The sequence below is a fragment of the Amycolatopsis sp. NPDC051903 genome, from assembly GCF_044452505.1.
In the GTDB taxonomy this organism is placed as follows: Bacteria; Actinomycetota; Actinomycetes; order Mycobacteriales; family Pseudonocardiaceae; genus Amycolatopsis.
In genome coordinates this window covers 56,287-113,957 of sequence record NZ_JBITBT010000028.1, presented here as the reverse complement: position 1 = coordinate 113,957, position 57,671 = coordinate 56,287, and the positions used below count along the sequence as shown (strand labels likewise).

Below are 57,671 nucleotides of genomic sequence, written 5' to 3'. Positions count from 1 at the left end.
TGCGGGGACGTACTGCGCGCTGAGCTCACCGGACGCACCGGTGGTGGTGTGGATCAAGTAGCGGCCGTCGGCGGTGTCGAGCCAGCTCAGCGGGTCGGCGACCAGCCGCTCGCCCCGCCGGCCGATGCCGGTGACGGTGATGTGCCCGCCGCCCAGCCGCGGCGCGGCCATGACGCGTTCGAGCACTTCGGTACTGCCCTCGGACCGCCGCACGCGGGGATCCGGGCGCCGCGGCTGGACGGTGCCGCGCACCTCGATCATCCCGAACGCGTCGGTTTCTTCTTCGTCCTCCGCGGCCTCGGCCATCCGCCGGGCCGTCATCGCGGACACCGAGCGCGTCGCCTCGCGGCGGACGGTGTGGGTGCCGGTGGACGCCGGACGGGCCGGGGGCAGGACGCCGGCGAGGACCTCGACGAGGTCCTCGTCCGCGAAGAGGGAGAAGAGGAGCTCGTCCGTGCGGGGGTCCTGCGTGATCCCGACCGCCTGCCTGCCGTCGGAGAGCGCGAGCACCGCGATGTCGGCGCCGACGCCGTCGATCCCGGTCACCGCCACGGAAACGCGCGGCCGGGCGAGCAGCCCGAACGCCGTGCGCACGTGGGGGTTGAGCTCACCGTGCGCGGAGAGCCTGCGCTCCTCCATCGCCCGGTAGACCTGCGTCGCCACGCGGACGAAGCGCACCTGATCCGAAGGCACCGTGCCGATCCGCAAGGGGTACTGGCGGATGTCCCCGCCGGTTGCCTGACCGACCACAAGAGCTTCGACGACGTCGAGAACGAACTCGAACCTGTCCGCCATACCCGAGAGCATCCTTCCGCAAGGCGGGTCGTGCACGGCCTGGGGCCGCGGTCCGGACACCTGTGCCGAAACCGGCGCTGATGTCACTGATCGGAGCCTAGCAGTCCTGGTGTGGCGGGAAATCACCACTCGAACCGGTGCCCGAAAGACCATTCGTCCGTGTCACGCAGGGCACGACCTTCGCGCCCGTCCGCCTCTGTCACGTGCGCCGCCGCCGATCCGGTTCACCGGAGTCCGGAGAAATTTCGGGGGCGCCGGCGAACCGCGGTTCAGCCGAGCCGCGACTGGTACACGCGCAGGTTGAGCCGCACCAGTTCGAGCAGCGGCACGGAGACGCCGAGAGCGTGGGCGCGGTCGACGAGGTCGCCGAAGATCTGCTCGCCTTCCACGGGCTGGCCGGAAGTGAGATCCCGGTACAACGACGGCGCGCGGGGCGAGCCGATCTCGGTCACGGTCGCGCGGGCGTTTTCGAGCGCGGACGCCGCCAGGGGGTGGCCGGCCGCTTCCGCGACGGCCGCGCACTCGGCGACCACGGCCTCGGCGAAGGCGATCCCGCCGGGCTGCCCGGCGACGTCGCCGACGGTGCCGCGCAGGAGTGAGGTCACCGCGCCGATCGAGGCGATGAAGGCCCACTTCGCCCACATCCGCGCCGTGATGTCCGGTGCCAGCGCCGTGGGGAAGCCGGCATCCGAGAGCAGGGCGTGCACGTCGGCGAGCTCAGGCGGGACCGGCTCGCTGCGGGCGCCGTAGGTGAGCGACTGCATGTCCACGAGCCGCCGGATGTCACCGGCACCGTCCACAGTGGTCGCGACGATCGCGACGCCGCCGAGCACCCGCTCCTCGCCGAAGCGCGCGGCGAGCACGTCGACGTGACGCATGCCGTTGAGCACGGGCAGCACGAGAGTGCGGGGGCCGACGGCCGGCGCCACGTCCTCGGCGGCCCGTTCGAGCCCGGCCGCCTTGACCGTGAACAGCACGACGTCGTAGGGGTCGGTCAGCCGGTCGGCTTCGACGAGGTTCGGCGTCAGCACCGTCTCCTCACCGAGGCCCGTGATGCGCAGGCCGCGTTCCGCCAGGAGCTTCGCCCGTCCCGGGCGCACCAGGAACGTCACGTCGCGCCCGGCCTGCTGCAGCCGCCCGCCGAAGAACCCGCCGGTCGCACCGGCGCCCACCACCAGGATCCGCTTCCCGCTCGTCATCCCGCCGACGCTAGGCCCCTGACTTTCCATACACAAGCCAGAGTCCGGCTTCTCACACCCCGGTCACCCCGTCGACCCCCTCGCGCAGGAAGTCGGCGTGGCCGTTGTGGCGGGCGTACTCGTGGATCAGGTGCAGCATCACCAGCCGCAGCGACACGTCCTCGCCCCAGCGCGCGTTGTGGACGACGACGTCGAGCGACTCGGCCGCCGCCTCGATGCGCCGCGAGTGCTCAACCTCTTCCTGCCACGCGGCGAACGCTTCCGCGCGCGTCGACTCCGTCGCGTCGTAGGCGACCTGGTAGTCGCCGTCGGGCGACCAGACGAGCGGCACGTCCTCGCCGCCGACGACCCGGCGGAACCACGTGCGCTCGACCTCGGCCAGGTGCCGCACCAGCCCCAGCAGCGACAGCGTCGACGGCGGCATCGAGCGTTGCCGCAGCTGCTCGTCGGACAGGCCATCGCACTTCATCGCGAGCGTCGCGCGGTGGAAGTCCAGGAACGCCCGCAGCATCTCCCGCTCCCCCGCGATCGACGGCGGTCCGATCCGCTCCGTCGCCATGGTTCCCCCTTCGCCGTGGCCACTGCCGCGCTCAGGCTACCGGCGCGCCGGGGTGTGCCGGCAGCGCGGCGCCCGGCGGCGAAGTAGGCGTCCCGTCTCGTGTGGACGGTTCAGCGCGGGCCCGCCTGCCGGCGGGCCTCCAGGAACACCAGCGGTGCCAGCACCAGGCAGCACGCGCCGATCACCGCGGCGACGAGCACGGTGGCGGCGGGCAGACCGTGCGCGATCGACAGGAGCCCGACACCGATCACGGGCCCGCCGAGGCCGACGTAGCTGACCACGTAGTACGTGCCGATCACCGCGCCGCGCTCGGCGGGCGGGGTGACGACGGTGAGCTCGGCGAGCGCGCCGGTGAACACGAGCCCGTGGCCGGTCCCGGTGCCGAGCATCGCCGGGACCACGAGCCAGGGCAGACCGGCTTCGCCGGAGAGGACGAGCAGCGCCAGTCCGGCGGCGAGGACGACGAGCCCGCTCGCCTGCGCGGCGATCGGGGCCACCTTGCGGGCGCCGAACTGGACGAACCCGGACGTGGCGATCATCAGCGCGAGCGCCGCGGCGGCGATCGCGAGGTTCGCCGAACCCAGCGTGCTCGAAACGAGCGAGGGCACCACCGCCGAGAACATCCCGAGCACCGCCCAGGCCAGGAACGACGACGCCCCGGCCACGAGGAACGTCCGCCGGACCACCGGCGGCACACCGAGCCGGGGCAGGCGACGGCGCTGCGGCCGGGCCGGGCGCGGCGTCCGGATCGCTGGTGGGGTACGCGCCACGAGCGCGGCGACGACGGCCACCGCCGCGGCGTGGACCACGAACGGCAGGTGCCGCGGCAGCGGGCCGTACTGCGCGAGCAGCCCGCCGGCGAGCGGGCCGAGGGCGAGCCCGAAGGTGACGCACGCCGTCGCCGTCGTGGCCGCGCGGCGCTGACCGCGCGCGTCCTGACCCGCGCTGTCGTTGAGCATCGCCTGCGCGGCGGCGGCGCCCGCGCCCATGCCGAGGCCCTGCAGGATCCGCGCGACGAACAGCCAGCCCGCGCCGGGCGCGAGCGCGAAGACCACGTCTCCGGCGAAGAACGCGGCCAGCCCGGCCAGCATCAGCGGCCGGCGGCCCACGGCGTCCGACAGCGGGCCCGCGATCAGCAAGCCGGGCACGATCACGGCCACGGCGACCGCGTACAGCAGGGTCTGGACCAGTGCCGAGAAGCCGAACGTAGCGCGCAGCAACGCATACAGCGCGCTCGGCACGTTGTTGCCGACGTACAGCGCGGCGAGCGTCGCCGCGCCGGCCGCGAACGCCCCGCGTCCGGCGGACACGGGGACCTCGGCCAGACGGGGCTCCGACATGACCGGAACCGTAGAACGTTGGCTTTCGCTACACAAGTCAGCTCGGCCGGAAAACGCCGGGAAGGGGCGCCCCGCGCACGGGACGCCCCTTCCCGGCGGTTCGGCTTCAGCCGACCGGTTCGACCAGCGGCACGGGTTCCTTCGACCGCCAGGGCCGGTACCAGAGCATGTCCTCGCGCTGCACGGGCCGGCCACACTCGTCGCACGAGGTGGCGGGCCGGGTGCGGGCGCCGCACGTGCGGTGGACGATCCGCATGCGCCCGGCGGGCGGTTCCGCGCTGGTGTGCTCGTCGCCCCAGGCGGCGAGGGTCAGCAGCACCGGCAGCGCGTCGGCGCCGGCCTGGGTGAGGCGGTACTCGTGGCGCGTGCGGCCGCCGTCGCGGTAGGGCACGCGGGCCAGCAGGCCGGCTTCGGTGAGCTTGGCCAGCCGGGTGCTCAGCACGTTGTCCGCGATGCCGAGTTCGGCGCGGAAGTCGTCGAAGCGCGTGGTTCCCGTGGTGGCGTTGCGGAGGATCAGCAGCGTCCACGGCTCACCCAGCACGTCGACCGCCCGGGCGATCGGGCACGCGTGCCCGGACCACTGGATGCGACGGACCATCACCGCTCCCTCCTGTGCAGCTGTCTTGCGCGCAGCAAGCCGTCCTCGACGGTAGCACGCTGCGGGGGTTGCGCCGGACATCGCAATCGCGTTCCGCACAACGGCCGAGCACAGCCCTTTCACAGCAACACACAGGAAACGAACAGGCGAAAACCGCTGCAACTCAAGCGTTCCGCACGTTGTCCAGACATGGCCCGGCCTCTCAGATGGACGCTGGCCGCCGCAGGTCTCACCGCGACGGTCCTCACCACGGCGATCGCGATCACCGCGAGCACCCGGCACGACACCCCGGTCGCGGCGGTCGTGCCGGCGTCGCCACCGACGTCGTCGGACCCGCCGAGCAGCAGCGAGCCGCCGACGCCGACTTCGACCACGCCGGCCACGCCGCTGCCGGATCCTTCGGAGGTGGCGGACAAGGTCACGGACGCCGTCACCGCCGCGTCGAAGGGCACGCAGGTGGGACTCGTGGTCTACGACGAGAAGACGGGCAAGACGATCGCGGAGGCCGATCCCGACAAGCCGTACTACACGGCGTCGGTGGTCAAACTGCTGATCGCGCTCGATTCGCTCTACGACGACGGCACCTGGCAGGTCCCCGAAGGCGACGACGCGGAGGACCTCACCGACATGCTCGCCGGCAGCGACGACGCCATCGCCTCCCGGCTGTGGGAGGAAGGCGGCGACACCGCGATCATCAGCCGGATGACCGACCTCATCGGACTGTCGCACACGCTCGCGCCGACCGATCCCGGCGAGTGGGGCATGACGAAGATGAGTCCCGGCGACGTCGTCACCACCTACCGCTACCTCGAGAACACCGTCCCCGACGCCACGGCGCAACCACTGCTCACCGCGCTCGCCGACGCGCGCCAGCCCGCCGACGACGGCTACCCCCAGTACTTCGGCATCCCCGACGGGCTGCCCGGTTCGACGTGGGAGATCAAGCAGGGCTGGATGATCCTGCGGTCCGCGCTCGTGCTCAACACCACCGGCATCGTCGACTCGCGGTACGTGGTGGTGCTCTTCACGCAGCAGCGGGCCGGCACGTCGTCGGCGAAGGGCCGCGCCGCGGTGACGGCGGGGATCAAGGCGCTGGCACCGGCGCTCGCCGCGTGGACGGCGGACTGAAAACCGGTGGCCCGGAGTGATCTTGCCGGTTATCGTCGAGGTATGAGAGAGGAGATGAAGCTCGCGGAAGCACTGGCGCTGCGTGCCGACGCGACCAAGCGGGTCGAGCAGCTGCGCACGCGGATCGTCGCGAGCGCGCGTTACCAGGAGGGCGAAGAGCCGGCCGAGAACGCGGCCGACCTGCTCACCGAAGCCGGCACCACCCTCGACGAACTCGAGGACCTGATCCGGCGCATCAACCGCACCAACGCGCAGACCCCGCTGGGCGACGGCACCGTCACGGACGCCCTCGCCCGCCGCGACGCACTGCGCCTGCGCCACTCCGTCCTCACCGCCGCGGCCGACGCCGCGTCCGGCCGCGGGCACGGCGTCGCGCGCCAGCTGCGGTCCGAACTGCGCCAGCTGGCCGCCCTCCCCGTGGCCGAACTGCGCGACCGCGCCGACCGCGTCGCCCTGGACCTGCGCACGCTCGACGTCGACATCCAGCGCACCAACTGGGAAGCCGACCTGCTTCCCTGAACCTCCCGGCGCGGAAGCCGGTAACCACCCGGACGAACGCGAGCACACACCGAGGGCCGGCGGTCAATCCGGCTCACCTCCTGGCGCGTGGCGGGCAACGCAGGGGTTCGATCCCCCCACGGACAGCGCAGCCCAGCACGGCGCACAGGTGACGGTGTACGTGGCACAACTCATCACCGCGTGCTGGTTCGTCCGGGATGGTGAGGGTGGGTAAGGGGAACTTCCGCGCCCGGGTGTCGCCGGGGTGGTGTTCTGGTCGGGTGACCAGGACACCACCCCGGTGATTTCGTCTGTTGTGGAGGCCCGTGCACTCCCCCTAGCTGCTCGACCCCGTTGCCGCGGGCACCGGCGTCGAACTGCTCCCTGCACCTGCGGATTGCGGAGGCTGATAGTCACTCAGCGGCTTCCAGGGGACGTTGCTGGGAGAGTCAGGCGGCCGCTCAACGATGTCGCCCGCCTTGGCGTTCGGGTCGTAGTTGGGGCCGAACATGTGGGGGTACACCACAGGGTGGGCATCCTTCCCGTCGACGTACCCGACTACCTTGCCAGCGGGAATGGACCCGTCATGGGCCCATTCCTTCTGCTGCCAATGCGAATGCTTGTAGCCCATTTCGCCGTTCACATCATGGAAGTTGGGGCTCCCCGAGGTGTCGATCTTGTAGAGGTAAGGCCTGTTGAGGCCGATTCGTGAGTTGGTGCCAGACCATTCCGATGTGGACACCCATTGGTTGTTTTGGTTGGGCGACAAAACGTGACCAGGTAGGTCCTGGCGCTCCACCTTGTGCCCTTCGCCCGCGTTCAGGTGTGTGTCCTCCTTGCTCTCCATGCCAGTCGATTGGATTTTGTCCGGAGGCCGGCCGTCCCAGCGGTACACGTGGTCCGGAAGCTGCGACGGTCCGAGCGGCGACGGCGGTGGCTCAACTGGTGCGGGTGCCTGTTGTTTCTTCTTGAACGGGTTGAGGTTGCCCAGAGCGTTCTTGATCCCCGTCATGCACGTCGGCATCAACCCCAGCGGGTCGAGGTACGCGAGGGGGTTGTCGACGTACGCGTGGTTGTTCGGTGCGGGGTTCAGGCCCAGCGGGTCAGGGCTCAGGTACCCGGCTGTCAACGGGTTGTAGTAGCGGTGGAGGTTGTAGTTGAGCCCCGTTTCGGTGTCGTGGTACTGGCCCGGGAAGCGGAGCGGGAAGTCGGCCTCGCCGACGGGGCGGCCGTGGTCCACCCCCCACACGTCGGTGGTGTGCCAAGCGACGCGGCCGTCGTTCGAAACCAGTTCGGTGGGGGTGCCGACGAGGTCCGTCACGATGGCGTGGAACGCGATGTCCACGGACTCCTGATCGCGGTGCGCGCGGCGCCGGGACTGGGCGACGACCCGGTGCGTGCCGGGCTGCCAATCCCACGTCGTGACGTCGGTGAGACCGGCCGTGGCCACCTGCTGCTCGGCCAGCCGCGTGCCTTCCCAGGTGAACCACGTCTCGGTCACCACCCGTCCGTCGCGGCCGAGACACCGCTTGGCGATGCGCCGGCCGAAGGCGTCGTAGAGGTAGCGCCACGTGCTGCCGTCCGGCGTCGCCACGGCGACCAGCCGGTTCTCGGCATCCCAGGTGTAGGTCCACTGCCGTACGCCGGAAGCGTCCCGCTGGGCAGCGCGCACGACCCGGCCCTCCGCGTCGTGGTGGAACGTGGTGTCGCCGGCCTCGTGCACGAGGTTGCCCGCCGCGCGACGGGTCGTCGGGCCGTGCCCGGTCGGGCTCTCGGCCCGCACCAGGTTGCCGTTCAGGTCGTAGTCGTACGACTCGGTCCACCCGGTCCCGCGCACCGCCCGGACGCGGCCGGCATCGTCGAGCTCGTAGCTGCGGGTGCCGCGGGTGAGATCGCTGATCTGAACGGGCATCCCGTCGGATCGGTAGCTGACGTCACGGTGCAGTAGCGAAGACCCGCCACTGGCGGCCCGGACACACTGCCTCGTGAGCCGGCCGACCGGGTCGTAGCTCTGGTGCAAGGTGATCCCGGCGCCCAGCCGGCGCTCGGTTTCCCGCCCGGCCGCGTCGTGGCCGAACGCGAGCCCGCCGCCCGCGGCCGCGAGGGTGAGCGGGTTGCCCGCCGCGTCGTAGGTCCACACCGATTCCGCGCCGCTGGGTGTGGTACGGGACAGGATTCGGCCGAGTTCGTCGTAGGTGTAGGAAGTCGTGCGGCCGTTGAGGGTCTCGTCGACCACTGCACCGTCGGCGTCATAACCGAACTCGAGCACGTACTCGGGTCCGCGAACTGTGCTCAGCCGTCCGGTCTCGTCATACGACCTGGTGTGCACGCCGTGCTCGGTGCGCGCTTCGACGATCCGGTCCTTCTCGTCGTAGCGGTAGGTTGCCCACTGACCGGCCCCGTTGATCTTCCGGACGCGCCGGCCCAGCTCGTCGTAGGAGTAGGTGCGGGTCGCGCCGTCGAAGTCCTTTTCCAGCACGAGGTTGTCCGCGGCGTCGAATTCGTACTGCCACGTCAGCCCGGTCGGGCCGGTGACCTTCGTGAGCCTGAGTTCGGTGTCGTAGGCATACGTGTAGCGCGCGCCGGCCGGGTCGAGCCGGGCCGTCACCTCCCCGAAAGGACCGTACTCGAACGACGTCTCCGCTCCCGACGGGTTGCGGTAAGCCACCACGTTGCGCTCGGCGTCGTAGTCCCACTCCTCCCTGCTGCCATCGGCCCCGACCCGCCACGACACGAGGCCCTCGACCGTCCACCCCGTGCGGACGATCCCGCCCAGGGGATCGGCCACGGAGGTGAGCCGTCCGAAGACATCCCGTTCGTAGCGCGTGATCCCTCCGGCCGGGTCCAGCATCGCCATCGGCAGGCCAGCCGCGTCGTTCTGGAACCTGGTGACGCGGCCGAGTTCATCGGTGACCGCCACGAGGTCGCCGCGTTCGCCGTACTCGTAGGTGCGCGCGGCACCGTGTGGCCCGGCCTCGGACACCAGGTTGCCGACGCCGTCGTAAGCGAGGCGCCAGGTCTGGCCATCCGAGCCGGTCACCCGGATCGGGCGGCCGGCTTCGTCGTACTCGAACTCGCGGGCCGCACCACCGAGCGACTTCTCCCGCACGGTCCGAGGGCCATCGCCCGGCTCGAGCCGCGCCGTACGGCCCGCCTCGTCCGTCCTGGCCACCTTGGTGCCGAACCGCGTGTACTCGTTGATCGTCTCGGCGCCGAGCGCGTCGACGACCTTCGTCACCTGGTTGAACTCGTTGTAGTGGTAGCGGGTCCGGCGGCCGAGCGAATCGGTCATGGTGGTGACCCGAGCGTCGAGGTCGTACTGGAACGCCGCGGTCAGGACGTTCCCGGTCCCCTCGGTACGCACCACCCGGCTGGCCTCGTCGAAGACGTACCGGTACGTCTGGCCGACGCGGTCGACCCACGCGACCACCCGGTCCTGGTCGTCGTACTCGAACACCATCGGCCGGCCTTGCGAATCGGCAACACGGGTCAGCCGGCCGCGATCGTCGTAACCGAACGACACCACGGGCACGTCCGGCCCACCATTGGTCCGAACCATTCTCAGGTCGGCGACCCGAGGCCCGGCTTCGGTGCCGACCCGCCCGATCCGCACGTGGTAGCCACCGGAGTGCCGCAGATCGGTGGGCACGCCCTGTGCGTCGTGACTGATCGTCATCCAGTTGCCGGAAAGATCGCCCACCGTCTCGAGCGGGCGCGCGGCGCCGGGGACCGCCGGCGCGGGGAAGCTGAACGTGAGCTTCGCCTCGGGGCGGCCGATGAGGATCGTGTCCGTCCCGCGGTTCCACCGAAGCGGCCACCGCGCGCCTTCACTCGGCTCGACCAGGTCGTCGTCGTCCTCAGGCACCGGGTAGTGCAGCACGACACCGTCAGCCGCGACGTAGTGGAGGCCCTGCGCGTCGACCTCGACGCGCTGGTCGAGCGTGGACGCCCATTCCCGCCCGAACCAGCGGCCCCGCCGATAGCCGGACACGTGGGTGCGTTCGAACAAGACCGGCAACAGCCCGGGCAGCTCCAGGTCCTCCTGATCCATGAACATCTCACCGGTCACCACATCAACCGGGTCACCACCGGCGGTCCGTCCCGGCGGCGGTGTCGACTCATCGACCGCGCTCTTTCCGCCATCGCCTGACTTGGCGTTGTCGAGCGACCGAGTCCCGCCTCCGCCACTCGAACTGGGGGTGGTGCTGCCGCCTCCACCCGGCGCCGGGTCCGGATTGGTCTTCGGCGGCGGCTCAGGGTCGGTCTTGGGCGGCGGAGGCGGGTCGCTTTTCGGGGGCGGCAGGGTGTCGCCACCACCGGAACCGGAGGCGTGGGTGGAATCGTCGCCGCCCGATTTGGCGGGTGGGGGCGGGGTGTCGCCGCCGTGGCCGCCGCCGGCGCTGGCGGAGTGCGTGGTGTCGTCGCCGCCGGACTTGGCCGGCGGAGTGTCGTCGGCACCCGACTTGGCGGGCGGCGGCGCGGCGGGCCCGCCCTTCGGGGTGCCGCCACCGCTTCCCGCGGGCTTCGGCGGCCCCTTCGGCATGCCGCCCACGTCGCCACCCTTGCCGGCCGACGAGACCTTCCCACCCTTGATTCCCTTGAGCGCCTTGCCGGCGTCGTCGAACAGGGTGCCGGTGTTCTTCAGCAGGGGAACCAGAGCCTTCATCGCCTTGATCAGCTTGGTCGTGATCTGCGTGATCTGCGACGCCGTTTTCGCCACCGCACTCGCGACTTCACCGCCCACCCACAGGAGGCCGACGCCCAACGTCGCCGCCACCTGCAACGCCCAGCTGATCAGATGCCCGACCAGCTCCGAGATGATGTCCCGGACGAGGGTGCGCACGGCCGCGACGACCTCCCCGGCCGTCTTGACACCGCTCGATGCGCCTTCGCAGCCCTTCTGCACAGACTGCAGCAAGGACGCGGTGTCGCCGGCCCGCCGGCGATACGCATCCGCAGCCGCCCCGGTCCAAGTCTGAAGGTCGGAGTTGACCGCGTCGGTCATGTCCGACGCGATGCTGCCGATTTCCTTCGCCACGTTCGCCCACGTCTCGGCTTGCGCCTTGATCTGGTCCGCGTTGCCCGTCAAACCGTTCAGCGCGTCCTTCAGCGGGCCAACGTGCTCCATCAGCCACGACACCCCGGCCGCGAGGATCGCGCCGAACGGGTCCATCGCCATCGAGAGCGCGTCCAAGCCGGTGCCGACCGCCCCCATCGCCACCGAAGCCCAGTCACCGGACTCGAGCGCCGTGGACAGATCGTTCGCCGTTTCCAGCAGCGAAATCCCCGAATACGCCTTCGTGGAATCTTCCGTCGACGCGATCAACGGATTGCTCATTCCACACCCTCCCCTTCACGAAACAGCGCCACCTCGCCAACGTATGATCATCAGCGCGAGTCCGCCGCCGCGAACGGAGTTTCGGGGCCCATCAGCCCTTCGAAGTGCGCGAGCGTCATTTCGCTGAACCGGACGGCTTCGGCGAGCCGTGTTCCGGATTCGGTTCAGGCGCCGATCCCCCGGGCTCGTTCGATGTCCGGCCCCCGGTACAGCCGCTCCGGGATCCGCGCCAGCGTCGACTCGTGCACCTGCGGGCCCAGGCCGTAGAGCTTCTGGAAGCTCATGATCAGCGGCCGCCACTTGTCGGGGTCGATGTGGTCGGGGGTGTGGGGGCGGCGGACGGCGTCGTGGACCAGGACGCGCTGGATGCGGACCTCCAGGCCCAGGACGGAGCCGGATTGGGCGGGATCGTCGGTGGCGAAGGGGTGGGTGGCTTCGAGGACGGCTTCGAGGGCGACGGGGCATTCGCCGACCCGCGGGGGCGCGACGGTTTCGGACGGCACGGCCGTGAAGCCCGCGCGGCCGAACTTGTCGGCGACGTGGAAGTAGCCACGCTTCGTCTTGCCCGGTGGGACGGGGTCGGAACCGGTGGTGAGGGCGAGGCGGTCCACGGCCGGGGCCAGGTCGGCCGACGGGAGGTTCAGGACGCATTCGCGCGTGCGCAGCAGGTTCACCGTCGTCTTCGAGCGGGCGCCCAGGCCGAGCATGGCGCGCCAGCCGAGCCAGAAGGCGGACGACATGGGTGCCAGGTTGGCCGAACCGTCCTCATTGGTCGTCGAGATCAGCACGACCGGCGTGCCGAAGTAGAGGATGCCGGGCTCGATGGGCGTGTGCGGGGAAACGTTCACGTCGCCCAGTCTGCGCAGGGGCGAACGCGCCGGCTGGCGGGAAACGGACGTCGTGCTTCCCGCCGGCCGGAGCGATCAGGCGATGCCCGCGGACAGCAGCGCGCGGCGGGTCAGCACCCGCGCCAGGTGCCGCCGGTACTCGGCCGACGCGTGGGGCTCGTCGGGCGGCGAGGTGTCCTCCGCCGCCAGCGAAGCCGCGTCGTCGGCCGAGGCGCCGTCCGCCAGTGCCTTCTCCGTCGCGGCCGCCCGCACCGGCGTACCACCCATGTTGATCAGGCCCACGGACCGGCCGACGACAGCCACGCCGACGATCGCCCAGTCGATGGAGCGGCGCGTGAACTTCTCGAAGCCCCACCCGAGACCGGCCTGGCTCGGCAGGCGGATCTCGGTCAGCAGCTCGTCGGGTTCCAGCGGCGTGGTGAACGGGCCGAGGAAGAACTCGGCCGCGGGGATGCGCCGCTCCCCCGCCGGCCCACGGGCGACGAGCGTGCCGCCCGACGCGAGGACCACGGCCGGCAGGTCGGCGGCCGCGTCGGCGTGCACGAGCGAACCGCCGAGCGTGCCGCGGTGGCGCACCTGCGGGTCACCGACCGCACCCGACGCGTGCGCCACCAGCGGCGCGTGCTCGGCTAGCACGGGATCGCCGTGCAGGTCGTGGTAGCGCGACAAGGCGCCGATCACGACCTCGTCGCCGTCGAGGCGCACGAACCTCAGCTCGTTCAGCGGCGCGATGTCGACCACGACCTCGGGCGCGGCGAAGCGCAGCTTCATCAGCGGCAGCAGGGAATGTCCACCGGCCAGGACCTTGGCGTCGTCGCCGTGCTCGGCCAGCACGGCCAGCGCCTCATCCACAGTGGACACCCGGCGGTAGGCGAATTCGGCGGGGATCACCGGTCGACCTCCTGCCCGGACGCCTCGACCACGGCGCTCACGATGTTGTGGTAACCCGTGCAGCGGCACAGGTTCCCTTCGAGCGCTTCGCGCACCTCGCGCCGCGTCGGCTTCGGGTTCTCCTTCAGCAGCGACACCGACGCCATCATCATGCCCGGCGTGCAGAACCCGCACTGGAGCCCGTGCTGCTCGCGGAACGCGCGCTGCACGGGGTGCAGCTCGCCGTCCGCGCCGGCCAGACCCTCCACTGTGGTCACTTCGTGCCCGTCCGCCTGCGCGGCCAGCACGGTGCACGACTTCACCGACTCACCGTCCAGCAACACGGTGCACGCGCCGCACGACGTGGTGTCGCAGCCGACGTTCGTGCCCGTCAGCCCGGCCGTGTCGCGCAGGTAGTGCACCAGCAGCGTCCGGTCCGGCACCTCCCCGGCCACGGTCGTTCCGTTGACCTCGATGGACACCCGCACGTCAGTTCGCCTTCCTCGCGTCGTTCAGGGCCGCCCACACCCGCATCGGGGTGGTCGGCATGTCCAGGTGCCGCACGCCGTACGGGGCGAGCGCGTCGACCACGGCGTTGTGCACGGCCGGCGTCGACCCGATCGTCGCCGCCTCGCCGATTCCCTTGACGCCCAGCAGGTTCCGGGTCGTGGGTGTCGCCATCTCCACGAGCTCGAAATCGGGCAGCTCGGTCGCGGTCACGAACGAGTAGTCCGCGAGCGTCGCCGTGGTCGGGTTGCCGTCTTCGTCGTAGTTCACGACTTCCAGCAGCGCCTGCGCGACGCCCTGGCCGAGGCCGCCGTGGCGCTGGCCGCGGAACGTCAGCGGGTTCACCACCGGTCCCGCGTCGTCGAGCGCGACCACGCGCCGCACTTCGACCTTGCCCGTTTCCGTGTCGACCTCGACGACCACGAGGTGCGCCCCGAACGGGAACGTCGGCTTGCCGTTGCCGAACCACACGTCGGCCGACAGGGTCCCGCCGTCGGCCGCGGACACCACGCGGGCCCAGTCGAGCGTCGCGCTCGCCGGCGCGCCGCGCACCTGCCAGACGCCGCGGTCGGTGTCGAGCTCCAGGTCCTCCGGCGCCGCCTCGAGCAGGTCGGCCGCGAGCTCGCGGGCCTGCTCCACCACCTCGTCGGCCGCCTGCCGGATGGCCGAACCGCCCAGCTGCAGCGACCGTGAGCCGAACGTGCCGATCGCCCGCGGCACGTCGTCGGTGTCGCCGTGCTTCACGGTGATCTTCTCGAGCGGCACGCCGAGCCGGTCGGACAGGAGCATCGCCAGCGACGTCGCCAGGCCCTGGCCGTGCGGCGAGCTGCCGGTGTACGCGGTGACCGAGCCATCAGCGTGGAGGTCGACGCGACCGCTCTCCCCACCGCCGTCGCCGCCGGTGATCTCGACGTACGCGGCGATCCCGAGCCCCAGCGCCACCGGGTCACCCGCGGCGCGGCGGGTTGCCTGCTCGGCGCGCAGCTCGGCGTAGCCCGCCGCTTCGAGCACCCGGTCGAGCGCGGCCGCGTACTCGCCCGTGTCGTAGTCCCCGCCGGTCTGCGTGGCGTACGGGAACTCCTCGGGCCGGATGAAGTTGACGCGCCGCACCTCGGCGGGATCCATCCCGATCTCGGCGGCGAACAGGTCCATCGCGCGTTCGACCGCGGCCGTCGCCTCGGGCCGGCCGGCCCCGCGGTACGCGCCGATCGGCGTGGTGTTCGTGACGACCGACCGGCTCCGCGTCTGGACGACCGGGAACCGGTAGACACCGGGCGCCATCAGCTCGGTCAGCGTCGGGAGGAAGAGGCTGCGCGGGTAGGCGCCCGCGTCCTGCACCACCTCGATCCGGTACGCCAGCACGGTCCCGTCGCGCTTGCCGCCGATGGTCACGGTGTTCTGCTGCGCGCGCCCGTGGGTCATCGCGGTCAGGTTCTCGCTGCGCGATTCGACCCACCGCACCGGCCGTTCGACGCGCCGCGAGGCCCACCCGAGCAGGCTCGCTTCCGGATCGGCGCCGATCTTCGCGCCGAAGCCGCCGCCGACGTCCGGCGTGATCACGCGCACCTGTTCATCCGGCAGCCCCAGCGCACCCGCCACAGTGGACCGGGCGATCTGAGCGTTTTGCGTCGACAGCCACAGCGTGAGCCGGCCGTCTTCGCCCCAGGCCACGGACGCCCCGCGCACCTCGAGCGGAGCGGGCGCCACGCGCGGGTTGAGGATCGTCTGCGTCACCACCGCCTCACACTCGGCGAACACGGTGTCGTCGAGGTCCCCGCCGGTCACCTGCACGACGTTGCCGCCGGGAAACAGTTCGGTTTCGCCCGACAGCGCGGCGTCGATGCTCGCCACCGCGTCGAGCGGGTCGTAGTCGACGTCGACCAGCTCCGCCGCGTCGGCCAGCTGGTAGCGCTCTTCGGTGAGCACCAGCGCGACGGGTTCGCCGACGTAGCGCACCACGTCCGTGGCGAGGAACGGTTCGGTGACGGGCCCGGCCTCGTGCGGGGCGAGGTCGAGGTCCGCCGCGGTGAAGACGGCGACGACGCCGGGCGCCTGTTTCGCCTCTTCCACGTCGATGCCGGTGATGCGCGCGTGGGCGATTGGGCTGCGCACGAAGACCGCGTGGAGCGCGCCGGTGAGCGCCGCCTCCCGCAGGTCGTCGACGTACGTTCCGCCCGAGGTGATCAGCTTCTCGTCCTCGACGCGCACCACACGGGTGCCGACAATGCTCATCTGGCCTCCTGCTCGGGATACCCCGCGATCATGCCCCCAGAGGCACGCGCGCGTCATCCCGGTGGGGCAACGGTTGCGCCGCGATCAGCCGGCGAACGCTTCGCGGGCCAGCACGACCGCGAGCACCAGCCCGGCGAGGGCGATCGCGATCCGCAGGGGTGTCGCGGGAAGGTACCGGACCAGCACCGAGCCCAGCCAGGAACCCACCACCGAACCGAGGCACACGGCCACGGCCGCCGGCCACAACACCCGGCCGGTGAACGAGAAGACGACCGCGGCGACCAGGTTCGCCGTGCCCGTCGCGATGTTCTTCGCCGCGTTCGTGCGGGCCAGCGACTGCGTCCACACGGTCGTGAGCAGCGCGAGCATCAGCACGCCCGCCGCGGCGCCGAAGTAGCCGCCGTAGGCGCCGACCAGGAACGCGGCCGTCCCGGCGCCCGGCCCGATCCCGTGCCGCTCCGAACCTTCGGCCAACCGGCGCAACCGCGGGCCCGCCATCAGGACCAGCGACGCGCCGCCGATCAGCCACGGCACCACGACCGTGAACGCGTCAGGTGGCGTCAGCAGCAGCACGAGCCCGCCGCACGCGCCGCCCGCGGTCGTGATGAGGCACAGCGGCAGCAGCCGGCGCCACTGCCCGGTGAGCTCCGGTCGCGCTCCGGCGGCCGCGCCCGCGGTGGTGCCGAGCATGGCGACGGTGTTGGTCATGTTCGCGACGACCGGCGGCATTCCGGCGGCGAGCAACGCGGGGTACGACACGAGTGAGGCGAGTCCGGCCGTCGCGCCGACGAGGCCGGCCCCGACGCCGGCGAGCAGCAGGAGGGCGAGCTCGCCCGCGTCGATGATCACGCGGACATGAGAACACGCGGCGGAGCGTTACCGTATAGGTTGTTATACATGTCACTTCCGGCGGAACGGACACCGCCGAACGGACGCCGGGCCGACGTCGCGAACGCGGGTAATTTTGGAAGAGAGGCCGCCAGCCCGGACGACGGCGCCCGGTGGCGGGCTCCGCGGGAGGACCTATGCGCGTCACGATCGCCGAGGTCGCCCGCCGCGCGCGGGTGAGCAAGACGACCGTGTCCCGGGTGCTCAACAACAAGTCCGACGTGGACGCCGCGACCGCAGTGCGCGTGCGCGAGGTCATCGCCGCCACCGGGTACATCCCGAGCGCCGGCGCGGTCGGACTGGCGAAGGGCCGCACCGGGCTGGTCGGGGTGCTCGTGCCCGGGTTATCGCCCCCGGGCACGGGCGAAGTGCTGCAGGCGATCGCCGACGTCGTCGACGCGAAGGACCACGGCCTGCTGCTCGGCACCACGAGTCGCGGTGAGGAGTCGATCGAGCGCTTCGCGCACCAGGTGCGGGCGCGCGCGTTCGACGGGCTGCTGCTGGTCGCTCCCCCACCGGCCGTCACGGACCTCGAAGCGCTGCGCGACTCGGACCTGCCCGTGGTCGTCGTCGACGGGACGCACCCGACGCTGGCTTCGGTCTCCGCGGACGATCCGGCCGGCGCGGCCGCCGTGGCGCGCCACTTCCTGGCGCGCGGCCGGCGGCGCGTCGCCGTGGTGACCGGCCCGGCCGCGGTCACCGGCCGCCGGCTCGCCGGGTTCCGCGCGGCGCTCGCCGAAACCGGGATGCCGCTGGGTGAACCCGCGGTGACCGAAGCGGACCTCACCGTGGCGGGCGGGCGGCTGGCCGTGCGAAGACTCCTCGCCGGAGGGCTCGGTTTCGACGCGGTGTTCGCCTGCGACGACGCCGTGGCGGCCGGAGTGCTGAGCGGTCTGCGCGAAGCGGGCCGCGCGGTCCCGGACGCGGTCGCCGTGGCCGGGTTCGGCGACACCCCGCTGGCCGAGGCCATGGGGCTCACGACCGTCCGCCGCCCCCTGCGCGCCCTCGGCGAAACCGCGGCGCGCAAACTCCTCGACCGGCTCACCGGTGACGCCCCGCTGAGCGGGACGACGGTGCTGCCGAGCGAGCTTGTGGTGCGCGAATCGGCGCCCTGACCCCCGTGGGTTGGTGGCGGCCCGGGTCCGCGCCGAGGCGGAAACCACCGCACAGCACCAAGTCCGCGCCGGATTCATCCCCCGGTCACCGTTGCATGCGGACTTCACCGGCCGCGCGAGGCGCGTCGAGCGACTGCACGCCGCTGATCATCGCCATGACCTCGATGTCGCGGCTGCTGCAGCCGCGGGACAGGTCGTTGAGCGGCGCGGCCAGGCCCTGCAGGACCGGGCCCAGCGCGACCGCGCCGCCGAGCCGTTCGGCGATCTTGTAGCCGATGTTGCCGGCGTCGAGGTTGGGGAAGACGAGGACGGTGGCCTGCCCGGCGACGGCCGAGCCCGGCGCTTTGGCGCGGGCGACGGCGGCCACGAGCGCGGCGTCCAGCTGGAGCTCGCCGTCGACGGGCACGTCCGGCAGCCGGGACCGCACGAGTTCCGTCGCGGCCCGCACCTTGTTCACGGACTCGTGGCGGGCGCTGCCCTGGGTGCTGAAGGACAGCAGGGCCACCACCGGCGCGCGGCCGGTCAGCGAGCGGTAGGACCCGGCCGCCGCGGCGGCGATGTCGGCGAGCTGCCCGGCGTCGGGATCGGGCACGACCGCGCAGTCGGCGAAGGCCAGCACCCGGCCGTCCGCCAGCGCCATCAGGAAGACGCTGCTCACCTGCCGCACCCCGGGCGCCGGGCCGAGCACGCGAAGGCCGGCGCGCAGCACGTCGGCGGTGGCGCGCCCGGCGCCCGCCACGCACGCGTCCACCGCCCCGGCGCGCAATCCGGCCGCGGCGACGTAAAGCGGATCTTCGGCCCGCACCCCGGCCTCGCCGGCGTCGTCGAACGCGGCGAGCAAAGCGCCGCGCACCAGTGGGTCCGCGGCCAGCCGCGAGGGTTCGAGCACGAGTTCGTCGGGAACCGCGACCACGCGGTGGATCCGCTCCCGCCGGCCGAACAGCAGGGGGCTCAGCACCCGGTTCTCGTGCAACGCGAGCGCGGCCTCGATCGCCCGCGGGTCCTCGCCGTCCGCGAGCAGGACGCGCGGGGCGGTGTCGGCCAGGCGCGCCCGCCACAGCCCGACCAGCTCACCCGCGCCCCGCCGGTCGCCGGCCTCGCCGATCGCACCGGCTTCCCCGGTCGCCGTCGCGCCGACCATCGGCCACCACCCTCCACAGCATATTCCATCATGTGGCAAGTACTTCCAACCTCGACGTTAGGCGAGGTCGGGGAACACTGTCAACGCCAGGGGTACACTGGTAAACGCGATCTTCAGGGGTAGACTGCTTCCAACATGTGACAGTCCAACATGTGACAAGGGGTGTCATGGCAGGCGACGAACCAGACCGGACGCAGAGCGGGAACCCGGTACTGGGCGCTCAGACGATCTCGCGCGCGTTCTCCGTCCTGCGCCTGTTCCGCGACCGGCGCGGGGATCTCGGCGTCGGCACCATCGCCAAGGAGCTCGGGCTCAACCTGAGCACCACCCACCGCATCGTGCGGGCGCTCGTCGCGGAGGGCTACCTGGCGCAGAACACCGACAGCGAGCGCTACTACCTCGGTACCGGCGCGCTGCTGCTCGGCCAAGCCGCGCACCGCAACTTCGCGCTCGACGTCGTCTACCCCGTGCTGCAGCAGCTCGCGGCGGTGACCGGCGAGTCGGTGAACCTCGGTGTGCTCACCGCCGACGCCGCCGTGGTGGTCGAGCGCATCGAATCGGCCGAGCCGCTGCGGTTCACGCAGGCCCCGGGCACCCGCGTGCCGCTGCACGCCTCGTCGATGGGCAAAGCGCTGCTCGCCTTCAACGCCGACGCCGCGGAGCGCACGCTCAAGGGCACCCGGCGCCTGCACCGGCTCACCGCGAAGACGCACGTCTCGACGCGGGAGCTGAGGTCCGAGCTGGACCAGATCCGCGCCCGCGGCTGGAGCACCGACGACGAGGAGTCCAACCTCGGCGTCCGCTGCGTCGGCGCGCCCATCCGCGACGGCGCCGGCCTCGCCCGGGCCGCGATCGCGGTGCAGGCACCGTCGGTCCGCGTCCCGGACGAGCGTTTCGACGAACTGGGCCCGGAAGTGACCCGGGCGGCCAAGGAGATCTCCGCTCTCCTGCCACCCGGGCACAGCTTCTGACCGGTGCCGCTCAGCCCGCTTCAGCGGCGGGCTCCGGAGCGGGCAGCTTGTTGTCCGGTTTGATCCGCAGTGCGGTCAGGCCGCCGATGAGCAGCAGCACGGCCGACACCCCGAACGGCACCACCCAGCTGCCCGTGCGGTCCACCAGGAGCCCGAACACCGCCGGTGAGACGATGCCCGCCACCCCGAACCCGGTGTTCATCACGCCGCCGGCCGTGCCGGCGTGGTCGGGCGCGATGTCCATCGGGATCGACCAGAGCACCGGGTTCGTGATCTCGAGGAAGAAGAACGCGAGCGCCAGGCACACCGCGGCGAGTGCGAGCTGGTGCACGAACAGCGTCGGCAGGATGAAGAAGAACGAGCCGAGCAGGCCCACGACGAGCACCGACCGCCGCGCGACGCGCAGGCTCCCGGTCCGCCGCAGCAACGCGTCCGAGATCAGTCCGCCGAACGTGTCACCGATGACGCCAGCCAGCAGCACCAGCGTGCTGAACAGCGCGAACTTCGCCAGCTTGAGGTCGAAGCTCTCCGAGAAGTAGGACGGGATCCAGGTCAGGTACACCCACAGCATCCAGCCGTAGGTGAAGTCGACGAAGGTGACCGGCAGGATCCGGGGCAGCAGCTGCCGCCAGGGCACCGGCGGGCGCTGGTCGGCGCGCTGGCGCGCGTCGAGCTCACCGAGCTCCTCCTCCGTGATCCGAGGGTGGTCGGCGGGCCGGTCCCGGTAGATCAGCACCCACGCGATCGCCCACGCGAGGCTGACGATCCCGAGCAGCCAGAACGACACGCGCCAGTCGAACGCGGCGATCACCGCGGCCACGACCAGCGGGGCCACCGCGTTGCCCAGCCGCGCGAACGCGTGGGTGATGCCCTGCCCGAAGCCGCGCTGGTCGGCCGGCAGCCAGCGGGACATGGCCTGGGTCGCGCCGGGGAAGGCCGCGCCCTCACCGAACCCGAGGGCCAGGCGGGCGGCGAACAGGCTGGCCAGCCCGATCGACAGGCCCGTGAAGGCGGTCGCGACCGCCCAGACCAGGCCGACGAAGAACAGCAGCTTCCGCGGCCCGAACCGGTCCGCGAGCATGCCGCCGAAGATCTGGAAGAAGGCGTACGGGATGGAGAACGCCGACAGCGCCAGGCCGAGCTGGGTGTTCGACAGGTGCAGGTCCGCGCGGATGAACGGGGCCGCGGTCGAGATGTTGACGCGGTCCATGTAGGTGATGAAGTACATGCCGCAGAGCAGCAGGAGGATCCCGCCGCGGACCCGCCTCCGGTAGGCCCGGAGAAACCCGGTGTTCGTAGTCGCCGGTCGCGCACCAGCTGTGGGCGTCCGTGTTGGGTGGGGCATCGTTGCACCGCCTCAGGGATTCCAATTAATGGAAGCAGATGCCAAAGTACGCTAAGCAGCGGGTGTCGGCGTGTCAACCGCCACACCGGAACGATCGTGATTCAGGGCACAGCCGGCACCGCCCGGTCCGCATTGACGCACATCAGCGGTCCTCCTACCGTGGGATGAACTCCCACAATATGAAAGTCGCCGGCAGAACCTGGCCGGCGGCGGAATTTCCGTCAGTCGCAGCGTCGCGACGACGCGCGCGGCGATGTCACCGAAGGGGCGCCAGCCGTGACCGCAGTTCAGGACAGGCCCGACGTAGGGACGATCGCGGACCTCATCGCGAAAGCCCGGGCAGCCCAAGCAGTCTTCGCCGAGTACGACCAGGACCGCGTCGACGACGTCGTGGCGGCGGTCGCCTGGGCGATCTACCGGCCCGACCGCGCCACCGAGCTCGCCGAGCTCTCGGTGCGCGACACCGGACTCGGCAACGTCCCCGACAAGATAGCGAAGAACCAGCGCAAAACGCTGGGCACGCTGCGCGACCTGATGGCCGCCAAGTCGGTCGGCGTCATCGACGAGGACCCCGCCACCGGGATCACCGAGTACGCCAAGCCGGTCGGCGTGGTGGCCGCGGTGTGCCCGTCGACCAACCCCGCCGCGACCCCGGCCAACAAGACCATGATGGCGCTCAAGGGGCGCAACGCCGTGATCCTCTCCCCCTCGCCGAAGGGGGAATCGACCTGCCGGCTGCTCGTCGGCTACGTCCACGCCGAACTCGACAAGGTCGGTGCGCCGCGGGATCTCGTGCAGTACGTGGCGAACCCGTCCAAGGCACTGACCCACGAGCTCATGGAGCAGGCCGACCTCGTCGTCGTAACCGGTTCCCAGCGCAACGTGCGCCAGGCCTACCGCAGTGGCACCCCGGCCATCGGGGTCGGCGCGGGCAACGCGCCGGTCATCGTCGACGCGGACGCCGATCTGGCCGACGCCGCGGAGAAGATCAGGCGCAGCAAGACGTTCGACAACGCCACGAGCTGTTCGTCGGAGAACTCGGTGCACCTGCACACCGACGTCTACGACGCCGCCCTCGACGCGCTTCGCGCGGAAGGCGGTTACGTGCTGACGCCGGAGGAGAAGCAGCGGTTGCAGGCCGTGATGTGGCCCGAGGGCAAGCTGAGCTCGGCGATCACCGCGCAGTCGCCGGAGAAGATCGCGGCGCTGGCCGGGCTCGACTCGCCCGAGGCGCGCGCCGCCCGCTTCTTCCTCGTCGAAGAGGACGGAGTCGGGCCGGACCACCCGTTCAGCGGCGAGAAGCTGTCGGTGGTCCTCACCGTCTACCGGTTCGACACGCTCCCGCGAGCGCTCGAGCGCATCCAGCGGATCCTCGACTTCCAGGGCGCCGGGCACTCGTGCGGGATCCACACGCGCACCGAGGAACACGCCCGGCTGGTCGCCGAGCGGCTGCGGGTCGCGCGAGTGCTCGTCAACCAGGCGCACTGCTTCGGCACCGGTGGCGGGTTCGACAACGGCCTCGGGTTCACCTTGACGATGGGCGCGGGCACCTGGGCCGGCAACAGCATCAGCGAAAACCTGTCCTACCGGCACTTCCTGAACATCACCCGGCTCGCGCGCACCATTCCCCCGCGCGTGCCGAGTGAAGACGACCTGTGGGGACGCTACTTCGAGAAGTACGGACGGTGACCCGATGAAGTTGCTTGAGCACCAGGGAAAACAGCTCCTCGACCAGGCCGGCGTGCGGGTGCCGCGCGGCACGGTCGTGACCACGGTGGACGGAGCCCGCCGCGCCGCCGCGGCGATCGGCGCGCGGGTGGCGCTGAAGAGCCAGGTCCCGTCGGGCAAACGCGGGAAGTCCGGCGGAATCCGGTTCGCGGACACCCCGGAGGAGGCGGGCGCCGCCGCCGAGGCGCTGCTCGGGACGCAGCTGGGCGGGGTCACGGTGGACACCCTGCTCGTCGAGGAGTGCGCCGACATCGGCACCGAGCTGTACGTGTCCGTGCTGAACGACCCGGCGACCAAAGGACCGCTCGTGCTCTTCTCCGCCTCCGGCGGGATGGACATCGAAGAGGTCGGTGCCCGCGATCCCGGCCTGATCCGCCGGCAGGCGGTCGACATCCGGGCCGGGCTGACCGAGCAGCTCGCCGCCGCGCTGGTCGGCGACAGCGACGTCGCCGAGGCCCTGACGGACACGTTGCTGCGGATGTACCGGCTCTACCGCGACCTCGACGCCGAACTGGTCGAGATCAACCCGCTCGTGGTCACCACCGCGGGTGAGGTGATCGCGCTGGACGCGAAAGTCTCGCTCGACCCCGGCGCGCTCGGGCGGCACGCCGAACTGGTGTCCGGCCTCGCGGTCTCGCCGGACGCGGCCGGCACCGAACTGGAGCGGCGCGGGCGCGAACTCGGCCTGCAGTACATGGAGCTCGACGGCGCGGTCGGTGTGCTCGCGAACGGCGCGGGCCTGACCATGACGACGCTGGACGCGGTCAACCACTACGACGGCAAACCGGCGAACTTCCTGGAGATCGGCGGCGACGCGTACACGAAGGCGACGCCGGCGTTGCGGCTGGTGCTCGACAACCCGCGGGTGCGCAGCCTGGTGGTCAACTTCTGCGGTGCGTTCGCGCGCACCGACGTGATGACCGAAGGGGTCCTGGCGGCGATCGAAGAGCTCAAGCCGCAGCTGCCGATCTTCTTCTCCATCCACGGAACCGGCGAGGAGAAAGCGGTGCGGCTGGTGCGGGAACGGCTCGGGATCGAACCCTGCGAAACGATGGACGAAGCGGTGCGCGCCGCCGTCGCCGCCGGCCGCGAGGGGGTGCGCTGATGCTGGTCACCGAAAACGAATCCGTGGTCGTCCAGGGGCTCACCGGCCGCCAGGGCTCGTTCTGGGCCGAGCGGATGGCCGAATGCGGCACGCGGATCGCCGCCGGTGTCAGCCCGGGCAAGGGCGGCCGGGAGATCGGCGGGGTGCCCGTCTACGACTCGGTGGCGGACGCGACGCAGGGGCACGACCTCGACGTCAGCGTGCTGTTCGTGCCGCCGCTCGCCGTGCGCGCAGCCGCGACCGACGCCATCACCTCCGGCGTGGGCAAGATCGTGCTGCTCACCGAACACGTGCCCTACCACGACATCATGCACGTGCTCGCGGAGGCGCGAGACCACGGCGCGCAGGTGCTCGGCCCGAACACGGCCGGGTTGGTCGTGCCGGGGGTCGCGTCCGTCGGGATCATGCCGGGCTTCGCGGACAACATCTTCCGCCCGGGCTCGATCGGCGTGATCTCGCGCAGCGGCAGCCTCGGCACGCTCGTGTCGCTCAACCTCGTGCAGGCCGGCTACGGCCAGTCCGCGTTCATCGGCATCGGCGGCGACCCCATCCTGGGCACCACGACGCTCGACGCGGTGCGCCAGCTCGACGCCGACGAGCGCACCGAAGCCGTCGTCCTCGTCGGCGAGATCGGCGGCTCCATGGAAGAGGACGCCGCCGAGTACATCGCGACGATGACCAAGCCGGTCGTCGCGTTCATCGCCGGGCGCAGCGCGCCGCCGGACCGCCGCATGGGCCACGCCGGCGCCATCGTCAGCGCCGGCCGCGGCAGCGGCGACTCCAAGGTCACCGCCCTGCGCTCCGCCGGCGCGACGGTCGTCGACCTGCCCAGCGGAATCGGGGAAGCCTTGCGGGCGCACGGCATCCAGCCCCGCTGACCCGCGCCGCGAGCGCGCCGGGCGAGTTCTTCGCCCGGCGCGCTCGCTTTCGTTCACCCGGCCCTGGCGTGCTCTCGACCATCGGGCCGACGCCAAGTCGCCGGATCACGCCACGCACCACGGGCCGCGAGTACACCGGCGGACGCTGAACGCTCAGCCCCTTCCGCGCCGCGCCGGTCCGCCAAAACACCACTGGAAACTCTCGGGAGTCCCGCCGGCCGCCCGGCGATCAGGTCCAGGACCTCCCCACACGCCAATACCCGCCGGCATCCAGGGTGCGGCCTCGCCGGCCGCCTCCTCCTGCGCGCCAGCTCGGCACCACCGGCCGCGCCGATCCACCAAAACACCGCTGCGGAAACCCTTGAGAATCCACCCAGCCTCGTCAGTCCACGGACGACGCAGCAGCGCCCGCAGAGGACTCCACGGCCGGTTCCGCGGACCGCCGCCCGGCGGGCAGGACTTCCCGGCACACCCCGCCGGCGTCCAGGTCGCCCAAGGCACGGCGCCGACGGCCGCCCTGCTGGCCGACGCCGAACCACCGGCGGCGCCGATCCGCCAAGAACACCAACGCAGAACCCCTTGAGAGTCCGCCCAGCCGCATCAGTCCACGGAGGCCTCCACAGCCGGTTCCGCAGACCGCCGCCCGGCGAGCAGGTTCAGGATGTCCCGGCACGCGCCGTAGCCGGGGGTGGCCAGGTCGCCCAGGGCGTGGCTGCGGCGGTAGAAGCGGCTCGGGTCGCGGCCGACGCCGAGGCCGAGCACCTCGACTGCGCCGCGGCGCTCCAGGTCGGTGACGACGGTGGTGAGGTGGCGGGACAGGTAGTCCTCGTCGTTGGCCAGTGCGGTGGCGGTGTCCATCGGGCTGCCGTCGGAGAGGACGAGCAGCAGTTTGCGGCGCTCGTCGCGCGCGAGGGCGCGGTGGGCGGCCCACGCGACGGCCTCGCCGTCGGCGCCTTCGCGGTAGAGGTCGGCCTTGAGCAGCGCGGCGATCTCGCGGCGGGCGCGGTGCCAGGGGGTCGCGGCGGCCTTGAACACCAGGTGCCGCCGTTCGTTGAGGCGGCCCGGTGCGGCCGGGCGACCGGCGCGCTCCCAGTCGCGGCGGGCGCGGCCGCCGTGCCAGGCCGCGGTCGTGAACCCGAGGATCTCGCACGCCGCGCCGGCGGGCTCCAGCGCGCGGGCGAACAGGTCGACGAGCGCCGCCACGGACTCGCGGTGCTCCTTCATCGAGCCCGAGCAGTCGATCAGGAAGGTCACCAGCGCGTCGCCGGCGGGCGCGATGCGCGGAACTTGGAACACGGCGCCCTCACCCGGCGAGGACACCAGCCGCGACAGCGCGCGGCCGTCGACGTAGCCCTCTTCCTGCGCCCCCTCCCAGCCGTCGGCCGAAGGCGTGGCCAGTAGCGTCCGCAGGTCCCGCGCGAGCCGCATCCAGCTCACGCCCTGCGCGGCCACGCGCCGGTCGAGGGTCTCGCGGAACTCCTTCAGCAGCTCCGGACGCACGAGGGTGCGCGGGGCGGGCTCGCGGTCGTACGCGGCGGTGAAGGCGCGGTAGCCCACGCCGTCCGCCGGCGCCCGCTCACGAAGGTCACCGGCCCGCGCGACGCCGCCGTCGGCGGGGTCGTCGAAGTCCAGCAGCGCCGCGAACGGCGCCGCGTCGGCGGTTTCGTCACCGTCGCCACCCAAGCCCGCGTCGGCGAGCAGCGAACCGACCTTCTCGGCCAGCGCCCGGGCGTACCCGCCGAAGGCCACCTGGTTGTCGCGGGTCCGGCGCAGACCCGCCAGTTCCGGTCCGATGACCGGGGCGAGCGCGGCTCGCGTGGCCTCGATCAAGTCCTCGGTCTCTTCGAGCACCGGCTCCCCGAGCACGCGGGCCCGGCCGACCTGCGCGACCGTGTAGACCAGCAGTCCCGCGGCGGTCTCGGTGAGGCCGGCGTGGTGCGCCCCGAGCGCCCACCGGCGGTAGCGTTCCCGCACGTTGCGGGCCACTCCGGGAAGCGCCGCCGGCACCAGCGACTCGACGCGGAACTGTTCGAGCAGTTCGAAGACCAGCCGTGCGATCCCGTCGGCCGGCCGCAACCGCCGGTGCAGCGCGGCGTCCGAGCCGAGCAGGCGCAACGCCATCCCGTCCGCGGTGCCGCGGAACGCCTCGAAGTCGTCGTCCTCACCGGGCCGCAGGTGCGGCGGCGCCGGGAGCGCGTGCGGCCCGCGGTACAGCCGCCAGCCGCGGAAGTGCACGCCGGGATCGCCGCTCAGCGCGCGGAGGGTGGTGGCGCAGAGCTCTTCGGCCCAGCGGCGCCGGCGCAGCGCACCGTCCACTTCGGTCACGCGGTGAGTGCGAGCTCGGTGTCGAAGCAGCGCTGGTAGTACTCCGCCAGCACCGGCCGCTCCGCCTCGTCGCAGCGGTTCACGAACGACAGCCGGAACGCGAGCGCCGCGTCGCCGAAGATCTCGGTGTTCTCCGCCCACGTGATGACCGTGCGCGGGGACATCAGCGCCGACACGTCGCCGGCCCGGAAACCCTCCCGCGTCAACGCCGCCACCGCGACCATCGCTTCCGCGAGCGCGCCGTCGAGCCACGGCACCCGTGCGCGCACGATCGCGACCTCCTCCGCCGCGGGCAGGTGGTCCAGCGCCACCACGATGTTCCACCGGTCGACCTGCGCGTGGTTGAGCCGCTGGACGCCGTGGTAGAGCCCGTTGAGGTTGCCGAGCCCGACGGTGTTGGCGGTCGCGAACAGGCGGAACGCCGGGTGCGGGGTCAGCACCCGGTTCTGGTCGGTCAGCGTGAAGCGCCCGTCGCGCTCCAGCAGCCGCTGGATCACGAACATCACGTCCGGCCGGCCCGCGTCGTACTCGTCCAGGACCAGCGCGACGGGCCGGCTCAGCGCCCACGGCAGGATGCCGTCGCGGAACTCCGTCACCTGCTTGCCCTCGCGCAGCACCACCGCGTCCTTCCCGACGAGGTCGAGCCGGCTGAGGTGGCCGTCGAGGTTCACCCGCACGCACGGCCAGTTCAGCCGCGCGGCGACCTGCTCGACGTGCGTCGACTTCCCCGTGCCGTGCAGCCCCTGGACGAGCACGCGGCGGTTGCGGGCGAAGCCGGCGAGCAGCGCGAGCGTCACGTCCGGGTTGAACCGGTAGGCCTCGTCGAGCTCGGGCACGTGCTCATCGGGCTCGGCGAACGCCGGTACCACGAGGTCCGAATCGAGGCCGAAGACCTCGCGCACCGCGACCGGCCGGTCGGGCAAGTCCGTCACGCTCTCCCCCTTCGGGTTCACAACGGGATGCTGTCGGCGTCCTCCGCGGCACCTTCGGCCTCGACGCGGCTGATCGCGGCCGCGGCCCGCTGCAACGCCGGCAACGTGTGCAACGCCTTGTCCGGGGTCAGCCGCATCACGGGCGCCTGCACCGCGACCGCGAGGTTCGACCGTCCGGCGGGCGCCGGGACCAGCACCGCGACGCACACCAGCCCCGGCAGGAACTCTTCCTCGTCCAGCGCGAACCCGTCGCGCCGGATGCGGGCGAACTCGGCCTCGAGGGTGTCGACGTCGGTCACCGTCTTCTGCGTGTAGGGGCGCAGCGGCGCGGCGCCGAGCAGCCGGCGCCGCTGTCCCGGCGTCTGCTGGGAGAGGATCATCTTGCCGCTCGCCGAGCAGTGCACCGGAACCCGCGAGCCGGGCCGCAGGTAGAACCGCAGCGGCTCGGAGGTCTCGACGCGGTCCAGGTAGACGATCTCGCTGCCGGAGAGCGCGGTGATGTTGCAGCTCTCGCCCAGCTCGTCGACCAGGTTCTTGAGGATCGCGTGCCGGACCCCGTGGTGCGTCGCGTTGAGCAGCAGGTTCTCCGCGAGCCGCCGCAGCCGCACACCGGTGCCGTAGTGGCGGCCGTCGGCCTGGCGCATCAGCAGGCCGGCGGCGTCGAGCTGCTGCAGCATGCGGTGCACCGTCGGCTTCGGCAGGCCGGTCTCCTCGACCAGCCCCTGCAAGGTGACCAGCTGGTCCTTGGCCGCGATCCGCTCGAGCAGCGAGAACAGCCGCAGAGCCGGGGTATCCCCGTTCACCGCGCCGTCGGGGTCGCGAATCAGCTCCACCACACCTCCTGGGCTCGTGCGTCCGATTCGCAGAAACTAGCACACTGCGTCTCATTTTCCGAAAGATGGCATTGACCAGCCGGTCGCGAGCGTCCTATGGTCACTCCATCCTGATTTTAGGAACTCTCAGTACCGATTTCTGTAAACCAACTTGCTCGAAGGGGTGCATGCATGGCTGACAGGAAGACCGGAGACGGCCGAACCGTGGCCGCCGGGCCGACGAAGATGACGCCGTCGGAGGCCTTCGTGGAGACCCTGGTGGCCAACGGCGTCACCGACATCTTCGGCATCATGGGCTCCGCGTTCATGGACGCGATGGACATCTTCGCGCCGGCCGGGATCCGGCTGATCCCCGTCGTCCACGAGCAGGGCGGCGCGCACATGGCCGACGGCTACGCGCGCGTCAGCGGCCGGCACGGCGTGGTGATCGGCCAGAACGGGCCGGGCATCAGCAACACCGTCACCGCGGTGGCGGCCGCTTTCTGGTCGCACAGCCCCGTCGTCGTCGTGACCCCCGAGGCCGGCACGATGGGCATGGGGCTGGGCGGCTTCCAGGAAGCGCACCAGCTGCCGATGTTCCAGGAGTTCACCAAGTACCAGGGGCACGTCAACAACCCGCGCCGCATGGCGGAGTTCACCGGGCGCGCGTTCGACCGCGCGATGTCCGAGATCGGGCCGACGCAGCTCAACATCCCCCGCGACCACTTCTACGGCGAGATCACCACCGAGATCCCGGAGCCCCAGCGGCTCGACCGCGGCCCCGGCGGGCAGCAGAGCCTCAACGAGGCGGCGGAACTGCTGGCCGCGGCTGAGTTCCCGGTGATCATCTCCGGCGGCGGGGTCGTGATGTCCGACGGCGTCGAGGAGTGCCGGGCGCTCGCGGAACGCCTCGGCGCCCCGGTCGTCAACAGCTACCTGCACAACGACTCGTTCCCCGCGAGCCACCCGCAGTGGTGCGGACCGCTCGGCTACCAGGGTTCGAAGGCCGCGATGAAGCTGCTGTCCCAGGCGGACGTGGTCGTGGCGCTGGGCTCCCGGCTCGGGCCGTTCGGCACGCTCCCCCAGCACGGCCTCGACTACTGGCCCACCAACGCGAAGATCATCCAGATCGACGCCGACCACAAGATGCTCGGCCTGGTCAAGAAGATCACCGTCGGCATCTGCGGCGACGCGAAGGCCTCGGCGCAGGCGCTCACGCAGCGGCTGACGGACCGCACGCTCACGTGCGACGCGACGAAGGACCAGCGGCTGGCGAAGCTGCGGGCGGAGAAGGAGGCCTGGGAAGCCGAGCTCACCGGCTGGACGCACGAGAAGGACCCCTACAGCCTCGACGTGATCAGTGAGGCCCAGCAGGAGGACGGCAACTGGCTGCACCCGCGGCAGGTGCTGCGCGAGCTGGAGCACGCGATGCCCGCGGACGTCATGGTGTCCACCGACATCGGCAACATCAACTCCGTCTCCAACAGCTACCTGCGCTTCGAGCGGCCGCGCAGCATGTTCGCGGCGATGAGCTGGGGCAACTGCGGGTACGCCCTGCCGACGATCATCGGGGCCAAGGTCGCCGCACCGGACCGGCCCGCGATCTCCTACGCCGGTGACGGCGCGTGGGGCATGAGCATGGGCGAGATCCTCACCTGCGTCCGGCACGACATCCCGGTCACGGCCGTGGTGTTCCACAACCGCCAGTGGGGCGCGGAGAAGAAGAACCAGGTCGACTTCTACAACCGCCGGTTCGTCGCCGGGGAGCTCGAAAGCCCGAGCTTCGCGGGGATCGCGCGGTCGATGGGCGCCGAAGGCGTCGTCGTGGACCGGCTCGACCAGGTCGGCCCGGCGCTGCGGCAGGCGGTGGACGCCCAGATGAACCAGGGCCGCACCACGGTCCTCGAGATCATGTGCACCCGGGAACTGGGCGACCCGTTCCGGCGCGACGCGCTGTCCAAGCCGGTGCGGTTCCTCGACAAGTACAAGGACTACGTCTGAGCCGAACACTCCCCGGCCCGTCCGGAACCCGCCGCCACGGTCCTGTCCACTCAGGACCGTGGCGGTGTTCGCGCGTCCGGCCGCCTGTCCTCAGTGGACTGTTCGAGCCGGCGGACGCGGGGTCAGCTGGCGATGCCGGCGTGCCCGAAGCCGTTCGGCAGCGTGAGGCTGTGCCCGGTGAGCTCGACCTTCGCGCGCAGGTAGCGGACGTTCGTCTCGGTCGCGAACACGCCCGTGCGCACGCGCTCGTGCACCTCGAGACCGTGCGCGGTCAGCTGTGCGGCCTTGTCCGGGTTGTTCGACAGCAGGTCGAGCTCGCGCACCCCGAGCGCGGTGAGCATCTGCGCGGCGGCGGTGTAGTCGCGGGCGTCCTCAGGCAGGCCGAGCGCCGCGTTGGCCGCGTACGTGTCGAGACCGCTGTCCTGCAGCGCGTACGCGTCGAGCTTGTTGTACAGACCGATCCCGCGGCCTTCCTGGCGCAGGTACAGCAGGTAGCCGCCGGTCTCGGAGATCCGCGCCACGGACTCGCGCAGCTGCGGGCCGCAGTCGCAGCGGGCAGAGCCGAAGACATCGCCGGTGAGGCACTCGGAGTGCAGCCGCACGAGCGGGACCTCGCCGGGCTCGCCCAGCACGAACGCCAGGTGCTCCAGCCCGTCGGCGAGCCCCCGGAACGTGACGGCCTCCGCGTCGGTTTCGAAGTCCTCGCCGAGCCGCAGCGGGATCCGCACCCGCGTACGCACCTCCGCTGCTGTGGTCATCGACCGCTCCGTTCTCCCAGGTGGTTCAAATTTGAACCACGACTCGATCGACCCTACAACAACGTTCAAATTTGAACAACCTGCGTTACCATGGGTGCATGGCCGAACCCCGATGGCTCACGGATCGCCAGCTGCAGACCTGGCAGGCCTTCCTGGCGGTGACCTCGCAGCTCAACCGCCGCGTCGAACAGCAGCTTCGCGACGACGCGGGGCTTTCGCATCCACAGTACGAAGTTCTGGCCCGGCTCGCCGCCGCCGGCGGGGCACTGCGGATGACCGAGCTGGCCGGGGCGGCGCTGACGTCGAAGAGCGGCCTGAGCTACCAGGTCGGCCAGTTGGAGAAAGCGGGGCTCGTCGGCCGCCGCTCGTGCGAGTCGGACGACCGGGGCGTGATCGCGTTCCTCACCGATCTCGGCTGGTCACAGCTTCGCGAAGCCGCCGCGGGCCACGCCGCACTCGTCGGCGAACTCCTCGTCGACAGCCTCACGCCCGAGCAGTTCACGGCCCTCGGCGAAGCCCTCGACACCCTCGAAACCCACCTCCGCGGCGCCGATCGGCCCCAGCGAACGGCGGTGTGAGACTCGGCACGCGGAGTCCACGGCGCGGGCGTTCCCGCCTCCGCGTGGCACAACCACTCCGGCGCCCCTACGAGCCGACTGTCCTCTGTGTCCAGTCGGGTACTCCGGGCGACCGTGCCGCCGCCGTCAGCAGGGCGAGGTCCGGTGGCACGAGCACGGCGGACGCCAACAGGCCGGTCAGCAACTGTTCGTCGCCGCGCGCCGGATCGAGGCGGGCGCGCACGGCGTCGACGGCGGCGCGCACCGTGAGCGGCGTCCAGCCGCCGCCGGGGTCGAGGGCGGCGAGCTGGACCGCGGCCCGCTCGGACGGCAGCGTCCGCGGATGTGCTTCCCAGCGCAGGAAACTCTGGCCGACCACGATGAGCGCGAGCCGTTCCCGCGCGGCGAGCACGCCGTCCGCCACGGGGGGCGCGACCGGCCGGCCGTCGGCGACGTGCACCTCCAGCACGTGTTCGCGCCCGCGGGAGCCGTGCACGTACAGCGGCAGGTAGCCGCCCGGCAACGGCACCGGCGCGGCGCCGGTGAACAGCAGCCGCGACTCGGGCAGGCGCAACGGGACCTTGCCCGTCGCCCGCACCCACCACCGTTCCCGGTGCCGCTCCAGCACGCCGTGGCGGCGGCTCACGCGCCGGTCGTCCTCCCCCACCGGCACGGACACCTCGGCGGTGTTGCGCCCGAACGTCACCGGGTCCGGTTCGGTCGGTGGCACCAGCACTCCCCCGGCCGGCCCCAGGACCACCAGCGTCCCCGCCGGTGACGCGAACCCCCGCGCCAGGCTCGGGTGCCCGGCGGGCAAAACCCGCGTCCTCTCACCGGTCACACCGCCCCCACCCGCTCAGGCGCGGGGCCGACCCACCGCGCGCCGCGAGGCTAGCCAGGGGGCGCCGGGACCCCTCCCGAACCGGGCGGGCCGACGGCGTCGTCATCGGGTGGTTCGAGCAAGGCGAGGTCCGGCGGCACGAGCGAAGTGGACAGCAGCAGTTCCTTCACGAGGTTGTCGTTGAGGGAGTTGCCCACCGGCTCACCGACTTCCTCGCGTGTGAGGCCCGGGACGCCGGCGCGGGCGAGCCGCCCGCGCACGGCGACCACGAGGTGCTCCGCGCGCTTGGACGTCCAGCGCTTGCCCGGTTCGAGTTCGGCGAGCTGCTCGGCGATCTGCCGCCACGCCATGGGCTGCGGGTACGGCTGCTGCAACAGGTAGCGCTGCGCCAGCGACACGAGCACGAGCCGTTCCTCGGGGCTGAGCCGCCACATGCGCGGCGGCTCCGTCACGTCCTGCGGCCGGGACTCGGGCCGGCGCCCGTCCGCGCCCGCCACGTACAGCTCGAGCAGGTGCTCGCGGTCGGCGGACCCGCGCACGAACACGGCCGTGTAGCCCTCAGCGAGCGGCACGGGCTCTTCCTCGGGGAACAGCAGCCGCGAGCCGGGCAGCCGGATCGGCAGCCGGCCGGTGTTGTGCATCCACCAGGCGTCGCGGCGGCGCACGAGGAACCCCTGTTTGCGGCTGACCTTGCGGTCGTCCTCGCCGACGCAGACGTGCACGTCCTCGCGGTTGCGGCCGAACAGCACTTCGCGGCCGTCGCGCGGCGGCATGCGGATTCCGCCGGTGACGGCGAGCGCGAAGATCGTGCCGGGCGGCGAGGGCGGCACGCCGAAGGCGAGGCTGCCGTGGTCGGCACCGAGGGGTTCGGCCTGGCCGCCGGGGCGCAGTGCGGTCATGCCTGCGGCAGCTTCGAGACGACGGTGCCGGCGAGCGCGGTGGCCGGTGCGCACAGCTGGGCCGAGGGCGGGTCGCCGTGCAGGACGACCTTGAGCTGCTCCACCGCGGCCTCCCCGTGGGCGTCGGTGTACCGGCGGTAGACCAGCAGGGCCTGGCAGGTGTTGTCGGCGAACTCGTCGGTCTTGAGGTAGGCGTCGTGGCCCGCGACCTGCACGAGCTGGCCGCTGTCCCCGTCCGGCGGCTGGTCGCGGTCGAAGATCACGGTCACCGAGCGGGTGGAAGCCGAGCTGTCCCAATCGCAGGTCCAGTTGCCGTAACCGGGCTCCACCTGCACCGGAGCCGCCACCCCCGCCGCGCTGGCGAGCGTCGGCGAATCGAGCAGCGCGCAGGCGTCGACGCGCGCGAGCGAACCGGCGGGCCACGGCGTCGCCCGCGCCGGCACGCCCGAGGCGGCCAGCGCCTTCGTCGCGGACGCCACCGCGACCCCGGCGGCCTGGCACACGTCGAGGTGGTCGCCCTCGTCGTCGGCGACGGTCACGCGCACGAGGTAGCGGTCCTGCAGCTGGATCAGGCGCACGCATTCGCCGTCCTGCGCGGGGTCGCCGAACACGTCGAACGGGCCCGAGCGGGTGCGCTGCCCCTCCGGCGCCGCCTTGTCCGCGGGCGGGTCCTGCAGCTCCACCTTCACGTCGGCCTGCACGTCTTGGCCGGGGCGGTGGATGATCACGTCGCAACGGTCGAAGTTGCCGTAGTCCGGGTCCACCTCGGGGTCGCCGAAGGGCTTGAGCGGCGCCGGGTCGACGAGCCGGCACGGATCGGCCGAGCGCGGATCCCGCCCGATGCCGAGCTTCGCGGGCGCCGCGGACGCGCCCGCTCCAGCCGCGGGTGTCGCGGCGTTTTCCTTGCCAGGCAACGCAACCAGCGCGACACCGGCGAGCACCACGACCGCCGCGACGGCCACCCCGGCGAGCACCAACCGGCGACGGCGGCCACGGCCCGGGCGCAGGGGTGCCGCGGCCGGGAGCCCGTCGAGCCCCGCCGCGAGGAGGCCGTGCGCGGCGGCCGCCGTGGGCCGGTCCGCGGGCGCGGCACTCATCAGCGCGGCGAGCGCGGGCGCGAGGTCGCCCGCCTGGCGCGGCGGCGACACGACACCCTCCGCGGCGCGGCGGATCGTCGCGAACTCGTTGCCGCCACCGAAGGGCGGCACACCTTCGACGGCCGCGAACAGCGTGGCGCCCAAGGAGAACACGTCCGACGCGGGCGTCGGCGCGTGGCCCTGCGCGACCTCCGGCGCGAGGTAGCCCGGGGTGCCGCCGATGAGCGGTGAGTCGGTGAGCGTCTCGTCGGTGCGGACCGAGCGGGAGATGCCGAAGTCGGTGAGCTTCGCGCGGCCGTCTTCGGTGATGAGGACGTTGCCGGGCTTCACGTCGCGGTGCACGATGCCGCGCTCGTGGACGGTGGCCAGCGCCGCCGCGACCTGCACGCCGATCTCGGCGACGGTGCGCACCGGCAGGCTGCCCCGTTCGGTCAGCAGCTCGGCGAGGCTGCGCGACGGGACGTACTCCATCACCAGCCACAGCTCGTCGCCGTGGGCCACCACGTCGAAGAAGGTGACCACGTTCGGGTGTTGTACCCCGGCGGCGAGGCGGGCCTCGCGCCGCAGGGTACGGCCGCTCACCGCGTCGGAGAGCCGGGCCTGCTTGACCGCCACCACGCGGTCGAGCTGCTCGTCGCGCGCACGCCAGACCACACCCATGCCGCCGGTGCCGATCCGCTCGAGCAGTCGATAACGCTCCGCGATCACCTGGTCACCCTGCACCGACGCTCCCCTCGGCGTGGTCGGACCTCAGTGAGGTAACTCGCAGTAACGATACTGCATCACATCCGGCCGCAGGAAGCGGCCCGGATCGGGACGGGTCCCCGGCGGGGCGCTTACGGTGCGGGTTCGAACGATCACCCTCACGAACCGGAGGACCGGATGAACGGCTCCACCCTCGTCCGGCTGGCCGCCGCCGGCGTCGTCCTGGCGGGCGTGTGCGCGCCCGCCGCGCACGCCGCGCCGGCGGACCGGCTGGAGATCACCGAAGGCGGCACCCCGGACCACCCGCGGGTGTACTCCGGTGCGGGACAACAGGTTTCCGGCATCGACGTCGACGCCGACTGGGTGGTGGTCGACGGCTTCACGCTCACGAACCCGTCCGCTCCCGGCGTCGAACTCGAGGGCGACCACGTGACCCTGCAGAACACCACGATCACCGAACCGCACGGGGGCGACGGCGACGGTATCCGCTTCTTCGGTGACTACCTCACCATCCGGCACAACACCGTCAGCGGGACGTCCAACCGCAACGGCCACGCGGACTGCTTGCAGACCTTCGCCAGCGACACGCGGCCCAGCAACCACGTCCGCATCGAGGACAACCGCTGCGAAAAGATCGACAACACGTGCCTCATGGCCGAGGGCCCGAACGACGGCGAAGGCGACGGCAAGGGCCACTCGACCGACTTCGTCATCAAGGACAACGACTGCGAGACGCTCAAGGCGTCGCAGACGCTGATGTTCGAAGACGTCCAGCGCGCCACCATCACCGGCAACACCTTCGCCGCGGGCCCCGACCACGCGATCGGCCTCGCGATCGGCTCGACGGGCGCCCACGTCGACGGCAACCACGCCGACCCCGCCATCCCCTGCGAGGTCGGGATCGACAGCTCGTCGCGCCCGGGCTACACCGGCCCCGAACCCACCTGCGAACCCTGACGGTTCCCCTTGGCGGACAAGGGAACCGACTGGGAGCCGCGCTCCGCAGCGTGAGCGCCACAGTCACCCGTCCGGTCGATCAAGGGTCCACAGTGGACGCCGGAACCCACCCGGTTGAACCACGAATCGACGTATAGGCCGTTATACGACTGCGGACACCCGGGTGAATCCGCTGCGGAGCGGTTGGCGCACCGCGCGTGCGGGTACCTGCCGAGCACACCGGCAGGCGCGCCGCCGAAGGAGACCTCCATGCTCAGTCACGAAGAACGCAGCGAGCTGGACAAGATCGAGCGCTGGTTCGAACTCAGCGACCCCGCACTGGCCGCGGCCCTCTCGCGCGGCAAACCCGCCCCGAACCGCCTCGCCCTGACCATCCTCGCGGTGCTCTTCGACCTCGGCGCCGTGGCCTTCCTCGTCGCCGGCCTCGTGACCACCAGCCCCGCCCTCACCCTGGGCGCCCTCCTGTCCGCCGGCGGCGGCGTCGCCCTCCACATCATCGGCGGCCACAGCCACGGCTGACCGCACCGCAGGCCCACCGCCACCCCACCACGCACGCACTCCTCCCAACCCCCACCCGGCTACGCACCCCAGCCCCGCACCCACCCCTCCCAACCGCCACCCCCCAACACACCCCACCACGCACCCACTCCTCCCAACCCACAACGCACCTCACCCACTCACCCACCCCTGCCCACCGCCACCCGACTACGCACCCCCACCACGCACCCACACCCGGCCCTGCACCTCGATCCCCGCCTTCCACGCGGTCTGGAGCACTTTGTCAAGGCACGCTTTCCAGCCTTGACAAAGTGCTCCAGACCGTCGTGACAATCAAAGATCGGGGTGCCCCCAGCGGGTTTTCGCCCCAGCGCAACGTCGCGCCCCAGCGCGACGAGCCGCTCACTCCCCCAGCCACAACCACCCACCCACTCCAGCACGACCCGGCCCACCCACCCCCACACACGTGCACAACCCCACCCCAACCCAGCACACTGGACCCCGTGCCCACCACCACCTGGGTCCTCCACGTCGATCTCGACCAGTTCATCGCCGCGGTCGAGATCGCCCGCCACCCCGAGCTGCGCAACCGCCCGGTCGTCGTCGGCGGGACCGGCGACCCTTCCGAACGCGCCGTCGTGGCCACCGCCTCCTACGAGGCCCGCGAATTCGGCATCCAATCCGGCATGCCCTTGCGCCTGGCCGCGAAACGCTGCCCCGACGCCGTCTTCCTCGCCACCGACGCCCCCGCGTACCAGGAGGTCTCCGACCGGGTGATGGCGCGGCTGCGCGAGTTCCCGGCCGTCGTCGAAGTCCTCGGCTGGGACGAAGCCTTCCTCGGCGTGACCACCGCCGACCCCGAAGCCTTCGCCGCCGAGATCCGCCACGCGGTGCAGGAGGAAACCGGCCTGTCGTGTTCCGTCGGGATCGGCGACAACAAGCTGCGCGCGAAGCTCGCCACCGGCTTCGCCAAACCCGCCGGTATCTACCGGCTCACGCGGGAGAACTGGTGGGCCGTGATGGCCGAGCGGCCCACCGACGCCCTGTGGGGCATCGGGCGCAAGACCGCCAAGAAGCTCGCCGAAGCCGGCTTCACCACGGTGCTGCAACTGGCGGGGGCCGACCCCGAAGACCTGGCCGCGCGCTTCGGCCCGCGGCTCGGCCCGTGGTACCGGCTGCTCGCGGGCGGCATCAGCGACGCCGAGGTCACCGCCACCCCGTACGTGGCCCGCTCGCGCGGCCGGGAAACGACCTTCCAGCAGGACCTCACCGATCCCGGCCGCATCGCCGACGAGATCGACGGGCTCGCCCAGCGCGTCGCTGCTGACGTCGCCGAGGAGGGCCGCCCCGCGGCACGCGTGGCCGTGAAGGTGCGGTTCGCACCGTTCTTCACCCACACGCACAGCGTCACGCTCCCCGAGCCGACGTCCGACGCCGCGGCCATCGGCCGCGCGGCCCACGAGGTGCTGGGGATGTTCGAGCTCGGCAAGCCGGTGCGGCTGCTCGGTGTCCGCGCGGAGTTCCCGCGCCCGCCGGAGTGACCACGGCCCCGTTTGGCCGCCACCCCGGGGCGGGTAGCCCGAAGGGAACCCCAGGATTCGAGGTGACGGCATGTCCGACGGCGACGCTCCCCGCGCGCGGCCCGGTGACCGGTTCGCGGGGCTGGGCGGGGAGTTCGGCGGACTCACCCGGTCGCTGCTCGGCGCCACGACGATCGGCGGTGTGCTGCGGGAACTCGTGACGACCGCGGCGCGCGTGATCCCGGCGGCGTCGCTGGTCAGCATCACGCTGCGCGCGCCCGACGGGATCTTCTACACGCCCGTCGAGACCGACCCGATCGCGACGGAGCTCGACCAGGTGCAGTACCGCACCGGCGAAGGACCTTGCGTCGACGCCGCCCGGCCCGACGGCCCGGCCCACGCGGAGAGCCAGGACCTCGCGCGCGAGGCCAAGTGGCCGCAGTTCGGCCCCACCGCCGCCCGCCACGGCGTCGGCTCGCTGCTCGCCATCGCGCTGCTGCCCGACGCGCGCCCGCCGCAGGTGTCCGGCGCGCTGAACGTGTACGCGCACGAAGCCGGCGCGCTGACGGAAGCCGATCGCGACGTCGCACTGCTGCTCGCCACCCACGGCTCCCTCGCGCTGGCCAACACGCGCGCCGTGACCGCCGCGGAGCTGCAGAACGCGCAGCTGCGCAAGGCGATCGACTCGCGGGACGTGATCGGCCAGGCCAAGGGCATCCTGATGCAGCGGCGCGGGATCACGGCCGACGAGGCGTTCGACATCCTGCGCCGCACCTCACAGGACCTGAACGTGAAGCTCACCGTGCTGGCCGAGACGCTCGCCAGCCGCCACGTCGACCTCGACCTGCCCGAGCCGCTCGCTTGACAGCCTCCGGCCCGTCTTGCCATGGTGGATGGCGGGAAAACGAGACGCGCGCCCGCGGGCGCGCACTCCGGGCCGAGAGGCGCTGCGACGGTAACCTCGAGGGTTCCGCCACGCTCGGCCCGTGAGTCCGGACAAGGGCGCCTCCTGACAAGGAGGTGCCTTTTGTTTTCACCGAAGCGGAATTCGCCGGCGAACGGCGTCCGCGCCTCCTGAACCCTCCGGCAGGCTCCGGTGCCCCGTACGCGGTGGCGCCGTGATTCGCCTTGCCCGGCAACGGAAACGACCACTCCAAGGGGAACGAACATGAGCCCGAACCTGCAGACCGTGAACGGCGTCGACTTCGCCGTCGCCGACCTGGCCCTCGCCGAAGCCGGGCGGACGCAGCTGCGCCTGGCCGAGCACGAAATGCCGGGCCTGATGGCGATCCGTCGCGAATTCGCCGCGGCGCAGCCGCTGAAGGGCGCGCGCATCGCCGGCTCGCTGCACATGACTGTGCAGACCGCCGTGCTGATCGAGACGCTCGTGGCGCTCGGCGCCGACGTGCGCTGGGTGTCGTGCAACATCTTCTCCACCCAGGACGAAGCCGCGGCCGCGGCCGTCGCCGGTCCGAACGGGACACCGGACGAGCCCGAGGGCACACCGGTGTTCGCGTGGAAGGGCGAAACCCTCGACGAGTACTGGTGGTGCACCGACCTGCTCTTCCGCTTCCCCGACGGGCAGGGCCCGAACATGATCCTCGACGACGGCGGTGACGCGACGCTGCTCGTCCACAAGGGAGTCGAGTTCGAAGCCACCGGCGCCGTGCCGGAAGCCGACGAGAACGACCCCGAGGAGTACCGCATCATCCTGCGCACACTCGCCGAGAGTCTCGCCGCCGACCCCCGGCGCTTCACGCGCCTGGCCGAGGGGATCCGCGGCGTCACCGAGGAGACGACCAACGGCGTCAAACGGCTCTACAAGCTCGCCACCGAGGGCACCCTGCTGTTCCCGGCCATGAACGTCAACGACTCGGTGACGAAGTCCAAGTTCGACAACAAGTACGGCATCCGCCACTCCATGGTCGACGGCCTCAACCGCGCCACCGACGTGATGATCGGCGGCAAGCTCGCCGTGGTGTGCGGCTACGGCGACGTCGGCAAGGGCGCCGTCGAGGCGCTGCGCGGCCAGGGTGCGCGCGTCGTGGTCACGGAGATCGACCCGATCTGCGCGCTGCAGGCGGCGATGGAGGGCCTCGACGTGGTCGAACTCGACGACGTGGTGGAGCGCGCCGACATCTTCCTCACCACGACCGGCAACTTCGGGATCATCTCGGCCGCGCAGATGGGCCGGATGAAGCACAACGCGATCGTGGCCAACGTCGGCCACTTCGACAACGAGATCGACATGGCCGGGCTCGCCAAGGTGCCCGGCATCCGGAAGCTCCAGATCAAGCCGCAGGTGCACGAGTGGCGCTTCCCCGCGGCCGAGGGGCGGGCGGCGCACTCGATCATCGTGCTGTCCGAAGGCCGGCTGATGAACCTCGGCAACGCGACCGGGCACCCGTCGTTCGTGATGTCGAACTCGTTCGCGAACCAGGCGATCGCGCAGATCGAGCTGTTCAGCAAGCCCGGCGAGTACGCGGTGGGCGTGCACCGGCTGCCGAAGCTGCTGGACGAGAAGGTGGCGCGGCTGCACCTCGACGCGCTGGGCGTCAAGCTGACGAAGCTCAGCAAGGAGCAGGCGGAGTACATCGGCGTGGACGTGGCCGGACCGTACAAGCTGGAGCACTACCGGTACTGAGTTCGCCCGCGAAGCGTGCGGCGCAGCGCACCGACTAAGGGGTCCTCCGGCTCCGAGGGGGAGGGAGAGCCGAAGGACCTCGTTAGTGTTAGCACATCGCCAAGCCGGTGTACACAGCTGCATACACGATCGGGTAAGGATCGGGGGCGGAGGGGAATCGGCCCGCGGAAAACCGTGAAGGTCCCGTTCCCCGGAGTGCCGGAGAGCGGGACCTTCACGGTCACCGAGCCGCGGGAGGGCTCAGGAAGCCTGCCGGAGCACCGCCTCCACCTCGACGGCCAGCGTGCAGGCGCACGCCTCGTCGAGCGTGTGGCAGTCGATGATGAGGGCGTGCCGGATGCGGTCGAGATCCGTGCAGTTCTCGTCCGTGCACTCGGCGAACCCGCCGTCCGGGTGAACGACCAGTGTGCCGTGGCAGTGGTCGATCCCGCTGGTGCAGAACGCGCACTCCATGCTCATGCCGCCTTCCGCGATCGTGCTGGGTACTGAACCGGACGGCTCCTTGGTACCACCGGTGAGCGCCAGAGTCTGGCATACCGGCGGCGTGTCGCCGCGCCCGGTCCGGTGAACCCGGATCCGGCCCAGTTCAGCGTGCCACGGCTGGAAAAGCGGCCCGTCAGGCGCTCTTCGGCCGGCGCGCTCGCGGGGTGGTCTTCTTCGCCGGCTTCTCGCTGTCGGGCGCGGCTTTGCGCGAGCTCGGCTTGCCCGCGGCCGTGGACGAGCGCGACTTGCGTGCTTCGGAAACGCTCGCCTCCAGCGCGGCCATGAGGTCCACGACGTCGGCTTTCGCGCCCACCGCGCCCGGTTTTTTCGTCTCCTGCCCGGAGACCTTCGCCTCGATCACCGCTTCGAGCGCTTCGCGGTACCCGTCCGTGTACTTCTCGGACTCGAAGACCGGCTCCGACAGCGAGTCGATGAGCGAGCCCGCCATCGTCACCTCCTGCGGGCGCACCTGCGGCGGGTCCTCGCGCAGGAACGGGAAGTCGGGGGTGCGCACCTCGTCGGGCCAGAGCATGGTGGTCATCACGAGCACGTCGGACACGACCCGCAGCAGGGCCAGGCTCTCGCGCTGGCGCACCGCGACCTTCGCGATCGCGACGTGGCCCGCCTTGTGCAGCGCGTCGCGCAGCACCACGTACGGCTTGACCGCGTTCTTCTGCGGTTCGAGGTAGTAGGTCTTGTCGAACTGGATCGGGTCGATCGACTCCAGCGGCACGAACTCCAGCACGTCGATGGTGCGCTGCGTGGCCAGCGGCAGGTCGGCGAGGTCGGCGTCGGTGAGCACGACCATCTCGCCGTCGGGCAGCTCGTAGCCCTTCGCGATCTCGGCGTAGGGCACTTCCTCGCCGTCGACCGTGCAGAAGCGCTTGTACTGGATGCGGCCGCCGTCGGCTTCGTGCACCTGCCGCAGCGACACGTTCTTGTTCTCGGTGGCCGCGTACAGCTGGATCGGGATGCTGACCAGCCCGAACGAGACCGAGCCCTTCCACATCGCCCGCATGCGCGCTCCTCCGCTGTCCGGTTGCCTGGCTCACACTCACGCTCGGTAACAACCGTAGCCGGGATCGTCCGTTCCCGACAGTCCCGCCGGTCGGCCCCGGCCCTGACCGGCCCAGTCTGACCTGCGCCGACGGGCTCGAAGCGGTCACCCCGAGTAGCGGCGACCCCCGGATCCGGGGACCACCCAAAGATGCGGGGTACGCAATTTTTTGCGTACCGCGCACTTTTGCTACTCTGGTGGGCATGACCACCGAACCCGCGGCACCCGTCCTCGGCCTGCGCGAACGCAAGAAGATCGCGGCCCGGCAGGCACTGGGCACCGCGGCGCTGCGGCTCGCGCTCGAGCGGGGCATGGACCAGCTGCGGGTCGAGGACATCGCGAACGAGGTGGGCGTGTCACCGCGCACGTTCAACAACTACTTCTCGAGCAAGGAGGAAGCGGTCTGCTCCTTCATCGTCGCGCAGCAGGAGCGCGTGCGGGAGGCGCTGCGGGCCCGGCCGGCCGAAGAGCCGCTGTGGGACGCGGTGATCAACGCGGCGGTGGAGCAGTCCTCACGCGACGGCCGGCCGACGCGCGAAGACGTGCGCCGGATGCGTGACATGCTCCAGAACGCCGGTTTGTTCGCGGAAATGCTGCGGGCCCACGCCACCGTGGAGCGGGTGCTCGCCGAGGCCGTCACCGAACGAGCCGGCGGTGCCGCAAATCCGTTGCACGCGCGCATGCTCGCGGGGATCGTACAGAGCGCTTCCCGCATCGCGTTCCACAACTGGCTGACGTCCGGCCGGGACGACCAGTTCCTGCCGACGTTCGTCGAACTCCTGCGGGAAGCGTCCACCGGCATGCCGTCGCTCACCGCGGCAGCGGCCGGCGCCGCCCGCACCTGAGAAACCGAAGCACCACGACCGACACACCCTGGGGGAGAACCGACCCGTGCTGATCCGCCTGTTGCGCAGTCACCTGCGCCCGTACAAGACGACCATCTGGCTGGTCGTCGTCCTGCAGCTGGTGCAGACGCTGGCCGCGCTGTACCTGCCGACGCTCAACGCCGACATCGTCGACGGCGGCATCGTCAAGGGCGACACCGGCTACATCATGCGGGTCGGCGCCATGATGCTGCTGATCACGCTCGTGCAGATCGCCGGCTCGGTCGGCGCCGTCTACTTCGGTGCCCGCACCGCGATGTCGCTGGGCCGCGACGTGCGCGCCTCAGTGTTCCACCAGGTGCAGGACTTCTCGGCCCGCGAGGTCGGCCAGTTCGGCACGCCGTCGCTCATCACGCGCACGACCAACGACGTGCAGCAGATCCAGATGCTGGTGCTGATGACGCTGACGCTGATGGTGTCGGCGCCGATCATGTGCGTCGGCGGCATCGTCCTGGCGCTCAACCAGGACGTGCCGCTCTCGGCGCTGCTGCTGGTGATCGTGCCCGTGCTGGGCATCGCCGTCGGCCTGATCATCTCGCGAATGCGCCCGGCGTTCCGGCTCATGCAGGTGCGCATCGACAAGATCAACCAGGTCATGCGCGAGCAGATCATGGGCATCCGCGTGATCCGCGCGTTCGTGCGCGACAAGCACGAACAGGAGCGCTTCGGCCAGGCCAACGACGAGCTGCTCACCGTGTCGCTGCGGGTCGGGCGCCTGATGGCGCTCATGTTCCCCACCGTGATGCTGGTGGTGAACGTCTCGAGCGTCGCCGTGCTGTGGTTCGGCGGGCACCGCATCGAGAGCGGTTCGATGCAGATCGGCGCGCTGACGGCGTTCCTGGCCTACCTGCTGCAGATCCTGATGTCGGTCATGATGGCCACGTTCATGTTCATGATGGTGCCGCGCGCGGAGGTGAGCGCCGAGCGCATCTCCGAGGTGCTCGACACCGAGCCGAGCGTGCGGCCGCCGCTGCGGCCGGTCTCCCCCGCCGGCGTGCACGGCGTGCTCGAGCTGACCGCCGTCGAGTTCTGCTACCCCGGCGCCGAAAAGGCGGTGCTGCGCGACATTTCGGTCATCGCGCGGCCCGGCGAGACCACCGCCGTCATCGGCAGCACCGGCAGCGGCAAGACGACGCTGCTGAACCTGATCCCGCGGCTGATGGACGCCACCGGTGGCAGCGTCCGCGTGGACGGTGTCGACGTGAAGGAACTCGACCCGGCCGCGCTGGCGCGGATCGTCGGGATGGTGCCGCAGAAGCCGTACCTGTTCGCGGGCACGGTGGCGAGCAACCTGCGCTACGGCAATCCGGACGCGACGGACGAAGAACTCTGGCACGCGCTGGAAGTGGCGCAGGGCAAGGACTTCGTGGAGCGCATGTCCGAAGGGCTCGCGGCGCCGATCGCGCAGGGCGGCACGAACGTGTCGGGCGGCCAGCGCCAGCGGCTCGCGATCGCGCGGATGCTGGTGCACAAACCGGAGATCTACTTGTTCGACGACTCGTTCAGCGCACTGGACTACGCCACCGACGCGGCCCTGCGCCGCGCGCTGGCCGAAGAAACCCGCGACGCGACCGTGGTCATCGTCGCGCAGCGGGTCAGCACCATCCGGGGCGCCGACCGCATCGTCGTCCTCGACGACGGGCGGGTCGTCGGCACCGGAACCCACCACGAACTGATGGACGGCAACGAAACGTACCGCGAGATCGTGCTTTCGCAGCTGACCGAACAGGAGGCGGCGTGAGCGAGGAGAACACCAATTCCGGGGGCGTGGCGACGGAGGTCGGCGAACGGCCGACCGCGGCGCGCAACAAGAACGTCGCGCCGGCCGCGGGGCCGGGGCGGTTCATGGCCGGCGGCATGCCGCCGGAGAAAGCCCTGGACTTCAAGGGATCGCTGGCCCGGCTGCTGCGCCTGCTGCGGCCGCAGCGCGCCGCGCTGATCGGGGTGCTGGTGCTCGGCACGGCGAGCGTCGCGCTGACCGTGATCGGGCCGAAGGTGCTCGCGCAGGCCACGGACCTGATCTTCGCGGGCGTGATCGGCAAGAACCTGCCGGCGGGCGTGTCGAAGGACGCGGTGGTCGCGGGGCTGCGGGCGCAGGGCAACACCACGCTCGCGGACATCTTCCAGCGCGCCGACATCGTGCCCGGCATGGGCATCGACTTCACGGCCGTGGGCCGGGTGCTGCTGCTGGTGCTGGCGCTGTACGTGATCGCGTCGTTCTTCGGCCTGATCCAGGCACGGCTGACGACGAGCCTCGTGCAGGGCGCGGTGTACTCGCTGCGCCGCGAGGTGGAGGAGAAGCTCTCGCGGCTGCCGTTGCGCTACTTCGACCGCCAGCCGCGCGGTGAGGTGCTCAGCCGCGTCACGAACGACATCGACAACCTGGCGCAGTCGCTGCAGCAGACGCTGTCGCAGATCGTCACGTCGCTGCTGACGGTGGTCGGGGTGCTCGTGATGATGTTCCTCATCTCGCCGCTGCTCGCGGTGATCGCGCTGCTGACCGTGCCGGCGTCGGTGTTCATCGCGGCCAAGATCGGCAAGCGCGCGCAGCCGCAGTTCATCAAGCAGTGGGCCACCACCGGACGGCTCAACGCGCACATCGAGGAGATGTACACCGGCCACTCGCTGGTGAAGGTCTTCGGCCGTCGCGAAGAAGCCGAGCAGGTGTTCAAGGAGCACAACGACACGCTGTACAACGCGAGCTTCCGGGCCCAGTTCATCTCGGGCACGATCCAGCCGGCGATGATGTTCATCGGCAACCTGAACTACGTGCTGGTCGCGGTGATCGGCGCGCTGCGCGTGGCGTCGGGCAGCCTGACGCTGGGCGACGTGCAGGCGTTCATCCAGTACTCGCGCCAGTTCAGCCAGCCGGTGACGCAGATCGCGAGCATGGCGAACCTGCTGCAATCCGGCGTCGCCTCGGCCGAGCGCGTGTTCGCACTGCTCGACGCGAAGGAGCAGGAGCCCGAGCCGGAGCACCCGGAGCGGCCTGCGGTGGTGCACGGCAAGGTCGAGTTCCAGGACGTGTCGTTCCGCTACCTCGAGGACACGCCGCTGATCGACGGCCTGTCGCTCACGGTGGAGCCCGGGCAGACAGTCGCCATCGTCGGTCCGACGGGCGCGGGCAAGACCACGCTGGTGAACCTGCTGATGCGGTTCTACGAGATCGACAGCGGCCGCATCACGCTCGACGGCGTGGACATCGCGAAGATGGACCGCGAAGAGCTGCGCGCGAAGACCGGCATGGTGCTGCAGGACGCGTGGCTGTTCGGCGGCACGATCGCGGAGAACATCGCGTACGGCGCCGACGGCGTGACGCAGGAGCAGATCGTGGAGGCCGCCAAGGCGACCTACGTCGACCGCTTCGTGCGCACGCTGCCCGACGGCTACGACACCGTGATCGACGACGAGGGCGGCACCGTCAGCGCCGGCGAGCGCCAGCTGATCACGGTGGCGCGCGCGTTCCTCGCCCGCCCGGCGATCCTCATCCTCGACGAGGCGACGAGCTCCGTCGACACCCGCACGGAAGTCCTCATCCAGCACGCGATGAACTCCCTGCGGGAAGGCCGCACGAGCTTCGTGATCGCCCACCGCCTCTCCACCATCCGCGACGCCGACGTCATCCTCGTGATGGAATCGGGCCACATCGTGGAGCAGGGCAACCACGAAACCCTCCTCCACGCGGGCGGCGCCTACTCGCGCCTGTACGCGGCGCAGTTCGCCGAAGCGATGGCCGAGACGGACTGAGGTCGGCTCGCTCCGGGGCGGTGCCGTGCGCGGCACCGCCCCGGTTCGCGTTCACGCACGGTGCGCGGCCTTCGCTCCGACGCGCAGCAGGGCCGGCGCGCCTCACCGGCGATGGCCTCCTGACGACTTCCGCGGTGGTGCGCCACCTTGTTCACCGACGGGATCGTCGCGAGGTCGGCCGCCGCCGGTTTCCCCTTCTCGCGACCAGCCGAGCTCTTCGCGAGTCTGCTTCGGCGTGAACGCTCCTTCGGCCATTACCGAGGTGCTCGCATACCGCCGACACAACCACCGACCGGACCCGGCCGACCTCGGCGGCGCCATCTCCCGATCTCCGCAACCGAACGCCGAACACGGCCGGCGCCGCATTCCCCGTCCCCGCCCGGGGCGGTGCCGTGCGCGGCACCGCCCCGGTTCGCGTTCACGGGCGTGGCACGTTGCGCAGGTTCGACTTCGCCAGGTCCAGCATCTTGCCCACCCCGCCGCCGAGGACGGTGCGTGAGGCGGCCAGCGCGAAGCCGCGGACCTGCGCCGCGGTGATGTTCGGGGGGATGGACAGGGCGTTGGGGTCGGTGACGACGTCCAGGACGGCCGGGCCGTCGTGGTCGAGGACTTCGCGGAGGCCGTCGCGCACGTCGGCGGGCTTTTCCACGCGGCGGGCGTGCAGGCCGGCCGCGCGGGCGAGGGCGGCGAAGTCCACCTGGTCGTGGTCGGTGCCGAAGGAGGGCAGGCCGTCGACGAGCATTTCGAGTTTGACCATTCCGAGCGAAGAGTTGTTGAACACCACGGCTTTCACCGGCAGCCGTTGCGTGCGCAGGGTCAGCAGCTCCCCCAGCAGCATGGCCAGCCCGCCGTCGCCGCACATCGCGACGACCTGGCGGTCCGGGGCGGCGCACTGGGCGCCGATCGCGTGCGGCAGGGCGTTCGCCATGCTGCCGTGCACGAACGAACCCAGCACGCGGCGCCGGCCGTTCGGCGTGAGGTAGCGCGCGGCCCAGACGTTGCACATGCCGGTGTCCACGGTGAACACCGCGTCGGCCGCGGCTTCCTCGTCGAGGACGTCGGCGACGTACTCCGGGTGCAGCGGCACGCGCTGCGCGACGTCGCCGGTGTAGGCGTCGACCACACGCTGCAGGCCGCGCTCGTGCTTGCGCAGCATGGCGTGTAGGTACGAGCGGTCTTCCTTGCGCCGCAACCGCGGTAGCGCGGCGCGGATCGTGGCGCCGACGTCGCCCAGCACGCCGAACTCCAGCACCGAGCGGCGCCCGATGCGGCCCGGGTCGAGGTCGACCTGCACGGTGTTGCGCTGCGGCAGGAACGTGTCGTACGGGAAGTCGGTGCCGAGCAGCAGCACGAGATCGGCCTCGTGCATCGCGTCGTAACACGCGCCGTAGCCGAGCAGGCCGCTCATGCCGACGTCGAACGGGTTGTCGTACTGCACGAACTCCTTGCCCCGCAACGAATGCCCCACGGGCGCGGCCACGGCGTCGGCCAGCGCGAGGAGGTCGTCGTGGGCGTCGCGGCAGCCCGCACCGGCCATGATCATCACCTTCTCGGCGCGGTTGATCCGCTCCACCAGCCGGTCGATGTCGGCCGCGGCGGGCACCACGGCCGGCGGCGTGCCGAGCGACGCCGACACGCCCGTCGGGTGGGCCGCCGGCTCGTGCGAGACGTCGCCGGGCACCACGAGCACGGCCGCGCCGCGCCGGCCCACGGCGTTCTGCACTGCGATCCGCGCGAGCCGCGGCATCTGCTCGGGGCTGCTGACCAGCTCGCAGTAGTGCGAGCACTCGGCGAACAGCTGCTGCGGGTGCGTTTCCTGGAAGAACCCGGTGCCGATCTGCGTCGACGGGATGTGCGACGCGATGGCGAGCACCGGCGCGCCCGAACGGTGCGCGTCGTAAACCCCCTGCAGCAGGTGCAGGTTGCCGGGCCCGCAGCTGCCGGCGCACACGGCCAGCTGCCCGGTGACCTGCGCTTCGGCCGCCGCGGCGAACGCGCCGGCCTCCTCGTTGCGCACGTGCACCCAGTCGATGCCGCCCTTCGCGGCTCCTCCGCTGCGGCGCACGGCGTCGACGACGGGGTTGAGGCTGTCACCCACCACTCCGTAGATGCGGCGCACGCCGGATTGCACGAGCACGTCGATCAGCTGGTCGGCCACGGTCGCCATGAGCGGTCCTTTCCCTCGGTCCCCCCGCAGTCTCGCACCTGGCCCCCGCAGCCGCCGCACCCTTGACAACTATTCTTGTCAATGCCACGGTGAAGTTCCGTCAGGTGAGGAGGAACCGGTCATGAGCCACGAGTTCGAAGTCGCCAAGCAGGTCCGCCTGCCCGCCGAGCCCGAGGCCGTGTGGGACGCCGTGGCCACCGGGCCCGGCATCGATTCGTGGTTCATGGGCAAGCACGAGGTCGACAGCGAGGCGCGCCGCGTCCGCTTCCGCATGGGCGAGTTCACCAGCGAAGCCGAGATCACCACGTGGGCACCGCCGCACCGGTTCGCCTACCGCGCCACGCCCGCGCCCGACGGCAGCTTCGACGCGTTCGAGTTCCTCGTGGAAGCTGCCGAAGGCGGCACGTCCGTGCTGCGCTTCATCCACCACGGGTTCACCGCCGAGGACTGGGGCGAGGAGTACCACGAGAGCTTCAGCCGCGGCTGGGACATGTACTTGCACACGCTCGGCCAGCTCCTGCGCTACTTCCCGGGCCGCCGCGCGCAGTTCGTGCTCGCGTCCGGGCCGGAGCCGTCCGCGGCTCCCGAAGCGTGGCCCAAGCTCGTCGCCGCCCTCGGGCTCGCCGGAACGCCCGAGGAGGGTCAGCCGGTGCGCTTCGAGGTCGACGGACTCGCCACGATCGACGGCGTGCTGGACTACACGAACCCGCACTACGCCGGGATCCGCACGGCCGGCGCGCTGTACCGCTTCCACGGGCGCTCCGCGCTCGGCCTGCCGATCGCGATCGGGCACCACCTCTTCGACGCGGCCGACCCGGAAGAACAGGGCAAGGTGTGGCAGGCGTGGCTGGAGCGCGTGCTGGGGTGAACGAGCGCTAAAGTGGGCGCACCCGAAGGGACGGGGGTGCCACGCCTGCCATGGCGGACGAACTCGCCGAACGCCGGCGCAAGCGCGCACTCGGCCGCACTCCCGAAGCGGTGCCCGAAACCCCCGTCGGCCGCGGCGGCGTCTTCGTCGTCCAGGAACACCGCGCGAGCCGGCTGCACTGGGACTTCCGGCTCGAACGCGCCGGGGTACTCGCCTCGTGGACCGTCCCGCGAGGGGTGCCCCGCTCCCCCGGCCGCGGCCGGCTCGCCGTCCGGATCGACGACCAGGGCGTGGACTACGCGGACTTCGAGGGCGAGATCCCGAAGGGCGAGTACGGCGCGGGCACCGTCGAGGTGTGGGACCGCGGCCGTTACGAGACGGTGCAGTGGCACGAGCACCGCATCGAGTTCGTGCTGTACGGCGAACGCCTGCGCGGCCGCTACGAGCTCGGCCGTCGCGACGACGGCGTGGCGGACGGCTGGACGCTGCGCCGGCTCGACCCCGCGGAAGCCGGCCACGAAGACACCCCGCGGTTCCTCGCGCCGATGCCCGCGCGGCCCGGCCGCATGCCCTCGACCGCCGAAGACGCCGAGTGGGCCTACGAGTTCGCGTGGGGCGGGCGCCGCACGATCGTGCGTGCGGGCGGCGGGCGGGTGACGGCGGTCGACGAGACCGGCGCCGACGTCACCGGCCGCTACCCCGAACTGCGCGGCCTCGGCGCGCAGCTCGGTGCCTCGGAAGCGTTGCTGGACGGAGAGATCGTGGTGTTCGCCGGCGGCAAGCCGGACCCGGCGGGCCTGCGCCGCCGCGCGGAAGCCGACCCGGCCGTGGCCCCGCGGCTCGGGGACCGGCACCCGGCGTTCTTCTTCGTCTCCGACGTGCTGCACCTCGACTACCGGTCGCGGCTGGAACTGCCCTACACCGAACGCCGGGCGCTGCTGGACGACCTCGGCCTGCGCGGCGACCACTGGCAGGTCCCGCCGGCGCACTTCGGCGACGGCGGCGCGGTCGCGCGGGCGAGCCGTGAGCACGGGCTGCCGGGTCTCGTCGCCAAGCGCCGGTCGAGCCCGTACCGGCCGGGCCGCGCGAACTCGGACTGGCTGTACGTCGAGTCGCCGGACGTCCGCCGCGTCGTGATCGGCGGCTGGCGCCCCGGCGGCGGCCGCCGCGCCGGCACGTTCGCCTCGCTGCTGCTGGGTGTGCCCGACGGCGCCGGGCTGCGGTACGCGGGCAGCGTCGGAGTCGGCTTCTCCCAAGGGGAACTGGTCTCGCTGACCGCCGCGCTGGCGCAGCTGGAACAGCCGGGTTCGCCGTTCGAGCGGGCGCCCGAGCACGCCGACGCGCACTGGGTCCGGCCGGTGCTCACCGCGGAGGTCGTGCACGGGCCGAACTCCGCGCCCCGGTGGCGCGGGCTGCTCAGCGAGTAGCCGGGCGCTTCAGGAGCAGCGCGATGCCGGCGGCCAGCACGACGACACCCGCGATCACGTTGCCCGTCAAGGCACCCGCCGACGGCGCGGTTTCGTCGCCGTAGCGCAGCACCAGCGGGGAGATCGCGGCCCAGAGGCCGAGCACGGGCAGCACCCACGTGAGGGCCTGCGGCCGCGGGTCGCGTGCTCGCACGGCCGCGAGCACGATGATGGCCAGCCCCGTCACGGTGTTGCTGATCGCGAGTTCGGCCGCGCCGCCGAAGCGCGCGAGCCAGGGGCCGATGATCAAGTACAGACCGGCCAGCACGGCCAGTCCGGCTGCTGCGCCGACCAGCGCGCCGACAGCGCCCGGGGAGCCGGAGCGTTCGGTCGTGGTGGACATCCCGGATCACCTCGCCGTTCTCTCGGGTTCACGGGAGGACTACCCAGTGCCGGCGCGGCGCCAACCACCGCGGCGCGATCTCCACCCGATCAGCGGCCGCTCACGCCCGGGCGGCGGCGCACGCCTCCACGAGGCCCGGACGCACGTCGAGCGCCTCGCCGGCGCCCGTCACGTCGAACACCCGCAGCACGAGCGGCACGGTCACCACCACCGCGAGCGACGGCCGCGTGCGGCTCGTCTCCTCCAGGACGCGCAGCCCGGCGCAGCTGAGGAACCCGACCCGCGAGAGGTCGACCACGAGCTTGTCCCCCACCACGCACGCCTGCGCGAGCACCGTCCGGAAGTCGCCGATCGACGCGGCGTCGATCTCGCCCGCGGCGGTCACGAGCACGAGGTCGTCGTCGCGGACGGAAGTCAGGAGGGTGAGGCCGGAACCCCCTCGGCTGTGGGGCATTTGTACGACGGTACGCCCTCCGCCAGCCCGGTCAACCCTCGTGGGCCACGCGGGTGGGCGACCTCACCTGCCACTCGACGTGACCGAGCGTGCACGCACCGGTCATCGTGGCTGGTGCGCCGAGCGGGGACTGCCCATCGCCCTCAGAGGTGGGCAGGCCCCGCCCCGGCCTCGGATCGGTCCGTGACGCGGGGGGTTCCGGCGCGCACCGCAGCGGCGGCCGGTGCGCGCCGGAAGCCGATCAGCCGCCGCTCGTGTAGTACGTGATGTCCCAGTGGTTGCCCTCGTCGCAGTAGAGGTTGCCCGAGGGCGCCTCCCACTGCGGGTAGCCGTCGCCGCGGAGGCCGATGTAGGAGAAGCTGTTCTTGATGTAGCCGTCGATGCAGCTGTTGTGGGAGATGTCGACCTTGTAGCCGTTGTAGTGGCTGTAGGTGCCCGACGCGTGGCCCACTTCGGTGCCGCCGGTGATGTTGATGGCGCAGCCGCTGGCGCGCTTGAGCGTGATCACGCCGCTCACGGTGGTCTGGTTGATCTGCTCGTACGACGTGCAAGTGGAGTTGGACCGCGTGGTGCAACCACCGCTGGACGAGTGCGTGACACCCGCCGCCGACAGCTGCGACGCCGCCTGGGCCTGCGTCAGCTTGGTGACCGCGGGAGCGGCCGACGCCGTGGTGGTGCCCAGCACCACCGCGGCCGCCGAAGCGGCCAGTCCGACGGCCGCCTTCGGCAGCATCGGAGGAACGCGCATGACTTGCCTCCTCGTGGGAACTTCCGACGAGCGGGAGCCAAGCCGCCGGCTCCATAACTTCGCCAAACGCGCCCGTCCGAACCGTTCCGGAGAGGGGGTCAGGTCCTGATCTTCGCCAAGACTTCACGGGCCCGGGCGCCGGCGGGTGAATCACCCCGAACCGCGGTCAGCTCCCGCAACGCGCGCAGTTCCCACAGCGGGAAGCCGAGCCTGCCGAAGACGTCGGCGGCCTCCGTGAGCACCCGGCCCGCATCCCCACCGGTTTCGGCGTGGACGCGGCCGAGGCTGAGCAGCGCGTAACCGGTCCCGCGGCGGTCGCTCAGGTCCCGGAAGACGGTCATCGCCGTGCGCAGGTGGTAGCGGGCGCCGGCCGGATCCGCCGCCCGCAGCCGCGTTTCGGCGAGGCTGCGGTGGGTGTACGCGGCGGCGTGGCGGTGCCCGATCCGGTCGAACAGGGCCAGCGACCGCGTGAGGCACCGCTCGCCCTCGGCGACTTCCCCGGCGTCGGTGTGGAGTTCGCCGAGGCTGCGCAGCACGTGGGCCTCCCAGTGCCGCTCGCCCGAGCGGACCGCGCCGGCGAGCGCGCCGGTCAGCAGGTCGGCCGCGCGATCGACGCGGCCGTGGCGGCGCAGCACGTCGGCGTAGCGCTTGGCGACCTGGTCGTGCCAGCGCCCGTCGGCGAGCAGCAGCGCGGCTTCGAAGCTCTCCACGGCGCGGCGCACGTCGCCGAGGTCTTCGGACAGACCGCCGAACTGCGCTGCCGCGTTCGCCTGACCGGGAGCGTCTCCGCAATCGCGCAGGAGATCCAGGGCTTCGCGCAGTTCCTCGACGGCGAGCGCGGCATGCCCGGCGTCGGCGTCGAGGTCGGCCAGCGCGACGAGGGCCGCGCCGGTGCCGCGCGGATCGCCGAGCGCGCGGAAGCGGGTGCTCGCGAGGGCGAAGTACGTGCGGGCCTGGCGGGAGCGGCCCTGCTGCCAGTGCACGGACGCGAGGGTGAAGAGCTTGCCCGCTTCGGCGGGACGGTCACCGAGCCGGCGCGCCGCCGCGAGGCCGACGACGGACACGACGCGAGCGGACCGGCCGAGCCACGGGGTGCGCGCCAGCGCGGTGCAGGCGTCGGACAACCGGGCGGCGAGGGCGTGCCACCCGTGCCGCCCGGCGAGGCGGGTCGCCGTGGCGACGAGTTCGGTTTCCGTGCGCCGCCACGCGCCTGGGTCGGCGGTGGCCTCGCGGGCCGCGGTGACGTCGAGCCGGGTGAAGGGCGGGCCGGGCGGCGCGTAATCCTTGTCCAGCGCGGAAAGCACTCGCTCCGCCAGAGCCAGGACGGTTTCGAGCGCGCGGCGCAGCACGGCCGGGTCCACTTCGGACGCGGGCAGCCCGAGGCGGACGAAGCGCGGGACGGCGTGCCGGCCGTGGTCGTCGACCGTGAGCAAGTGGGCGTCGGCCAGGGCGTCGAGGCGGTCGCGGGCTTCGGCGGGCCGGATCGCCAGCAGCGCGGCGGCGCACCAGTCCGGCACCGGCCGGCGGAAGACGGCCAGCAGGCGCAGGAGTTCGCGGTCGCCGGGCGGGCATTCGCGCAGGGCCGGCAGCACCGCGGCCCGGACGGACAGGTCACCGGCGACGAGCTCGTCGAGCGCGCGGCGGTCGTCGCCGAGGCGGGCGGCCAAGTCTCGGATGCGCAGGTGTGGGCGGGCGGCCAGCCGCAGCCCGGCGATGCGGATCGCGGTTGCGAAGCCGGCGCAGCGGGCGACCACCGCGTCGGCGGCTTCGGGTTCGGCGGCTGCGCGCGTCTCGCCCGCGACGGCGACCAGGAGCGCCTTCGCGTCTACAGTGGACAGTTCGCTGACCGGAACCGGCCGGGCGGCGGCCAATCCCGGCAGCGGGCGCCGCGCCGTCACGAGGACGCCGCAGCCGGAGCCGCTCGGCAGCAGCGGGCGGACCTGGGCTTCGGTGCGCGCGTTTTCGAGCAGCACGAGCAGACGGCGGTCCACGGTGCGGCCGCGCCACGCGGCGACGAGCGCCGAGAGGTCGCCGGTGAGCTCGGCCAGCGCGGCTCCGAGTGCCCGCAGGAACGCGACGAGCACGTCGCGGGGTTCGGCCGCGGCGAGGTCGGCGACGAGCTGCCCGTCGGGGAACCGGCGGCGCGCCCGCCACGCGGCCTGGACGGCGAGCGCGCTGACGCCCGACCCGGCCGCGCCGTGCACCACGACCGGCGCCGGCGCGCGCAGATGCCGGGCGATAGCGGCGAGTTCGTCCGCGCGGCCGGTGAAGTCCGGGACGGGTGCGGGCAGCTGCGCGGGCGGCCCGCCGGCCGTCCACTCGGCGCCGGCGATGCGGCGGTACACGGCGTCCAGCTCCGGCCCCGGCACCACGCCGGCCTCGTCCCACAGCGCGCGGCGGGTGCGGCGCAGCACCTCCAGCGCCACGTCGCGCCGCCCGAGTCCCGCGAGCGCGTCCGCGAGCCGCCCGGCGAGCCACTCGTCGGCGGGCCGCCCGGCGACGACCGGGGCGAGCCGGTGCACCACGGCCTGGCCGTCGCCGTCGGCGAGCTGCAGCTCCACCAGCTGCACCAGCACGGTCCGGCGGCGGTCCTCCAGCCACACCTCGTGCGCCTCGACGAGCGGGCCGGTCTCGACGTCGCAGAACGCGCCGCCGCGCCAGCAGGCCAGCGCGCGCGTCAGCAGCTCTCCGCGCCGGGCGCGGTCTTCGCTCGCCAGCCCGGCCGACGCCAGCTCGACGAACTCGGCCGCGTCGAGCTCCCCTTCGGCGACCGTCAGCACGTACCCGCGTGGTCCCGACCGCAGCCGCTGGGCGGGATCGTCCGCGGCCAGCCCCGGCGACAGAGCTTTGCGCAACTTCGACACCGTGACCTGCACGATCGCCGCCGCACTGGGCGGCGCCCCGTCCGGCCACAGCTCGTCGACGATCGTCGCCCGCCCGACCACCTCGTTGGCCCTCGCGAGCAACAAGGCGAGCAACCGCCGCGGCTGCGCCGCCGACGGCAACGCGGCCGTCGCCGCCAGCGGACCGAGGACCTGGAACCGCACCGCAAGCTCCCCACGGGCACGTCACCTGATCGAGCGACCCGAAGGTACCTGCGCAACGCAGCGCTCCCGGCGGTTCCGCCGGTCCTCACCCGGATGGCCCACCTCGTTGGAAGGGTCGCGCGGCGCGGTTGGAACGCCTGGCTTGGGTCGGCCCATCCGGCGGGACCGCTCGGGCGCCGTCGCCCACGAACGGTCCCCTCGCGGCGGGCCATACCACTCCCGCGAGGCACGAACGGTCCCCGCGCTCCGACCACGCCCCACCCCACGGCGCGGCCGGTCCCTTCGCGCCAGCCACACCGCCGCCGCAAGCGCGAACGGTCCCACCACGCCCCATCGTCCGCAGGGCACGACCGGTCCCTTCGCACCCGGTCTCGCTGCGCCCGCAATGGCGCGACCGCACGCAGCCACGCCACGCGCTCACGGCCCCACCAGTCCCCTCACGCCATCCCGCACCTCTGTCGCAACGCGCGAGCCGTCCCCACGCGCCAGCCGCACCACACCCCGCCATAGCGCGAGCGGTCCCCTCGCGCCGGCCACGCCACTCCCGTAAGGCACGACAGGTCCACCCGCAGCCGGCTCTTGCCGCAATCCCACCGCACGAACGGTCCCCTCACGGTCAGGCCATGCCGCGCCCGCAAAGGCTCGGCTGGTCCCCACACCAACCCCGCCACGCCCCGCCATGACGCGAGCGGTCCCCTCGCGCCGGCCACGCCACTCCCGTAAGGCACGACAGGTCCACCCGCAGCCGGCTCTTGCCGCAATCCCACCGCACGAACGG

General features: G+C 71.9%; 47 protein-coding genes and 1 riboswitch (1 of these 48 running past the window's edge). Of the genes, 19 read left to right on the top strand and 28 right to left on the bottom strand.

Annotated features, from left to right (window positions below):
• The 6 genes from ACIA77_RS38195 to ACIA77_RS38170 form a co-directional block, all read right to left on the bottom strand.
• On the bottom strand, positions 1–795 hold the 5' portion of the coding sequence (locus ACIA77_RS38195) for an ESX secretion-associated protein EspG (RefSeq protein WP_395890980.1). It extends 54 nt beyond the left edge of the window; 795 of the gene's 849 nt are visible here — the first part of the coding sequence; its start codon is at positions 793–795; its stop codon lies beyond the left edge, outside the window.
• A 269-nt stretch (positions 796–1,064) separates the two neighbouring features.
• On the bottom strand, positions 1,065–1,994 hold the full coding sequence (locus ACIA77_RS38190) for a ketopantoate reductase family protein (RefSeq protein WP_395890979.1): 930 nt from the start codon (positions 1,992–1,994) through the stop codon (positions 1,065–1,067).
• Positions 1,995–2,046: 52 nt separating this feature from the next.
• On the bottom strand, positions 2,047–2,553 hold the full coding sequence (locus ACIA77_RS38185; RefSeq protein ID WP_395890978.1) for a DinB family protein: 507 nt from the start codon (positions 2,551–2,553) through the stop codon (positions 2,047–2,049).
• A 110-nt stretch (positions 2,554–2,663) separates the two neighbouring features.
• A complete protein-coding gene (locus ACIA77_RS38180; protein WP_395890977.1) occupies positions 2,664–3,893 on the bottom strand; it encodes an MFS transporter in 1,230 nt (409 codons plus the stop codon).
• A gap of 106 nt (positions 3,894–3,999) precedes the next feature.
• Complete coding sequence (locus ACIA77_RS38175; protein WP_395890976.1) at positions 4,000–4,491, bottom strand: winged helix-turn-helix transcriptional regulator; 492 nt, start codon at positions 4,489–4,491, stop codon at positions 4,000–4,002.
• Positions 4,492–4,610: 119 nt separating this feature from the next.
• Positions 4,611–4,874 (bottom strand): hypothetical protein, encoded by a 264-nt coding sequence (locus ACIA77_RS38170; protein WP_395890975.1) that lies wholly within the window; start codon positions 4,872–4,874, stop codon positions 4,611–4,613.
• Between the two features lie 22 nt (positions 4,875–4,896).
• Here ACIA77_RS38170 and ACIA77_RS38165 point away from each other — a divergent pair, with 22 nt between their 5' ends.
• Together ACIA77_RS38165 and ACIA77_RS38160 are read left to right on the top strand one after the other, a co-directional pair.
• A complete protein-coding gene (locus ACIA77_RS38165) occupies positions 4,897–5,619 on the top strand; it encodes a hypothetical protein (protein ID WP_395890973.1) in 723 nt (240 codons plus the stop codon).
• A gap of 42 nt (positions 5,620–5,661) precedes the next feature.
• Positions 5,662–6,138, top strand: coding sequence for a DIP1984 family protein (locus ACIA77_RS38160; RefSeq protein ID WP_395890972.1), 477 nt, complete (start codon positions 5,662–5,664; stop codon positions 6,136–6,138).
• A 316-nt stretch (positions 6,139–6,454) separates the two neighbouring features.
• On the opposite strand, the gene ACIA77_RS38155 is transcribed toward ACIA77_RS38160, so the two are convergent.
• From ACIA77_RS38155 to ACIA77_RS38130, 6 genes are all read right to left on the bottom strand, one after another.
• Complete coding sequence (locus ACIA77_RS38155; RefSeq protein WP_395890971.1) at positions 6,455–11,455, bottom strand: DUF6531 domain-containing protein; 5,001 nt, start codon at positions 11,453–11,455, stop codon at positions 6,455–6,457.
• A gap of 164 nt (positions 11,456–11,619) precedes the next feature.
• Positions 11,620–12,303 carry a flavin reductase family protein gene (locus tag ACIA77_RS38150; protein WP_395890970.1) on the bottom strand — a complete coding sequence of 228 codons (684 nt, stop codon included), beginning with the start codon at positions 12,301–12,303 and terminating at the stop codon, positions 11,620–11,622.
• A 75-nt stretch (positions 12,304–12,378) separates the two neighbouring features.
• On the bottom strand, positions 12,379–13,194 hold the full coding sequence (locus ACIA77_RS38145; protein ID WP_395890969.1) for an FAD binding domain-containing protein: 816 nt from the start codon (positions 13,192–13,194) through the stop codon (positions 12,379–12,381).
• Positions 13,191–13,661: a (2Fe-2S)-binding protein gene (locus tag ACIA77_RS38140; protein ID WP_395890968.1), complete on the bottom strand. Its 471-nt coding sequence runs from the start codon at positions 13,659–13,661 to the stop codon at positions 13,191–13,193. Before ACIA77_RS38140 ends, ACIA77_RS38145 begins: the two co-directional genes overlap by 4 nt.
• Before the next feature lies 1 nt (position 13,662).
• Positions 13,663–15,912: a xanthine dehydrogenase family protein molybdopterin-binding subunit gene (locus ACIA77_RS38135; protein WP_395890967.1), complete on the bottom strand. Its 2,250-nt coding sequence runs from the start codon at positions 15,910–15,912 to the stop codon at positions 13,663–13,665.
• Between the two features lie 84 nt (positions 15,913–15,996).
• Complete coding sequence (locus tag ACIA77_RS38130) at positions 15,997–16,761, bottom strand: sulfite exporter TauE/SafE family protein (protein ID WP_395890966.1); 765 nt, start codon at positions 16,759–16,761, stop codon at positions 15,997–15,999.
• 176 nt (positions 16,762–16,937) lie between these two features.
• Here ACIA77_RS38130 and ACIA77_RS38125 point away from each other — a divergent pair, with 176 nt between their 5' ends.
• The gene (locus ACIA77_RS38125) at positions 16,938–17,915 is read left to right on the top strand and encodes a LacI family DNA-binding transcriptional regulator (protein ID WP_395890965.1); all 978 of its coding nucleotides are present in this window, start codon (positions 16,938–16,940) and stop codon (positions 17,913–17,915) included.
• An 85-nt stretch (positions 17,916–18,000) separates the two neighbouring features.
• Here the strand turns inward: ACIA77_RS38125 and ACIA77_RS38120 are convergent, their stop codons facing one another.
• Positions 18,001–19,056, bottom strand: coding sequence for a phosphotransacetylase (locus tag ACIA77_RS38120; protein ID WP_395890964.1), 1,056 nt, complete (start codon positions 19,054–19,056; stop codon positions 18,001–18,003).
• Between the two features lie 167 nt (positions 19,057–19,223).
• Between ACIA77_RS38120 and ACIA77_RS38115 the strand changes: the two genes are divergently transcribed.
• On the top strand, positions 19,224–20,027 hold the full coding sequence (locus tag ACIA77_RS38115) for an IclR family transcriptional regulator (protein WP_395890963.1): 804 nt from the start codon (positions 19,224–19,226) through the stop codon (positions 20,025–20,027).
• Positions 20,028–20,037: 10 nt separating this feature from the next.
• Here the strand turns inward: ACIA77_RS38115 and ACIA77_RS38110 are convergent, their stop codons facing one another.
• A complete protein-coding gene (locus ACIA77_RS38110) occupies positions 20,038–21,372 on the bottom strand; it encodes an MFS transporter (RefSeq protein ID WP_395890962.1) in 1,335 nt (444 codons plus the stop codon).
• Positions 21,373–21,648: 276 nt separating this feature from the next.
• Between ACIA77_RS38110 and sauS the strand changes: the two genes are divergently transcribed.
• Genes sauS through ACIA77_RS38095 form a run of 3 tightly spaced genes read left to right on the top strand, consistent with a single transcriptional unit; the run spans position 21,649 to position 25,083 of the window.
• Positions 21,649–23,061 (top strand): acylating sulfoacetaldehyde dehydrogenase, encoded by a 1,413-nt coding sequence (gene sauS / locus ACIA77_RS38105; RefSeq protein WP_395890961.1) that lies wholly within the window; start codon positions 21,649–21,651, stop codon positions 23,059–23,061.
• A 4-nt stretch (positions 23,062–23,065) separates the two neighbouring features.
• Positions 23,066–24,205, top strand: a complete 1,140-nt coding sequence (locus ACIA77_RS38100) for an ATP-grasp domain-containing protein (protein ID WP_395890960.1) — start codon at positions 23,066–23,068, stop codon at positions 24,203–24,205.
• Complete coding sequence (locus ACIA77_RS38095; protein WP_395890959.1) at positions 24,205–25,083, top strand: CoA-binding protein; 879 nt, start codon at positions 24,205–24,207, stop codon at positions 25,081–25,083. The genes ACIA77_RS38100 and ACIA77_RS38095 overlap by 1 nt, the downstream gene beginning before the upstream one ends.
• Positions 25,084–25,683: 600 nt before the next feature.
• Here ACIA77_RS38095 and ACIA77_RS38090 read toward each other — a convergent pair.
• The 3 genes from ACIA77_RS38090 to ACIA77_RS38080 are packed head-to-tail and all read right to left on the bottom strand — an operon-like array spanning position 25,684 to position 29,173.
• The gene (locus tag ACIA77_RS38090) at positions 25,684–27,408 is read right to left on the bottom strand and encodes a cobalt chelatase (protein WP_395890958.1); all 1,725 of its coding nucleotides are present in this window, start codon (positions 27,406–27,408) and stop codon (positions 25,684–25,686) included.
• Positions 27,405–28,340, bottom strand: a complete 936-nt coding sequence (locus ACIA77_RS38085; RefSeq protein ID WP_395890957.1) for an AAA family ATPase — start codon at positions 28,338–28,340, stop codon at positions 27,405–27,407. Before ACIA77_RS38085 ends, ACIA77_RS38090 begins: the two co-directional genes overlap by 4 nt.
• Before the next feature lie 17 nt (positions 28,341–28,357).
• Positions 28,358–29,173, bottom strand: coding sequence for an IclR family transcriptional regulator (locus ACIA77_RS38080; RefSeq protein WP_395890956.1), 816 nt, complete (start codon positions 29,171–29,173; stop codon positions 28,358–28,360).
• Between the two features lie 171 nt (positions 29,174–29,344).
• On the opposite strand from ACIA77_RS38080, the gene xsc reads away from it, so the two are divergent.
• Positions 29,345–31,153: a sulfoacetaldehyde acetyltransferase gene (gene xsc, locus ACIA77_RS38075; protein ID WP_395890955.1), complete on the top strand. Its 1,809-nt coding sequence runs from the start codon at positions 29,345–29,347 to the stop codon at positions 31,151–31,153.
• Positions 31,154–31,275: 122 nt separating this feature from the next.
• On the opposite strand, the gene ribA is transcribed toward xsc, so the two are convergent.
• Positions 31,276–31,911: a GTP cyclohydrolase II gene (gene ribA, locus ACIA77_RS38070; protein WP_395890954.1), complete on the bottom strand. Its 636-nt coding sequence runs from the start codon at positions 31,909–31,911 to the stop codon at positions 31,276–31,278.
• 98 nt (positions 31,912–32,009) lie between these two features.
• Here ribA and ACIA77_RS38065 point away from each other — a divergent pair, with 98 nt between their 5' ends.
• Positions 32,010–32,489: a MarR family winged helix-turn-helix transcriptional regulator gene (locus ACIA77_RS38065; protein WP_395890953.1), complete on the top strand. Its 480-nt coding sequence runs from the start codon at positions 32,010–32,012 to the stop codon at positions 32,487–32,489.
• Between the two features lie 67 nt (positions 32,490–32,556).
• On the opposite strand, the gene ACIA77_RS38060 is transcribed toward ACIA77_RS38065, so the two are convergent.
• The 3 genes from ACIA77_RS38060 to ACIA77_RS38050 form a co-directional block, all read right to left on the bottom strand.
• The gene (locus ACIA77_RS38060) at positions 32,557–33,198 is read right to left on the bottom strand and encodes an FHA domain-containing protein (RefSeq protein ID WP_395890952.1); all 642 of its coding nucleotides are present in this window, start codon (positions 33,196–33,198) and stop codon (positions 32,557–32,559) included.
• Positions 33,199–33,359: 161 nt separating this feature from the next.
• The gene (locus tag ACIA77_RS38055; protein WP_395890951.1) at positions 33,360–34,208 is read right to left on the bottom strand and encodes an FHA domain-containing protein; all 849 of its coding nucleotides are present in this window, start codon (positions 34,206–34,208) and stop codon (positions 33,360–33,362) included.
• A complete protein-coding gene (locus tag ACIA77_RS38050) occupies positions 34,205–36,028 on the bottom strand; it encodes a protein kinase (protein ID WP_395890950.1) in 1,824 nt (607 codons plus the stop codon). Before ACIA77_RS38050 ends, ACIA77_RS38055 begins: the two co-directional genes overlap by 4 nt.
• 159 nt (positions 36,029–36,187) lie before the next feature.
• Here ACIA77_RS38050 and ACIA77_RS38045 point away from each other — a divergent pair, with 159 nt between their 5' ends.
• The 5 genes from ACIA77_RS38045 to ahcY all read left to right on the top strand — a co-directional run bounded on the left by ACIA77_RS38045 (position 36,188) and on the right by ahcY (position 41,629).
• The gene (locus ACIA77_RS38045; RefSeq protein WP_395890949.1) at positions 36,188–36,967 is read left to right on the top strand and encodes a right-handed parallel beta-helix repeat-containing protein; all 780 of its coding nucleotides are present in this window, start codon (positions 36,188–36,190) and stop codon (positions 36,965–36,967) included.
• Positions 36,968–37,216: 249 nt separating this feature from the next.
• The gene (locus tag ACIA77_RS38040) at positions 37,217–37,486 is read left to right on the top strand and encodes a DUF3040 domain-containing protein (protein WP_395890948.1); all 270 of its coding nucleotides are present in this window, start codon (positions 37,217–37,219) and stop codon (positions 37,484–37,486) included.
• Positions 37,487–37,968: 482 nt separating this feature from the next.
• Positions 37,969–39,006 (top strand): DNA polymerase IV, encoded by a 1,038-nt coding sequence (locus tag ACIA77_RS38035; RefSeq protein WP_395890947.1) that lies wholly within the window; start codon positions 37,969–37,971, stop codon positions 39,004–39,006.
• Between the two features lie 70 nt (positions 39,007–39,076).
• Positions 39,077–39,850 (top strand): ANTAR domain-containing protein, encoded by a 774-nt coding sequence (locus ACIA77_RS38030; RefSeq protein ID WP_395890946.1) that lies wholly within the window; start codon positions 39,077–39,079, stop codon positions 39,848–39,850.
• A 68-nt stretch (positions 39,851–39,918) separates the two neighbouring features.
• A riboswitch (S-adenosyl-L-homocysteine riboswitch) is annotated at positions 39,919–40,000 on the top strand.
• A gap of 153 nt (positions 40,001–40,153) precedes the next feature.
• Complete coding sequence (ahcY, locus tag ACIA77_RS38025) at positions 40,154–41,629, top strand: adenosylhomocysteinase (RefSeq protein WP_395890945.1); 1,476 nt, start codon at positions 40,154–40,156, stop codon at positions 41,627–41,629.
• Between the two features lie 240 nt (positions 41,630–41,869).
• Here the strand turns inward: ahcY and ACIA77_RS38020 are convergent, their stop codons facing one another.
• Positions 41,870–42,082 (bottom strand): hypothetical protein, encoded by a 213-nt coding sequence (locus ACIA77_RS38020; protein WP_395890990.1) that lies wholly within the window; start codon positions 42,080–42,082, stop codon positions 41,870–41,872.
• Positions 42,083–42,245: 163 nt separating this feature from the next.
• Positions 42,246–43,130 (bottom strand): Ku protein, encoded by an 885-nt coding sequence (locus ACIA77_RS38015; protein WP_395890944.1) that lies wholly within the window; start codon positions 43,128–43,130, stop codon positions 42,246–42,248.
• Between the two features lie 242 nt (positions 43,131–43,372).
• Between ACIA77_RS38015 and ACIA77_RS38010 the strand changes: the two genes are divergently transcribed.
• The 3 genes from ACIA77_RS38010 to ACIA77_RS38000 all read left to right on the top strand — a co-directional run bounded on the left by ACIA77_RS38010 (position 43,373) and on the right by ACIA77_RS38000 (position 47,800).
• Entirely contained in the window at positions 43,373–44,014 is a 642-nt protein-coding gene (locus ACIA77_RS38010; protein WP_395890943.1) for a TetR/AcrR family transcriptional regulator, read from the top strand.
• 46 nt (positions 44,015–44,060) lie between these two features.
• Positions 44,061–45,794 (top strand): ABC transporter ATP-binding protein, encoded by a 1,734-nt coding sequence (locus ACIA77_RS38005; protein ID WP_395890942.1) that lies wholly within the window; start codon positions 44,061–44,063, stop codon positions 45,792–45,794.
• A gap of 104 nt (positions 45,795–45,898) precedes the next feature.
• Complete coding sequence (locus ACIA77_RS38000) at positions 45,899–47,800, top strand: ABC transporter ATP-binding protein (RefSeq protein WP_395890989.1); 1,902 nt, start codon at positions 45,899–45,901, stop codon at positions 47,798–47,800.
• Positions 47,801–48,218: 418 nt separating this feature from the next.
• Here ACIA77_RS38000 and ACIA77_RS37995 read toward each other — a convergent pair whose 3' ends face one another.
• The gene (locus tag ACIA77_RS37995; RefSeq protein ID WP_395890941.1) at positions 48,219–49,967 is read right to left on the bottom strand and encodes a pyruvate dehydrogenase; all 1,749 of its coding nucleotides are present in this window, start codon (positions 49,965–49,967) and stop codon (positions 48,219–48,221) included.
• Between the two features lie 121 nt (positions 49,968–50,088).
• Between ACIA77_RS37995 and ACIA77_RS37990 the strand changes: the two genes are divergently transcribed.
• A complete protein-coding gene (locus ACIA77_RS37990) occupies positions 50,089–50,835 on the top strand; it encodes an SRPBCC domain-containing protein (RefSeq protein ID WP_395890940.1) in 747 nt (248 codons plus the stop codon).
• Between the two features lie 50 nt (positions 50,836–50,885).
• The gene (locus ACIA77_RS37985) at positions 50,886–52,262 is read left to right on the top strand and encodes a DNA polymerase ligase N-terminal domain-containing protein (protein ID WP_395890939.1); all 1,377 of its coding nucleotides are present in this window, start codon (positions 50,886–50,888) and stop codon (positions 52,260–52,262) included.
• On the opposite strand, the gene ACIA77_RS37980 is transcribed toward ACIA77_RS37985, so the two are convergent.
• The 4 genes from ACIA77_RS37980 to ACIA77_RS37965 all read right to left on the bottom strand — a co-directional run bounded on the left by ACIA77_RS37980 (position 52,252) and on the right by ACIA77_RS37965 (position 56,893).
• Positions 52,252–52,644: an SPW repeat protein gene (locus tag ACIA77_RS37980; protein WP_395890938.1), complete on the bottom strand. Its 393-nt coding sequence runs from the start codon at positions 52,642–52,644 to the stop codon at positions 52,252–52,254. The genes ACIA77_RS37985 and ACIA77_RS37980 overlap by 11 nt on opposite strands.
• Before the next feature lie 100 nt (positions 52,645–52,744).
• Positions 52,745–53,098: an STAS domain-containing protein gene (locus tag ACIA77_RS37975; RefSeq protein ID WP_395890937.1), complete on the bottom strand. Its 354-nt coding sequence runs from the start codon at positions 53,096–53,098 to the stop codon at positions 52,745–52,747.
• A 241-nt stretch (positions 53,099–53,339) separates the two neighbouring features.
• Positions 53,340–53,846 carry a hypothetical protein gene (locus ACIA77_RS37970; protein WP_395890936.1) on the bottom strand — a complete coding sequence of 169 codons (507 nt, stop codon included), beginning with the start codon at positions 53,844–53,846 and terminating at the stop codon, positions 53,340–53,342.
• 98 nt (positions 53,847–53,944) lie between these two features.
• Positions 53,945–56,893: a BTAD domain-containing putative transcriptional regulator gene (locus ACIA77_RS37965; RefSeq protein WP_395890935.1), complete on the bottom strand. Its 2,949-nt coding sequence runs from the start codon at positions 56,891–56,893 to the stop codon at positions 53,945–53,947.
• Between the last annotated feature and the right edge of the window lie 778 nt (positions 56,894–57,671).

Bases quoted from the DNA above. Each gene is read 5' to 3' on its own strand.
- ACIA77_RS38185 (WP_395890978.1), bottom strand. From the start codon at position 2,553: ATGGCGACGGAGCGGATCGGACCGCCGTCGATCGCGGGGGAGCGGGAG.
- ACIA77_RS38115 (WP_395890963.1), top strand. From the start codon at position 19,224: ATGGCAGGCGACGAACCAGACCGGACGCAGAGCGGGAACCCGGTACTG.
- ACIA77_RS38010 (WP_395890943.1), top strand. From the start codon at position 43,373: ATGACCACCGAACCCGCGGCACCCGTCCTCGGCCTGCGCGAACGCAAG.
- ribA (WP_395890954.1), bottom strand. From the start codon at position 31,911: ATGACCACAGCAGCGGAGGTGCGTACGCGGGTGCGGATCCCGCTGCGG.
- ACIA77_RS38175 (WP_395890976.1), bottom strand. From the start codon at position 4,491: ATGGTCCGTCGCATCCAGTGGTCCGGGCACGCGTGCCCGATCGCCCGG.
- ahcY (WP_395890945.1), top strand. From the start codon at position 40,154: ATGAGCCCGAACCTGCAGACCGTGAACGGCGTCGACTTCGCCGTCGCC.
- ACIA77_RS37980 (WP_395890938.1), bottom strand. From the start codon at position 52,644: ATGTCCACCACGACCGAACGCTCCGGCTCCCCGGGCGCTGTCGGCGCG.
- ACIA77_RS38030 (WP_395890946.1), top strand. From the start codon at position 39,077: ATGTCCGACGGCGACGCTCCCCGCGCGCGGCCCGGTGACCGGTTCGCG.
- ACIA77_RS38095 (WP_395890959.1), top strand. From the start codon at position 24,205: ATGCTGGTCACCGAAAACGAATCCGTGGTCGTCCAGGGGCTCACCGGC.
- ACIA77_RS38120 (WP_395890964.1), bottom strand. From the start codon at position 19,056: ATGGTCGGCGCGACGGCGACCGGGGAAGCCGGTGCGATCGGCGAGGCC.
- ACIA77_RS38110 (WP_395890962.1), bottom strand. From the start codon at position 21,372: ATGCCCCACCCAACACGGACGCCCACAGCTGGTGCGCGACCGGCGACT.
- ACIA77_RS38055 (WP_395890951.1), bottom strand. From the start codon at position 34,208: ATGACCGCACTGCGCCCCGGCGGCCAGGCCGAACCCCTCGGTGCCGAC.
- ACIA77_RS38020 (WP_395890990.1), bottom strand. From the start codon at position 42,082: ATGGAGTGCGCGTTCTGCACCAGCGGGATCGACCACTGCCACGGCACA.
- ACIA77_RS37995 (WP_395890941.1), bottom strand. From the start codon at position 49,967: ATGGCGACCGTGGCCGACCAGCTGATCGACGTGCTCGTGCAATCCGGC.
- ACIA77_RS38135 (WP_395890967.1), bottom strand. From the start codon at position 15,912: ATGAGCATTGTCGGCACCCGTGTGGTGCGCGTCGAGGACGAGAAGCTG.
- ACIA77_RS38155 (WP_395890971.1), bottom strand. From the start codon at position 11,455: ATGAGCAATCCGTTGATCGCGTCGACGGAAGATTCCACGAAGGCGTAT.
- ACIA77_RS38190 (WP_395890979.1), bottom strand. From the start codon at position 1,994: ATGACGAGCGGGAAGCGGATCCTGGTGGTGGGCGCCGGTGCGACCGGC.
- ACIA77_RS38125 (WP_395890965.1), top strand. From the start codon at position 16,938: ATGCGCGTCACGATCGCCGAGGTCGCCCGCCGCGCGCGGGTGAGCAAG.
- ACIA77_RS38100 (WP_395890960.1), top strand. From the start codon at position 23,066: ATGAAGTTGCTTGAGCACCAGGGAAAACAGCTCCTCGACCAGGCCGGC.
- ACIA77_RS37970 (WP_395890936.1), bottom strand. From the start codon at position 53,846: ATGCGCGTTCCTCCGATGCTGCCGAAGGCGGCCGTCGGACTGGCCGCT.
- ACIA77_RS37985 (WP_395890939.1), top strand. From the start codon at position 50,886: ATGGCGGACGAACTCGCCGAACGCCGGCGCAAGCGCGCACTCGGCCGC.
- ACIA77_RS38015 (WP_395890944.1), bottom strand. From the start codon at position 43,130: ATGCGGGCGATGTGGAAGGGCTCGGTCTCGTTCGGGCTGGTCAGCATC.
- ACIA77_RS38000 (WP_395890989.1), top strand. From the start codon at position 45,899: ATGGCCGGCGGCATGCCGCCGGAGAAAGCCCTGGACTTCAAGGGATCG.
- ACIA77_RS38040 (WP_395890948.1), top strand. From the start codon at position 37,217: ATGCTCAGTCACGAAGAACGCAGCGAGCTGGACAAGATCGAGCGCTGG.
- ACIA77_RS38045 (WP_395890949.1), top strand. From the start codon at position 36,188: ATGAACGGCTCCACCCTCGTCCGGCTGGCCGCCGCCGGCGTCGTCCTG.
- ACIA77_RS37990 (WP_395890940.1), top strand. From the start codon at position 50,089: ATGAGCCACGAGTTCGAAGTCGCCAAGCAGGTCCGCCTGCCCGCCGAG.
- xsc (WP_395890955.1), top strand. From the start codon at position 29,345: ATGGCTGACAGGAAGACCGGAGACGGCCGAACCGTGGCCGCCGGGCCG.
- ACIA77_RS38160 (WP_395890972.1), top strand. From the start codon at position 5,662: ATGAGAGAGGAGATGAAGCTCGCGGAAGCACTGGCGCTGCGTGCCGAC.
- ACIA77_RS37975 (WP_395890937.1), bottom strand. From the start codon at position 53,098: ATGCCCCACAGCCGAGGGGGTTCCGGCCTCACCCTCCTGACTTCCGTC.
- ACIA77_RS38180 (WP_395890977.1), bottom strand. From the start codon at position 3,893: ATGTCGGAGCCCCGTCTGGCCGAGGTCCCCGTGTCCGCCGGACGCGGG.
- ACIA77_RS38065 (WP_395890953.1), top strand. From the start codon at position 32,010: ATGGCCGAACCCCGATGGCTCACGGATCGCCAGCTGCAGACCTGGCAG.